Below are 53,416 nucleotides of genomic sequence, written 5' to 3' on the forward strand. Positions count from 1 at the left end.
CGGGCTGACTGGATATCGGTTTATCTTCTATTGACTTACCTAGGCGCACTAGCCAACCAGAATTGTCTAGAATTATCTTGAGTAGAAGTATCTGACTGTGGATATCCTGGAATATCTCAGTCCATGTGAGAGGGAATAGGGAATTTACACTTCCTTGCGTTGGATGGCACTGGCTTACAATCTAGCCATTATCATACTCCTCACAGCAACGGCATTTACTCATTAACGAGGAAGTCACAATGAAGAAATTATTCAGTTTGGTAATCGCTGCAATAATTACCATTTCTGCAAATACCCTAGCTTGGGCAGATAATGACCATGCCGCACAACTTGCGGAGCGCTTAGAGGCAACTAAAGCCAAGCTTAACCTCTCTGATGAGCAGGTAGAAAAAGTAAAGCCAATCCTGGAATCAGCCAATGAACAACGCCGCCAAGTGCTTGCAAAATACGGCGTTAACATAGAAAGTCCCTCTGGCGCTATCCAAAAGATGAGCTTTCGTGAGAAGCGCCAGTTAGGCAAAGAAATGGCCGCTATCAGAAAATCTACGCTCAGTGAAATGTCCACCGTACTGACGGATCAACAATTAGCAGAGTTCAAAAATCTTCAAGAAGAAAATCGAGCAGCCTTCAAAGCCAACCTTCAAGAGAGAAGAAATTAGAGTCTCCAGGGTTCATAATGCCTATCAGATAGACGAAGCCGCGCTGAATAGCTCTGCGAAAGCCTCGTCCCGGCGGGGCTCTCGTATTCAGTTATATCCCTGTCACATTTCTCTGCTAGAAAGTGCCCCACAATTCATCACGGGCCTTTATCAGATGTTAAAAAACATTCTATCAGTAGTGTTGATTGGCTTTTCTATAGCCGCAACACTAACCTGCGCGGATAACTTTGATCAGAGAAATAAACAAACTATTGTGGTAGCTCATAGAGGTGCCTCAGCCTACCTACCTGAACACACCCTCGAATCCAAAGCGCTGGCTTACGGTATGCGTCCAGACTATATCGAGCAAGATTTGGTACTCAGCAAAGATGATCACTTGATCGTAATGCACGATATTTATCTAGATAGTGTAACTAATGTCGCCAACGTTTTTCCCCAGCGCGCTCGCGATGATGGTCACTTTTACACTATCGATTTTACCCTAACCGAACTTAAACAGCTTCAGGTATCAGAGCCCTTCATAGATAGTGAGGATGGACTTCAAGCAAAATACCCCGAGAGATTTCCAATATGGAAATCTAGCTTTAAGCTATCCACCTTTGAGGAAGAACTGGAATTAATTCAGGGGCTTAACCGATCTCTGGGCTACGATATTGGCATTTACCCGGAGATTAAAAAACCCTACTTCCATCACTGGGAAGGAAAAGATATTGCCTCTATAGCTTTGCAATCACTCAAGAAATACGGTTATACCGATCGCGATCACAAAGTTTTCTTCCAGTGCTTTGATGCAGAAGAGCTTCAGCGAGTTAAATTTGAGCTGATGCCCTCCATGGGGATGGATCTATCATTAGTTCAATTGATCGCCGCCACCGACTGGGGGGAAAAATTGGTCGAAGTGAATGGAGAAATTGAAAAGTACAATTATGACTGGATGCTGCAACAGGGGGGCTTGCGCAAAATCGCCACCTACGCAGATGGGATTGGCCCCTGGTATCCTATGTTAATGGAAGTGACAAATGGCCAACCAAGAGCTAACAGTGTTGTCCGCCGGGCACACCGCAGACAACTAGAGGTTCACCCCTACACTTTCCGCGCCGATACAGGCAAGATTCCCGAAGAATTTGAAAGCTTCGAGGACTTCCTGCATTTCGCTGTATATCAGCTGCGCATTGACGGTCTCTTTACCGACCACCCCGACAGAGCCGTTAACTATCTTTCCCGGGGACATAGGGATCGTTAAAAAATGAAATCAGAAAAAAGGCCGCATAGTGCGGCCTTTTTTTACTTAATCAAACTTGGAGAAGTCCGCTGGTCTCTTCTCCATGAAGGCCATAGCAGCCTCTTTAAACTCATCAGAGGCGAGGCGTTCCTTAAAGTAACGGCCTTCGTCTTGAATAAACTCTAACCCTTTCTCTTGAGTTGCTCTGCGCAAAAGCTGCTTAGTTAAACGCAGGGCGGCCGGAGCTTTCCTCGCTAACTCAGCTGCGGCTTCACGTGCTCGAACTATGGCGTGTTCTGGCGCCACTGCGGCATTACAGATACCAATCTCAACGGCTTCCTGAGCACTAAAACGCTTGCTCAACAGTAATAGTTCAGAAGCTTTGGCATGGCCGGCGATCCTGGGCAATAAGTAGCTGGAGCCATACTCTGGACACAGCCCCAGGTCCACAAACGGCATCTGGAACATGGCGTCGTCTCCAGCAAAAGACAGGTCGCAATGCAACAGCATGGTCGTACCAATACCTACTGCGGGGCCATTAACGGCTGCAACTACCGGCTTGGGGAAGTGGTAGAGAGCACTCATAAACTGGAAAACCGGAGACTCCTCCCCTTCGGCAGAGCCGCCCAGGAAATCTGTCAGGTCGTTACCACTGGTGAATATACCCTCAGCACCGGTAATAATCGCGACGCGAACATCCGGGTTTGTAGCTGCGCTATTCAATAACCCTGCCATCGCGGTATACATGGCCATAGTCAGGGCATTTTTGCGCCCGGGTCGATTAATCGTAATCTCGAGGATGCGGTCCTTAAGCTGAGCCTGAATTTCAGCGCATTCGCTTTGCATATTGTTCTCCGGGGTAAGAAGTAGATTGGGCTACTCTCAGTAGCCTAATTATGGAACCCCAACGGAAGCCACTTTTAATCCGCTGTAGGCCATCTATTTAGGAGATTCATATTAACCGCTACTCCCAGAGGTTCGAGTTCCTAATCAACCACTTTCGTTGACGGGATTAACCCGGTCACCAGTGACCGGGCCCTCTAGATAACCATCAACAGTAATCAAACTTTATTGGCTGAATCCCGGCGCAGAGGTTGGCACATGCAATGAACGCCACCGCCCCCCGGAGTAATCATTGAAATATCCGGGTCGATAACTTCCAGGCCATGTGCGCGACACTTCTCCGCCAGTCCGGTATTGGCCTTAGGTAGCATCACTCGATCGTTCCCCAGGGCAACGACATTCACTCCAAGTTCCAATACTTGCGGGAAGGGAATATCGATAATCTCTATATTTCGGCTTTTAAACCACTGCACCAGCTCCGGCTCAACAGCATCAACACAAATTGCTGCCAGCTTTTCCGCAAGCATGGCTACCATCACATCAATATGCAGGAAGAACGGATCGAACTGGTAGCCTTTAACTTCCCAGCCCTCTTTTTCCACCCAACTTTTCATCTGCTCAAATCCCTGCGGGCTGGTGCGTTCGCCGGAGTAGCCACACAGAATGACGCCGGGCTCTAACACCATAAAATCACCGCCCTCCAGAGAGCCTGCGGTGATAATGTCGTAAATAGGGATATTCAGCTCTGCATATTTCTTTACTATGGGCGCCCACTCACCACGGCGCCAAGGGCTGAACATCTGAGTCACGATAGGCCCCCAAGGGGTCATTACCGAGGAATCGCGACCGTAAATTTGGTAGGGCAATGTGTTATCCGCTGGAATAAGGTGCGTATTCACTCCTGCGTGGCGGTAAGCATCGAGCATCTCTCCATGCTGTGTCATCGCCACCTTGTGATCAAACTTCATACCGAGGCGCTCGGCACGTCGCGCACTCGCATTACCAGTGCGCCAGCTGAAGTTATCCACAGGCCCAATTAGAACATCTCTCAGTACACCGTATTCTGAATCCATCCCCCACTCACTCAGGGGTGCCGTACCGCCGTTATCCTGACGGTGCTTCAAAGTAAAATTACTCATTCGCCTAAATTCCAACTTGTTATCAACTATGCCAAAACAAAGACAGTGCAACGCCGAGAGTTGACAGAAGCACTTGTTTTACTGCTACTTAAGCCTGCTCCGCACTGTTTAGCATTGCGTGAAGCAACACATTACAACCCGCCTCAAGATGATCCGGCTCCGCCGATTCTGCTTCATTGTGCGACAGCCCTCCTTCACAGGGCACAAAGATCATAGAGACAGGGGCGACTCGGGAAACATATACGGAATCGTGCCCAGCACCTGAAACCATCTTGCGATTGCTATATCCCAAGGTCTGCACAGCACTGCTAACCGAATCAATGCAATGCTTATCAAAGGCGACGGGAGGTGAGTACCACTCTTCACGAATATCGACTCTGGTACCTGTCTCTTCCTGTACTCTTTCAGCCGCCTTATACAAGGCTTTATGCAGATGGTTTAACCCTTCAGGTAACGGGTGACGGAGGTCCAGTGCCAGCACAACCTCTTCAGGAACTGTATTTCGGCTGCCCGGCGCCGCCCTTAAATCCCCACAGGTCATACGCGCATCTTCTGAATACTCCCGGACTTCACGATACATGCGCTCGCACAGAATGGACATTGCCTGGACCGGATCACGGCGGTCCTCCATCGGAGTTGGACCCGCATGGCAAGGCGTTCCGTAAAAAGTTACGTCATACCAGCGAATACCCTGTACACCAGTGACAACACCAATTACCTGATCCTGTTTTTCGAGGATCGGGCCCTGCTCGATATGCGCTTCAAATGAAGCTTTAATAGCCCTCGGCTGAGCTGGCTCAGTACCGAGATAGCCGATCCGCTCCAACTCTTCACCGATGGTGATGCCCGATTTATCCGCGCGGCTGTGCCCATACTCCAAGCTAAATTCGCCAGCCCAAACCCCGGAGCCCACCATTGCAGGAGAGAAGCGCGCACCCTCTTCATTAGTCCATACAACCACCTCTAATGGGGCCTTGGTCCTGATACCTTGATCCTCTAGAGTGCGCAGAACTTCCAGGCCGGCAAGTACGCCATATACACCGTCAAATTTGCCACCCGTGGGCTGGGTATCCAAATGAGAACCAGTCACTACCGCAGGCAAGCTGTTATCTGCTCCCGGTCGTCGGGCAAAAATGTTGCCCATCTGGTCCACTCTGACCTCACAGCCTATATCTCGGCACCAGCGCACGAAAAGGTCGCGCCCTTCACGGTCTTCATCTGTCAGGGCTTGTCGATTGCACCCGCCCGCTGGGGTCGCGCCTATCTCAGCAATTTCCATCAGGCTATCCCAAAGGCGAGAGCCATTGACACGTAGGTTTTGCGCTGGGTTTTCCATTCAAAGAGCTCCGGGCTTTATAATGGGTCCAATATAAATCACTTTGCCGTAATTTTTGTTTTGATCCACACCGGCTAAAGAGAGCATTATTTTGTAACTGGTCAAAACACACTCAGGAAGCAGCTGACTATGACAATAACTTATAGCTCTTACCTAAAAGTAGACGAGCTTTTGCAGTGCCAAAAACCCCTTTCCGATGGTCCCGAGCACGACGAACTACTTTTCATTACTATTCATCAAAGCTACGAGCTCTGGTTCAAGCAAATGTTGCATGAACTGGATTTCCTGGTGCGACTATTCAACGCAGGTGAACGCAATCGCGCATTGCATACACTTAAACGTGTCGACACGATTTATCGTACTTTGATTCAACAGGTCGATATCCTGGAAACCCTAACCCCACTGGAGTTTATGTCTTTCCGCGATCGACTATCCACGGCTAGTGGTTTTCAGTCGTACCAGTTTCGCGAGTTGGAATTTCTTTACGGAGCCAAGGACCCGAAAAAACTGGAAAACTATACCCCTGGCTCAGAGCACTACCAGCGCTTGATGAAGCGCCTTGAGGCGCCGACCCTTTGGGATGCTTTCCTAAACTTTTTGGTTCACGAAGGGCATAAGGTACCCGCTAATGAGCTTGAAAGGGATTTTAGCCAAGTTGCGGAACCTTCTTCAGCCGTCCAGAAAATACTGATCGATATCTATCGCAATGATCCACTGGTAAGTGAAATCTGTGAGGCTTTGGTGGACATCGATACTTCGTTACAACAGTGGCGTTACAGACATGTAAAAATGGTCGAGCGAACAATTGGCAGGAAAATGGGGACTGGTGGATCGAGCGGAGTAGGTTATTTACAGGGAACCCTGTTTAGACCGGTTTTCCCCGACCTCTGGGCAATTCGTTCAGAATTCTGATATCGGATTTCATTTGAGGGGGTACTTAAGTACCACCCCAATTTGTGACCAGTTCAAAACCATAATTCACAAATGAAAAAAGCCAGCAATATGCTGGCTTTTTAAGCGCGGGTAACTCACCGGGAACTTAGTCCTCGTAAGGTACCAGGGAGACCTGAATACCCAGGCTCACTTCCTTCGCGGCATCCGCAATCTGTACGTAAGTATCCGCACTAGACTTGTTGTGTGCACGCACAATCACCATTGCCTGCGGGTTCTCCGCATACATCTGGGCGATACGGGCCCGTACAGCACGGCTGTCAATACGGCTGCCATCCGCCATGGTGATTTCATCATTTGCGCTAACCATCAACAGAATATTCTGCTTGGTAGGATCTGGCTCAGCATTGCTGGTCTCATTCGGATCAGGCACATTCACATCCAGCGCCTTCTCTTTAACAAATGAAGCAGTCACGATAAAGAAGATCAACATGATAAACACAACGTCCAACATGGGCGTCAGGTCGATATCTGCCTTTTCTTCTTCTACGGCCTTTCCGCGTCGTCTACTCATAAAACACCGTGCAATTTTCAAATATCAGGGGTGCCGGATTGACCGGTCTAATCTGGTGGGCAAGATTGCCGCGATTTCGCAAGCATTGCAAGTGCGAGCGATAACAGAGATAAATAAACTTTAAAAATCAATAAGTTACAGAATCGAGCCGACAGAAAAGATCAAATTTTAAGCAAAAATTCCGACTAACGTCCTGCTAGATAGCTGTGATAGTCAGGCACCTCATGCTCGAAGGATTGGTCCATCAATGGTGACTGTACCACCATATCTGCACTGCTCTGGTTGCAAGCCACTGGGATATTCCACGCTGCAGCAATACGCAGTAGTGCCTTGACGTCTGGGTCATGGGGCATGGGCTCAAAGGGGTCCCAGAAGAATATCAGTAAGTCCACCTGCCCCTCGCTAATCCTCGCTCCGAGCTGTTGATCACCTCCCAGAGGGCCACTTAAGAGCTTTTCGACACTTAAACCCGTCGCATCTTCAATTTTTCCACCAGTAGTCCCCGTAGCCAATAACTGGTGTCGTTTGAGCAGATTGTGATGTCTGAGACACCACTGAATCATGGCATCTTTACGGTTGTCATGGGCTACCAGAGCCACTCGCTTTGTCGCCGGCAGTGCTTTAGCAATAAATTCCATTTGAACCTCAATATCAAGAGTCTCTTCTATAGTATCTCAAATAAGCACCGACAGATTTGATTTTCCCGTAGGTTTAGTCCCTGTTATCGCAACCCAACTCCTTTATAGAGACTTCCAAAATTACTACAAAACGATTCATTAGATTCGAAGAAGTAATGTGGATTAATTCAAAGACCTCTTTATTCATTGTTATCTAGAGTAAGATCCCCCTGAACACAGCCCCCCTCGCTATAATGCAACAGCAAGAAACCGGACCTTTATAAGGAGTAAGTATGAGCGTAGGAGCCTGGGAGCCACAGGTAAGTGGCCCACAAAATGAAACCAGTGAAGAATTCAACCGGGAGCAGTTGCTCAGACTTATCGAAATTGCAGAGTCAGATAAACCTTTTACAGAATCAGTAGGAGCGTTTGAAAAAGTACCCTCTACACTTATTCGCCTTCCCTTCCAACACTGGATCGAAGAGAGCGAACATTGGAACAGTGCCCAGCTATGGCAACTGATCCGCTTCTTTACCTTGGCAGAAATGAATCTGCCAGGCTGGGACGCCGGCGCTGAGTCTGCAGTAATTCCCCTCGCCAAAGTACTCAAGCAACGCTCGACGCCATTAACAAAAGAACAACTGTTATGGATTCGCCAGAATTCCAACAATCGTTATTTGCCCTACGGGCCACTATAAAGCTACGCGATTGACTCCATATCACCCCAGTGACAGAGATATTCTGTTACTGGGTCAGTCCTGTCCCCCTCTCCCATTGCAAAACTCATAAGGTTGCCTTCGGTAAGAGCAGCCACTCCAAAGCAGAAGCATTGCCCATAAAAATATCATTAAGATTGTTGATCAACGTACGGATAATCAGGACTGCATTCAAATAGCTTCTGGTATTACTTGCCTCTGAATAACTGCCCTCTACTCCTTTTATGACTAGCAGGGATGTCACGTGATAGCAAAACAAATGACTGGAGACCAAGCGCTCGCTTTCTCGGTAATTAAAAAGACCTCGACTGAAGAACACAAACTAATACAGTTCCGTCCCATTATATACATGGTTATAACTAGATTTATCACTGGTTTACTTTCCGCCATGTAAAAGTAAACCTCGCAGCAGTAATGGCAGATCCCGGCAGCCAAGCCCCCAAATACCCCAACCGGTTGGTACTTATATACGGGGCACTAGATCCCGTACATGAGTGTGAGTTCTCCCCCAGTTTTTAATTCCTTACTAAATACCAGGGTACGGCAATAGGACTCAAGCTGTCTCTGACATCTTGACACTTGCCAACTTTCCGCAATTTGAATATCACACTTCAATACGCAAGGTTACACAACCAGCTATGGAGGTTGCCCACTAATTGACGCAGGCAAAAGCTCGCAGTTAAGTTTTGTTAATCCGGATCTCTGTTAATTGATGAACAGAAACTATCTGCCACCATCAAAATCCAACTATAAAAGCCAAAACAACTAAACCAACAGGTTCATAAAGCTTACAAAATTACTCAACTATTTAACGCCACTGATACTGACTTGATACAAAGAATATTGAAGTTAAAGAATCACCAGTAATGAGTGCTTTCAAGTTCCCAAAAAGATCAAAAACACAGTTCAAACGGCCCCCAATTGAAAAATATGTAAAAAAAAGCCATTTTTTTTACATTAAATAGAAAAAAACCATCTAAAGGACTTGCAATTAGGTATACAAATAAGCTGCAATTAGCGCCGCTAGCTTGGGGGGACTCACTATCAATTGTTTTCTGCCGAAAACATTCATCTTGGACGGTGCCTAATTCCGTTAAAGATGGCTGAGAATAATTGATAGGAATGCCCCCACTTACTAAAACAATTCATTTTGCAGGGATATTTAAATGGCTACTAAAAAAGCTGCTCAAGTCGCTACCAGCGACGTCGCAAAAATGGAAGCGGAGCTACGCTCCCTTACCGCTAAACTGGAAACTGCCCGCCTTAAGCAGGAAAAAGACCTGACTGTCAAAGCCGAGAAATTGGCAAACAGTGCCAAGAAGGCTGCCGCTAAAGCAAAAACTACTCAAGATAAAGTAGCGACTGTTAGAGCTAAGAAAAAGACTGCTGCTCAACAGCAACAGCTGAAAAAAGCACGTGAAGCCGCCGCTGCAGCTAAAACTGCTGCAACTGAAGCCAAAACTGCCGCAACTGAAGCCAAAGATGCACTGGCTGAAATCAAAGCCGCCAACAAGCTGGCTTCTCAGGTAGCTAAGATCGTCGCTAAAGAAGAAGCTGCTGTAGCTAAGAAACTGGCCGCTGCTGAAAAGAAAAAAGCCGCTGCCGAAGCGAAGAAAACTGCTGCTGCCGCTAAAAAAGCCGCTGCTGCTGACAAGAAGAAAGCCACCGCAGCTAAGAAAAAGCCCGGCCGCCCAGCTAAAACTGAAGAAGCCAAGAAGAAGCCTGGTCGTCCCGCTAAGACCGAAGAAGCTAAGAAAAAGCCTGGCCGTCCCAAAAAAGACGCCACTGAAGCCAAAAAGAAGCCCGGTCGCCCAGCAAAAACTGAAGCCGCTAAGAAAAAGCCCGGCCGCCCCAAGAAAGCAGAGACCGCAGCCGCCGCAGCAACTGATGCTGCTCCTGTAAAACGCGGTCGTGGCCGCCCACCTAAGGCAGAATCCGCACAAAAGAAGCCCGGTCGCCCAGCAAAAGCGGAAGCCGCTAAGAAAAAGCCAGGGCGCCCCAAAAAAGCAGAAGCCACAGCCGCCGCAGCAGCAACTGAAGCTGCTCCTGTAAAGCGCGGTCGCGGTCGTCCGCCCAAGGCTAAGTAAGCCAGCGCTTAAGCAAAACTGATTTGTTCAGTTAGTTTAAACCCTGGCCTAGCCAGGGTTTAAACCGACCTTAATGCATCCGCAAGCCCTTCACCTGATGGTCCTCCCCCAACTCAATAACACAATCTGCCCAGCCCGGCATATCCTCTAGTAAGCTCCGCGTCACTCTTTCGTAGTGTTGTACAAACTGAACAATTTGTTGATCTGTCATCCCCATTCCGGAGCGAACCCTGAGTTTATGCTCCTGTAACTTACGCCACTCAACGATACATTCCATACTCGGCGCTTTGAGCATCACCCATACATCGATAAGCGAAAAAAGATCTCGATAAGAATCTTCCAACTGTTGATTAACATAACTTCGCCATTCGCCAGTACTATCTTCCCTGCACTCCAGTTCATTGAGCGGTCCTTCATGCCCTTCTGAAGGCCTGGCCCCTAGGCACCACCCTTCGAAGATAACAACATCAACTTGTCCCTTGAATACGGGCCACAAGTGCTCAGGGATCCGATCATCACGTCCTTTATCAAACCTAGGTAATGCGATAGCGGAATCAGTATTGGCTGCACACAGGGCCTTGAGCGTGCTGATCCCCAAGCCGATATCATGGGTTCCCGGCACACCGCGAGTTTCGAGTAAAGGGTGTACCTGTGTAGCCAGCTTGCGGCGCTGTTCCAGCGTTAAATAGATATCATCCAGAGACAAAACACAGCAGCGATAGCCCATCGCCTGGTAAATACATTGCCACACATCCGCCAGGGTCGACTTGCCGGTACCCTGCCCCCCGCTAACCCCAATTAATAATGGATTACTGCGCTTATGGCGAGTCAGTACCCAAACTCCGAGGGGAAGAAAAAGTTGTTCGAGTACCTGGAGGAAATCGCATGGTAATTGGTGTTCACGCAACAGCTCCTTAAAAGGCCCCGATAAACTCTCCTTAAGCTGTCCACTACGCTCTAAAACTTCATTCGGCCATTTAGCCTTATTCATAAATTCCCTGCTATAAAAACGGGGGCCTAAGCCCCCGAATTTTGTGATCACTAAGTATGATTACAGTACTTATATAGCCGTCACTAACTCGTTACCGACTCAATAACCCCCTCTGGATTACCCCTCTTCTTGGAGCGGCCCGGTAGTACTAACATAATGGGTGTAACCAATAACGTCAGCAAAGTGGAAAAGGTAAGCCCGTAAACAATTGCACTGGCTAGCTTCACCCAAAAAGAGGCTATCACTCCATCGACAACAATATTGCGTCCGACCATATCCACACTGACGCCTAGCGCCAGGGGCAGCAACCCGAGGATAGTTGTTGCCGTTGTCAAAAAGACCGGTCTCAGCCTCTGTGTCGATGCCTTTATTGCTGCTTCCGTTGGAGTGAGGCTCGGCTCATTCTTACGCACGAAATTATAGGTATCTATCAGTACAATATTATTGTTCACCACAATTCCAGCCAGCGCCACAATACCCACTCCAGTCATAATCACACTGAAGGTGCTTTGTGTTATTAGCAGACCAAACATCACCCCCAAAGTGGACATAATCACAGATGAAAGTACTAATAAAGACTGATAGAAGCTGTTGAACTGTGTTACTAACAGGATAAACATTAAAAACAGAGCCAGGAGAAAGGCTATGCCGAGGAATTGAAAAGACTCATTCTGCTCCTCATCCGCCCCACGGAATAGCAGCTCAACCCGGTTATCCACCGGATTACTCTGCAACCACTTCCTTATTTCCTTCACTTTGTCATCCGGCAGAACCCCCTCTTGCGCATCAGCTTTGATTTGCATGCGAGTAATTCCGTCGATTCGCTCAATCTTATCGACCTTGGGCATGGCTTCTGTGTGCACAAAACTGCTAATCGGAACGGTACCTTGCACGGTATTAACTTTTAGCTGATCGAGCGCGGCTATGCCTCTGGCACTTCTGGGGTACCTGATACGTATATCTACTTCTTCATCCGTATCATCGGGTCGATATTCTGCAACCCGGACGCCATTGGTAACCAACTGCACCGCCCTGCCAACTTCAGTTAGATCGGCACCATATAGAGCAGCCTTGGCTCGATCAACTTTCACTTCCCACTCGATGCCAGGTAGTGGCGCGGTGTTTACAATATCTCGCAACCCGCCAATTTCCTCCATTGCACGGTGTAGTCTCCAAGTTTCCAGCAGTAGCTGCTCATAGTTCTGACTGCGCAACTCCAGAACAATATCCTTGCCTACCGGCGGTCCTCCCTCCATTACATTTGCGGTTACTTTAATTCCGGCAAAATCTGAGGTGCGGGAACGGATATCGGCAAATATGTCGCGGCTCCGTCGCTCGCGTTCCTCTGCGGGATAAAGCTCCACTAACATATTGGCGATTTGATCTGGGGAACGATCAGAATTTCCAGAAATTCCGCCAGAACCAATTGTAGTGTGAGCTATTCGGACCTCAGGCACACTAAGCACGGCTCTTTCCACTTGCACCACCAGGGCTTTTTTCTCCTCCATGGACAAATTGCCCTGGGCCCTAATTTCTACATTACCGTATTGCTCTTCTGTATCCGTGAAAAATTCAACACCCGCACCAAAATTGACAAAGCCAATAAAGATGGCAACCAGAATGGCAATAGTGGTTAAGAACCCACCCAATGGGCGCTGCAGAACCTTCTCAAGAATACGCGCATACCAGCCGGTAATTCCAGGCAGGGCTCGAGGTAACCCATCCTCTAACTGGCTCAGGTAGTTACGAGTAGAGGCATCCATTGCGCTTTTGCCAAACAGTGAACCCAACACAGGAGCAAAAAACAGGGCGTACAAGAGTGACCCCGCCAATACTGCAAATACTGTAACGGGCAGGTAACGCATGAAGTCTCCCACCACTCCAGGCCACAGCATAATCGGCAAAAATGCTGCAAGGGTAGTCGCCGTTGAGGCAACTACCGGCCAGAACATCCGACTGACTGATGCAATATATGACTCCCTTGCTGACAAGCCTTCAGCCATTTTCCGATCGGCAAACTCGGTAATCACAATGGAACCATCAATTAACATACCGAGGGCCAGCAACATTCCGAACATCACCATAAAGTTAAACGAATAACCCAGATACCAGGTGATGATGGAACCAAACAGCAAAGAGAAGGGCACTCCCAGTCCCACCAGAATTCCCGAGCGAAAGCCGAGCGCGGCAACGACAATAATCATTACCAGTAGCATCGCGGTCAGGATGTTTCCCTGCATCTCACTGACCATATCCCGTGCGAAATCAGATTGGTCAAAAACAAACTCAACCGTAATTCCCTGTGGCAAAACACCAAATTCAGCCTGAACCACTTCCCGGACTCGATCCGCAACATCGACAGAGCTGGCATCGTTGCGCTTTTCAACATTAATAGCGAGCCCCGGGCGACCATTGATACTGGTGTAGCTCACTGCATCTTTGAAGGTTCTGCGAATATCTGTAACAGCACCCAAGGTCACAACTCCATCGCGTGACTTCTTGAGCGGAATTTCATAAACATCCTGAGCGGTCTCAATCAACCCAGGGACTTTCACTGAAAAACGGCCCCGATTGGTTTCCAGCTCCCCTGCAGGAATTAACAGATTGTTCCCCAATACCGCGTTGATTAACTCCGCACTGGTGATTTGATAGTGCTCCAGTCGCACCGGATCAATCACTGCCTCAACAACCTCCTCCCTATTACCGTGGAGATCTGCACCTAGCACCTCAGGGATACTCTCTATCTTCCGCTTAAGCAATTCAGCCGAGCGCAGTAAAACCCGTTCATTCACTTGCTCGCCGGATAGGGTAACGACGATGGTAGGGAAAGGTTGAGCGGATACTTCCTCCACAGTGGGCTCGTCGGCATCCCGGGGCAGCTCAGCCCTGGCCCGCTCTACAGCATTGCGAATATCATCGACGGCATCATCTACACCAATGGCAGAGTCAAATTCAATCACGATATATGCAAGGGATTCCCGGGCGACAGCAATCACCTCGACAACCCCTTCTACCGCACGAATTTCCTTCTCCAGAGGGCGGACCAACAGGCGTACACCATCCTCTGGGGAAATTCCCTCGTGAGTGACCTGTACAATTACAAATGGAGGGTTCACCTCAGGGCTTGATTCAATTGTCATCGCTGCGCGAGCAACTATGCCAATTAAAACGATCAGCAGCATCAGGCATATTGTACTGCGATTTCTTTGAATAGCGCTTTCCAACAGCTTCATCGCGAATCCCCCTCGGGAATCACTGAAGTTTCGGATACCGGAGTCACCTCTGCGGAATCTACTGGGGAAGCTTCCTTCGCTTGGTTCTCCCGGGAAAACTCCTCCCCAGTTTTCAGTATTTCTGCACGAACCAAATCTCCCGTAGTGACATATTCTTGTCCCACAGTAATCAGAGTCACTGTGTCGGGCAGTCCAGAAACCCAGACCCCGCCATCACCATCCCCAACCAGTGAAACATTGATAAATTGCACTCGGTTTTTATCATTGAGAGTCCGCACCCCCAATTCACCGCTATCATCCAGCGTGAGTAGAGATGCATTAATATGGTGGGCCGTAATTTCACCGGTCGGGAGGACCAGCTGACCACTCAAGCCTCCGGGAAGTTGATTACCTGGATTATCTACTGCTACCTCCACTCGGTAAGCCCGAGTAATTTCCTGCGCCTGTTGACTGATATAACGAAGGTATCCGTCTACTAACAGTCCTCTTTGTAATTGGGCTCTCGCCGGCCCGCCCTCAACAAGGCTCCCCACTTGATCCTCTGAAACTTCGCCAACAATTAAGATGGGATCCAAGTCAAGAATGGTCGCGCATTCCTCTCCCCGGCGAATAAAATCTCCCAGCTCCACCGCTCGGCTATTCACTACTCCAGCAAATGGTGCACGAATTTGCAGTTTCTCTACCGTCACTTTGGCACGTGTGTACTCCGCCTTGGTTCGGGCAAGCTCAACTTGCTGCTGGGCCATTGCGGTATCCGACTGCAGTCCTTTTTTCTTAAGTTTCTCGGCACCGGCAAAGTCTATTTCTGCTTTGCGTTTTGCCGCTTCAGCTAATGCCAGTTGCTCAATACGATCTTCAGCCTCGATTTCGCAAATGACATCCCCTTGTCTAACTGTCTGCCCTTCCGCAACTGGGAGTGCAGCAATAATGCCATCCAGTTCAGCGCGCAAACGTACATGCCGGTTAGCCTCAGTGCGCCCATTCACTAGTATCTGAGTGGCGTATGGGCTGGACTCAATGATTTGGGCTTGAATTCGCAATTCAGGCTCTGGCTTCTTGGCAGTTACCTCTTTAGATTCTGACTGCTCATCCTCTGCATCGGAGAATAACTGCCCACTCAGCAGCCATAAAATAGCGATCACCGAAACAATAATTGCCATTCGGTAATTGCGCCTTGACCAGATTGATGCCAATACATTCATAACTTACTAAACCTGTTGGGCAATGATGCGCCATCGCAAAAGGGGTCTTAAATCCAATCGAAGGGATCTGCGATAACAACTGAAGCGAAGCGATTTTTACACAATCACAGCGACTTATAAAAAGCTCCGCTGTGTCCTACTCGAATTCTGTCAATAAATACGTGCTTAATGTCGGGCAAATGAAATATACGAGTGATCTACAAATTTAGACTGGAATCAGCAGATAGTCCCCCCTTAAGAAAGGTGTACACATGTGCCAATAAAAATAAGTACAAAGAGGAGGGAGAGCAGTCAGGAGCGAGGAAATAATTCTCTCGCCCTTGGTTTGAACGGGAAATCTCTACGACAGCATAGATTCCAGAAATCCAAGCATGTCGGATTCATCATCAACCAGCTCACCAGAACCAAACTCCGCATTCCAGTCGAGCAGAATTTGAGCCAAAGCTTTCGCCTGTTCCGCTAAGGCAATTAACTCTTCCCGGCTATTTTTTGGTCCCGTATAAAGTTTCAGCTTTCTATGGCTATTCGCCAACTGATGCCCCGGATACTTGGACCTATAGACCTCCAGTTTCCAACGCAATGAATGCACCATATTGCGATAGAAAACCAGTTTTGCCGGCAACTGTAAAAGTGATAAGTCTTCCAGGTCACCAAACAGCGTACAATCAACGCCTAGAACCTGAGTATCCTGGCTATTATTCGCGGCAAATACATCGGCACTGCGGGGCTCCGCCAATAGCATCGACAAATCACCAAATAACTCACCTGGACGTATTACCGCCAAAGGACGTTCATTTCCCGGAGCCTCCTCAGCTGCGGGACTGTTCACCTTCACATGTAACTCACCGCGTAACAAGAAGTAGACCCATTGATCCACATCCCCTGCACGCAGCAGCTGCTCACCCGACTGAAGGCTGACCAACCGGGAGCGCTTTAGCAATACATCGTATTGCCACTCACTCGAGGCACGAATATCCCGAAATAGATGGATGACATTGAGAAGGCGATCCACAGCATCCCGTGGATACTCGCTAAGAGGTTTAATTTCCATGCACAATTCAAATTTAGTGAAAACTATTCCATTTTCCTGAAAAGAGTGGCCTAAGCCACTCTGCAAAGTGCCATTCTAAACGATATCGACCTAGCACACCTGTTTCTAAGTGTGACAATCGTTTCCTTACCAACCCTTTATCTTGGGCGAATGAGGACAGTCTGACCTTATCAGGCTTGAACTCCGTTCCAGTTACAGTAGAGTTAGGTGTAGTGAGTAGTACATTGTACTCTCACAAGCTTTGGGCGCGCACTTTTTAATCTGACTTGTGTGCATTGGGGTTGGGGCCCCTGAATTCTTACTTAGCGGAACATTTTGCTCCTGCTACTGAGACACCGTAGAACAATGAAATCGATAAAAATTGTCCTCTCTTTTTGGGTGTTTACATTTGCTCTCACTGCGAAAGCTGCACCACTTTTAAACGGTCTTGCACTAGAAAAACAATTTAATAAAGACATTTATATCGCTGCAATATACTCGGAAAATCTAACCCGGGATTCCAGCACACTACTCGATAACAATATTCCTCGGCGCTTGGAGGTTCGTGTTATCACCAAAAGTCTGCCGGCACGGCGACTCCGCAATCAATGGATGGAAGCCATTGCGATTAACAACCGCGGAGATACGCTCAGCAGTCAGGCAGAAAACATGGTGACCTTTGCCAACCTGTTTAAGGGGCGCTTTGCTCACGGTGATCAATTGAGTATCGAGTTCGCCGCCGATACCGGCTCGACAACAATCTCCCTCAACAGTATTCGGCTTGGAGAGATTGCTGACCCCGACTTCTTCAATACCTTGCTACGAGCCTGGATTGGTTCTGTCCCTCCCTCTACTGACTTTAAAGATGGGTTGCTTTCCGCCGGCCAAGTGTCAGGTAGCCTGGTAACTACATTCGAGTCCCTGGCCCCAACAAGCGAGAGAGTTGCCGAATTACAACTCAAGCAAATAAGCCAGGAAGAGGCCACTGCCGCCGAAGAGGCTCCAACTGAAGCCACTAAGCCTAAACCGGCTATTGAAATTGCTGATCTTCCGCCTCCAACTCTAGCCCTAGCCGCAACCGCTCCCGCAGCAGCGGTTGTAACTGAGGCCGATAGTATTCAAGGGGACAGTGAACAGGGACCTCAACCGGAAGGGGCCGTTCCAGCACAAGCTGAGGATGAGATTGAGCTTATTACGGTACCTCCTGAGGATGGCCCGCTCCTGGCTGCAGATGCCGAAGATATGATGGAAGAGGAGGAAGAGGCTCCCCTGACGGCTGATATGATTCTGGCACGCCAGATCTACCACTCCAGTTTGCTGCGTCACACGTTCCGCTACATTCGCTACCCCAAACGAGCCCAAGAGCGGGGCCATGAAGGCAGTGTACGCCTCAATGTGACTATTGATTCTCAAGGCCAGGTACAAGATATCCAACCGGTACAGGAATCCCGTCATGCCAGCCTTAACCGGGAGGCCCAAGCTGCCGTACGCAGAGCTGGACCCTACCCTGGAGTCCCTGCGCAGCTAGGTACAGATACTTATAACTTTTCTATCCCTATCACTTTCCGCCTGCCAGATTAAATAGCTACTCAACTTGTACCAAAAGCCCCGCGATGCGGGGCTTTTGGTTAAACTCACTCCAACGCAACTTATCCCCGGCTAGGCGCAGCCCTCTTGCCCCAGCTCACCCCCTGCTTTTAGTATGCTCGGCGGATATTCAGCCAAAAGAGCAAAAATGAAAAAGTTACTATTACCACTCGCTATTGCCGGTACCCTGGCGGGAGCCCAGTTCCCTCTGTTTGCTGTCGCTCACGACCACTCCACCGGTAGTAAAGCTACCGCTGAGCAGGTTCAGCTTTCCTCGGGTATCGACCTGGGCGCTATGGATACCAGTGTACGGCCTCAAGACGACTTCTTTGCTTATGTAAACGGCACTTGGCTGAAGAATACTGAAATCCCTGCAGACAAGTCCCGCTGGGGCGGTTTCTCTATTCTGAGAGATCAAAGTACCGAGCAAGTCAAAGCTCTGATTATGGAAGCCAGCCAAGGAGCCAAGAGCGCCGATGCCAAGCAAATCGGAGATCTCTACAACAGCTTTATGGATAAAAAGCTGATCGAGAAAAAAGGGCTCTCCGCTGTTTCCGACGAACTCGCCAAAGTCGATGCAATTAAGAACCGCAAGGATCTTACCGATTTCTTCGCCTATGCGGATACCGTCGGCTACGATGTACCATTTGGCGGAAGCATCTGGCAGGACCTGAAGCAAGTAGAAAACTACATGACTTTCCTGTGGCAGGCAGGCCTTGGACTCCCTGATCGCGACTACTACTTCGAGGACACTGAGAAGAGTAAGAAACTCCGCGAAGCCTATGTAACCTACCTCGCTGATCTTCAAGGCCTCGCAGGACTTAAAGAGGCTGACGACTTTGCCAACAAGATCTTCAAACTTGAGGAGAGTTTGGCAAAACACCATCGCAGCCGCGTTGATAACCGGGACCCGGAAAAGTACTACAACAAGAAAACTGTTGCTGAACTTAAAGAGCTAATGCCCGTTGTAGATTGGGATAGCTACCTGGCCAAAGCCCAATTGAAGAAGGCAGATAGTTTTATTGTCGGCCAGCCTGAATACCTGGAAGCGGCCAATGAGATTATTGCCAATACTGAGCTGGCAACCTGGAAGCGCTACCTGAAGGTCAAAGTACTTAATGCAATGGCGCCCTACATGCATGACGAAATCGCACAACTGCGCTTCGACTTCTACGGCACCACCGTTCACGGTATTGAACAAATGGAACCCCGCTGGAAGCGCGGCGTGCAATTCGTCAATGATTCTGTAGGCGAGCTGGTCGGTAAGCGCTACGTAGAAAAGCACTTCCCGCCTGAAGCTAAAGAGCGAATGGTTGTACTTGTGGACAATCTGAAGGCCGCCTACCGGGAATCCATCGAATCCCTCGAGTGGATGGGCGAAGATACCAAAAAGCAGGCTCTGTTTAAGCTAAGCAATTTTTCCACCAAAATCGGCTACCCAGACAAGTGGCGTGACTACAGTAACTTGACAGTTAAATCCGATGACCTGATTGGCAACGTTCTGGCAGCTAACTTGTTTGAGTCCTCTTACGATCGCAATAAGCTGGGCAAGCCGATTGATCGCGATGAGTGGGGCATGAGCCCACAGACTGTGAATGCTTACTACAACCCAGCCATGAATGAAATCGTATTCCCTGCAGCGATTCTGCAACCACCATTCTTTAATATGAATGCGGATGATGCAGTCAACTACGGCGGTATCGGCGGTGTAATCGGCCACGAGATTGGACACGGGTTCGATGATAAAGGCAGTAAATTTGATGGACGCGGCTATCTCAACAACTGGTGGACCGACTCCGACCGTAACAATTTTGAGCAGCTGACCAGCAAGCTCGTATCCCAGTACAACGCCTACGAGCCGCTTGAGGGTGAACACATCAACGGCGAGCTGACCCTGGGCGAGAATATCGGCGATTTATCAGGCCTGGGAATTGCCTATAAAGCTTATAAAATGTCTCTAGATGGAGAAGAGGCACCTGTTATTGACGGCTTTACCGGCGATCAGAGGGTGTTTATGGGCTGGGCTCAGGTGTGGCGCAGCAAGATGCGCGATAAAGCCCTCAGTGGACGTTTGAAGGTAGATAGTCACTCTCCCGCTGAATATCGTGTGAAAGGCGTACTACCAAATATCGATGCCTTCTACGAAGCATTCGATATTAAGGAAGGCGACGGTATGTACCTGCCTGAAGAGGAAAGGGTAACTGTCTGGTAAACCGGTACCGTCACCTGGCCGCCCACGCGGCCGGGTTTCCCTTCAACCAATTCTACCTCTCCCCCAACAACCCCTAATCTAGCGTACCAATTTACCCTCTATCACGGGGATACCTCCCGTCGGCAGTATGACTTACCATTAGCTCACTTAAATAAGAAGAGAGTTGCCAATGGCTAACCAGTCTCAGTTTCATCTTCTCACTAGCCGCCGCTTTTTGCCGTTCTTCAGCACCCAATTCCTGGGCGCCTTCAATGACAATGTTTATAAAAACGCCCTAATTGTCATGATCGCCTTTCGCCTGGTGGAAAGTGAAGCAAACGCACTAATTAACCTGGCTGCTGGCTTGTTTATTCTTCCCTTTTTCTTATTTTCTGCCTCCGCCGGCCAGATCGCGGACAAATACGACAAGGGGAGATTAATACGCTGGATTAAGCTAGGAGAGATCGCTATCGGTGCACTAGGTGTTTTCGCCCTTTTTAGCGGAAGCAACGCACTCTGTTTAACTGTGCTCTTTCTCTTGGGCATACAGTCCGCCTTTTTTGGCCCGGTGAAGTACGCGATCATCCCTCAACACTTAAAGCGTTCCGAACTGATAGGGGGTAATGCTCTGGTGGAAATGGGGACATTTGTGGCCATTTTAACGGGAACAATTGTCGGTAGCCTACTCGCAGGCCTCACAGGCCATGGGCAACAGGGAATTCTCTACTTAGGCCTGGTAATTATGGGTGCAGCTACCCTGGGATATCTAGCTAGCCGCTCAATCCCCGCAGCGCCAGCCCCCACACCCAATCTAAAAATAAACCCTAACCCCATTACTCAAACCCATAAAATACTCCGTGCCAGCGCGAGTACTCCCTCAATTTTCTACTCCATTATTGGTATATCTTGGTTTTGGTTAATGGGGGCGGCCTATCTGACACAAATTCCCAGTTTTACCAAGAATGTCCTAGGTGGCAGTGAATCAGTGGTTACATTGCTACTGTGCAGTTTTACCATTGGTATTGCCATTGGGTCCTTGATCTGCGAGCGCCTCTCCAGTGGATTTATTGAACTTGGCCTGGTGCCTGTTGGCGCGGCTGGACTCACCATAAGTGGTATCGCCCTGGGTATTGTCGGGGGAAACTTTGCAGAACTCCATGAAGCCAGCTTTACCGCATTTCTAAGTACCGATGGTGCATACTCTCTTCTCAGTTGTCTGGTACTACTGGGGATGTTTGGGGGTCTTTACATCGTTCCTCTGTACACCATGATCCAGGATCGATCCGACCCGGCAATTCGTGCACAAATTATCTCCGTAAACAATATTTTGAACGCCCTCTTTATGGTGGCTTCAGCGCTACTTGGAATTCTATTCCTCAATATGCTGGACGCGACCATACCGCAGTTCTTTCTTGTTATTGCACTTATGAATGCGGCGGTCGCCATTTTTGTGTTCGCCAAAGTGCCAGAATTTGCTATGCGCTTTTTGATCTGGGCCCTTTCCCACACCATGTACCGGGTAAAGCACCAAGGGCTTGAACAGATACCCACAGAGGGACCAGCCCTAATCGCTTGTAATCATGTGAGTTATGTCGACGCACTATTACTCGCCGGCGCTGTCCGCCGTCCTATCCGCTTTATTATGTACAAGCCCATTTATGAAATTCCAATTTTGCACTTCGTCTTCAAAACAGGCCGGGCAATTCCAATTTGCTCCAAGCAGAAAGACCCTGAAGGCTATGAACAGGCTTTTCAAGCCATTGAGGAAGGGCTAAAAGATGGAGATCTTCTCTGTATATTCCCCGAAGGTCAGTTAACTAAAGACGGAGAACTACAGCCATTTAAAGCCGGCATAGAAAAAATTCTGGAGAGAACCCCCGTCCCTGTAATTCCTATGGCCCTCCAAGGTCTCTGGGGTAGCTTTTTCAGCCACAAAGATGGTCATGCCTTCACTACATTGCCTAAGCGTTTTTGGTCGCGGGTGAGCGTCGTTGCCGGCAGGCCTGTCGAAGCAGCCGGTGCCAAGGCAGAGGCTCTATACCGCCAGGTGCTGGGCCTGCGCGGAGAGAAGCGTTAGCCTCCCCTTTTTCTTAACCGACAAGGATATGTGCCTACTTCACTGGTAGGCACATAAATTCTTCTCCTGCCCCACGACACCAGCCCCCTCCTTAAATCATTCCGATCACCTATTCTGATAGCGGGAATATAAATACATAGCTGCTAAGGGCGGCACAGGGACGAAGGCTTAACCATGTCTCAAAGCAACCAGTTCAAGCTCCTCGCCAGTCGCCGCTTTACGCCACTGTTTCTCTCACTGTTAGGCAGTGTTTTTAATGACAGCCTGTTTAAAAACTCCCTGCTAGTCATACTGGCATTTCATTTGGCCAAAGCAGAAGCCAATACACTGATTAATCTCGCCAGTAGCCTCTATGTCATACCGTATTTTCTATTTTCACTCGCCGCTGGACAATTGGCTGACAAGTATGAAAAGGGTCGAGTCATAAGAATTATTAAAGCCGCCGAAATACTAATCAGTATCCTCGGGGCCATTGCACTACTCACTGATGACCGAGTTTTAAGTTTTATCGTATTAATACTTTTTGCCACCCACACAGCTTTCTTTAGCCCTGTCCGATATGCCATCTTACCGCAGCATCTAAAGCAATCAGAATTACTTGGAGGAAATGGTTTAGCCCAGGTTGCATCCTTTTTCGGATTACTGGTTGGAACAATTGTCGGCACCCTCCTAGCCGGTGATGTGGGCCAGGGAAAACCAGGGCTTTTATATCTAAGCTTGGTGATGGTCACTGTCGCCGTACTAGGCTATCTCGCAAGTAGGGCAATCCCTCCCGCTCCATCCTCCGCCCCCAATTTAAAAATAGATTGGAACCCTATCAGCCAAACGCTGAAAATTATGCGGGAAGTAATCAAAACACCCACCGTTTTTTACGCAATTATTGCAAACTCCTGGTTCTGGTTATTTAGCACCGCATACCTAACCCAGGTTCCCAGTTTTGTCAGAAATGTGCTTGGCGCCAGTGAACCAATAATCACGATACTACTCTGCTGCCTAACTGTTGGCGTTGCTACAGGCTCACTAATGTGTGAAAGCTTATCTCGCGGTCGTATTGAACTGGGCTTGGTGGCAGCCGGCGGGCTGGGAATGACGGTGGCGGGACTTTGGTTGGGCATCCTATCGGGAAACTATCAGATGCTCTCCAACGCATCCCTTAGCCAATTCCTACAGAGTGATGGTGGACTGACCATTTTATTTATCACGACTTTCATTGGCGTTGCCGGCGGTATTTTTATCGTACCGCTATACACCATTATTCAGGAAAGGACAGCAGAGCAAATTCGCGCGCAGGTTATCTCTGTAAATAATGTCCTTAATGCCGTATTTGTAGTCATTATATCTTTTTCTATTATTGGGCTACTCGGGCCTGTGGGAATGACAATTCCCCAGGTATTTACCCTGCTGGCCGTACTAAATTTCGCTCTTTTAGTACTCCTGCTTTTTCGAATGCCGGAAATGTTATTTGACACCCTTTCTTGGCTTACCTATATCCTGCCCAGGCGCACGAAATACGAGGGGACTGAGCAAATCCCTAGCGAAGGTTCAGCACTTTTAGTTGCCCGCTACTCTAACCTGCTAACCCCATTTATTGTTAGCGGGGCAACGCAACGCAAGGTTCGCTTTATCCCCAGCGACGCCATTACTAACAGCCCTAGGCTTCACGCACTTTTACGCAAAAGTGACTATTTCCCCAAAAACTACTATGAAATCGAAGCTTCAGAGCTCAAGAGAAAGCACAATGCGATTCATGAGGCAGAGGCAAACAGGGATCTTCTGTGCATCCTGATTGAGGAAAACAGCAGGAAAGAAATTACGGAGCTTGTCACGCTGCTCAAGGAGAGTTTTCAAGGCGCATCATTGCCATTTATCCCTCTATCGATCCAAGGTTCGTTTAGCTATAAACGAAACCTAAAGACAATAGTACGGGTTGGCAGCCCAATACCGCTTGCAGAAATTTCTCCAGAACTGCTATCCGATAACCTGAAGGGTGCCGAATAAAGAGAGGCAGAATAGGGTACCCACAGAGTTGCGGGTACCCAAAAGCCATTTAGGCCGCTTTAGCGGAACTGGAATCTGAGCGGCCGCCTTTCAGTAGCAACCACAGAGCGACAACCAGTATTGCCCCCTGAATACCAACACCTTGCCAAGTCGGGTAGATACCCAACCAGTCAAAGCTGAGATTTACCGGCAGCGGGGAAATCGCAATCCACGCCGCTTCTTGCAGCGCCGCGACAGCCTTGCCCGCAAGAACAAATGACAACGCCAACAGTAAATAGGTCGTCATGGAGAAGAACTTGCCTATAGGCAAGCGAGCAGAGAAGCGCACAAAGGCAACGCCCAACACAACCAGCAATATCGCACCGGCAGCGAGCCCCCCCCATAGGGCGCTGTACTGACTGGAAGCTGTTTGCACCAATAGGGCCTGGTAGAACAGGATGGTTTCAAAAATTTCGCGGTACACAGCGACAAATGCGAGACCGGCAATGCCCCACAGGGCGCCAGCGCTAAGGCTGCGGTTGATGCTGTTCTGGATATATTGCTGCCACTGATCCGCCTGGGTCTTACTGTGCATCCAGAAACCCACGTAGAAGAGCACAACTGCGGCCAGAAGCGCTGCAACCCCTTCCATAACTTCCCGGCTGGCGCCACTGATGGAAACCAAACTCTGTGCGGCAACCCAAGTAACAACACCTGCGACCGCGGCACTGATCCAACCGAAGTGAACAAATTTCAACGCATCGCGACGACCGGATTTTACCAGGATCGTTGTCAGTGCAATCACAACCAGCAGCGCCTCGAGACCTTCGCGCAGAAGTATCCCCAAGCTGGCAATAAATAGTGCACCCGCAGAGAGAGTTGTCTCCTGCATTAAAGATTCGGCGCGCCCGAGTTGCTCAAGAATTACCTGTACCTGAGCCCCGACTTGCTCGGGGTTACTATCGGCATTCAGCTGACTGCGCAGCCCGAGCAGCTCCCGCTCAGTGGCTTTACGCAGATCGGCGTCGAGGGAATCCAGAGAACTCTCCGCCATCTCAAAACCGTCCAGGTAGGCACTAATAGCCAGGGTGCGGGCGTGATCGTAGTTACCTTCCTGGTAGGCCACCAGGGACTTTTCCAGTTGCGCACGGGCTATCTCAATCGGCTGGCTACTGAGGCTCTCCTCACCAGTAAAGAAGGGTGTGGGGTCGGCACGCAGGGAAGCAACTGCCGCGCCGGACAGTTCCGGGCGATCACTCTGCAGCACATTGGGGCTGTACATCACGATATCCTGCAAGCTCGGCTCAACGCCTTCGCCCTCCCCCGCTTCACCTTGGAAAGCCAGGCCGCCAACATAAAATGCCAGGGACCAGCGCTGCTGCTCATTCAGGTTTTTGAAGGCGGTCATTGCAGTGCCATCGATACCGTTACTGATAGCATCGTAAAGGCCCAGCAGGGAGCGATTTTCAGCGCGCTCCAACTCGTAGAAGTTTGTCGGCGCCGGCTCCAACTGTGCCGCTAAGGGGCCATCCCCTTTACCCTCGATACCATGGCAGGTAACACACTGCGCCTGGTAGATAGCGCGACTCTCATCCACATTCAGCAATGCAGTGGGCAAAGATAGCGCGGGGGCGATAGATAGTAGCCCCTGACGCAACTTGGCGGTATGCGCTTGCACTTCCTGCACACTGGCCTTGCGGAGAATCGCCGCTTGCAACGCATCCGCCTCGGTGCGGATCATCGCCGCTTCAGGCGACTCTTGCAGTTGTGCGCCGCGATCGATCAGTACCGAGGCGAACTCCTGCATCTCTGCAAACTCATCGTCACTAATGATCTCCCCGTCTGCCACCGCTTCCGGGTAATCTACACCGATGTACTCTGCCATCTGCATCAGCTGGCGCAATTCCTGCTCTGAAAGACCGGAGGCCTGGGCTTGGACGGGTAGAACCGTAATGGCCAGTAGCGCCACTAGCAGGCGGGCCAAGTGTAAGGTGAGGCGCATGGAGAATCCTTTACTGTTATTGCAAAAGGGTTTTATCAATCTGGCGCATAATATAATTGGTAATCATTCTCACAATAAAGCCTGCAAAAGGGCTACTCCCAAATAAAGCAGTTGCAAAAAAGGTTGTGCACAACTAAATTTAGCAAAATACAAACCTTCGAGGCTCTCCCAATGACCGATCTCTACTCAATTCCTGTGCAAACCGCTGATGGGCAAAAGACCACTCTGGCCGATTACAAAGACAAGGTGGTGCTAGTTGTTAACACGGCCAGTAAGTGTGGCTTCACCAAGCAATACGCGGGCCTGGAGGATTTATATAAAAAATACAAAGACCGTGGATTTACCGTCCTGGGCTTTCCCTGCAATCAATTTGGCAAGCAGGAACCCGGTAGCGATGAGGAAATTCAGGAGTTTTGTGAACTGAACTTTGGAGTCAGCTTCCCCGTCTACGCTAAGCTGGACGTCAATGGCGATGAAGCTCACCCGCTGTTTGTGGAGCTCAAGAAACGTGCGCCGGGGCTATTGGGAACCGAGGGCATTAAGTGGAATTTCACTAAGTTCTTGATCGGTAAGAATGGCGAAAATGTTAAACGCTACGCGCCAAAGGATGCACCGGCATCCCTGGAGACAGAAATCGAGCGTATGCTCTGATGATTGTCTGTGATGACGATTCCGGCGAGCTGGCACTGAACCGCCAGCTATGTTTTGCCCTCTACGCCGCATCCCGAGCCATGACCCGCGCCTACCAGCCGATGCTAAAGGAATTGGGGATCACCTATCCGCAATATCTGGTTTTAATGGTTCTGTGGGAGTGGGCCAACACCAAGGCGCCATCGGAAGAAGAGCAGAGCGTCAGTGCACTGGGGCAGAGGCTGATGCTGGATTCCGGCACCTTGACCCCGCTGCTTAAGCGGATGGAGCAAAACGGCCTGGTCAAGCGTCGCCGCAGCAATCAGGATGAACGGATAACCCTGATCACTGTGACAGAGGAAAGCCTTGCCCTTAAACCAAGAGCCAGAGAGTGGGTGACAGCACAGCTGGACAACAGCCGTATCAGCCGCAGCGAGGTAGAGCAACTACACGGAGACTTGTGGCAGTTTCTGCATAAATTGACCGATACCACCCCTTAATAGCAGACCCCATTGAAACCCTCAGTGGGGCAGCCCTTCAAAAACAGGATATAAACACTAAAAAACAGCCCAGACCGAAAACATAATAACAAAAACAGAAAATAGTACGCCAATATTAGGATATACATTGACCTTTCGGTTGATTCCGCTTCATAATGCCCTGAATCCGACCTAATGCGGAAACTGTTGTATATGAAGACTCCATTTATAACTCAGCGCCAGTCTTTTCTTGCCCTAGCTTTCTCGCTACGACTGCCCCTGCGCGGCATATAATTTTTCTCCCCCCCACCCCCAACAGAATTCCAAACTTTATTTGAGCGATGCATAGACAGCGGCAAGGCCCCCTGTTTAGCCTCAAAGCAAATAAGGAGAACAAACGAAAATGAGCACTAAAAAAGATAAGTTAGTCATTTTTGATACCACTCTGCGCGATGGCGAGCAGAGTCCTGGCGCCTCTATGACGAGAGAGGAAAAAATTCGCATCGCCCGCATGCTTGAGAGAATGCGTGTCGATGTCATTGAGGCTGGATTCGCGATTGCCAGTCCCGGGGACTTCGAGTCGGTCAAGGCCGTCGCTGAAGCCGTTACCGAATCACGGGTTTGCAGCCTTGCCCGAGCGGTCAATGCCGATATCGTGCGCGCTGGCGAAGCCCTGAAGAATGCCAACGCCTCGCGTATCCACACATTTATTGCCACTTCTCCAATCCATATGAAATACAAGCTGCAAATGGAGCCGGAAGCGGTGTTGCAGCAGGCAGTGAAAGCGGTTCAAACAGCGCGCAACTTTACCGACGATGTGGAATTCTCCCTCGAGGATGGCAGCCGCTCCGAGCCGGAATTTATGTATCGCATCATCGAAGCGGTTATCGCGGCAGGGGCCGGCACTATCAATATTCCCGACACCGTTGGTTACGGAGAGCCGGAAGAATATGGGGCTATGTTCCGCCGCGTTATCGAGAACGTCCCCAACTCTGACAAAGCTATCTTTTCGACCCACTGTCACAACGACCTGGGCCTCGCCGTTGCCAACTCCCTGTCGGCCGTGATGAACGGTGTGCGCCAAGTGGAATGCACCATCAATGGCTTGGGAGAGCGCGCCGGTAATGCCTCCCTGGAAGAAATCGTTATGGCAGTACAAACCCGCCAGGATCTCTACCCGGTAGAAACAGGGCTGGATACCAGCCACATCGTGCCCACTTCGAGAATGGTGTCGTCGATTACCGGCTTCCCGGTACAGCCCAACAAGGCCATTGTCGGCGCTAATGCATTTGCCCATGAGTCCGGTATTCACCAGGACGGTGTTCTGAAGCACCGCGAGACCTACGAAATCATGCGCGCTGAAGATGTAGGCTGGGGTCAAAACCGTCTGGTTCTCGGTAAACACTCCGGCCGGGCTGCCGTCCGCGCCCGCTATGAAGAGCTGGGGGTAGATTTCGCCGATACCGAAGAATTCCAGCAGGTATTTGCCCGCTTTAAAGACCTAGCCGACAAGAAACATGAGATCTTTGACGAAGATCTGCACTCTCTGGTGAGCGGAGGTGAGTCACCGGTGGAGCGATTCCAACTGAGCGACCTGGATGTGCGCACCAAAATCGGCTCAGCCCCCCAGGCCTTTGTCAGCCTCACCATTGACGGAGAACTCCGGCAGACTGAAGCCAGCGGTGGCGGCCCCGTAGATGCCACCTTCAAAGCTATTGAACAGCTGGTAAACAGCGGCGCCGACTTAAAACTTTATTCTGTAAATGCGGTCACCCAAGGAACAGACTCCCAAGGGTCCGTCACAGTGCGCCTGGAAAAAGACGGCCGCCTGGTCAACGGCGTTGGCGCAGATACAGATATCCTGATTGCCTCAGCACAAGCCTATATGGATGCGTTAAACTTGCTCGCCAGCAGTGAGAGTAAGAAACAGGGCGTATAAGTGAACGAGCTTCAGCGAGCGGAATATTTATCAGTACTTGGAGTTCCAAGCTATGTGCCCCGATTCGTATTGCCGCTCGCACCCGATCCTCGCCAGGCCGAACTGCCTCCCGCCGAAGAGGCTGCTGGGACTCAGCAGCCTCTGGTTGCAAGTGGAATAGCTCAAAACCCGCTACCCCACTCAGCAGATCAGATAATCACCCAACCGGTACAGAGTCCGGAGCGCAACGCCCGTGTGCTAGATGAAATAAGCGCTCTCACCGACCAGACAAAACGCCCACAAGAGACGGTGGCAGTGACACCGGCTCCTGTTGCCCCCCCCCAGCAAAGTGTTAAACCTTTTGTTTTGAACTGCTGGCGTATTGGGGAGGAACTCCTGGCCGTGGACAGTCACGAGCCCGGTGCAGCGCTTCCCCTGGAAGCCCTGTTCAACAATATTCTCCGCGCCTTGCACTGGCACCAGCTCCCCCGGCAACAGGAGCGCCTGCAATGGCCTTTAACAGAAAATCGCTTTGGTCCTGCCGAAGACGCCTCACAGGCTCGCGATACATTCTCCAGCTGGTTGGAGGCCTCTTATTCCCGTATGCCGGTTAAATCCATCTGGCTGATGGGCAGTGAAGCTCAAGACTTTTGCACTCCGATCCCATTGGAAAGCCAGGTTGTCGAATGGCAGAAGGCCCGCTTAATTAGTATGCCCAGCCTCTCGCAACTACTGCGAGCCCCCGAACTAAAACGCCCCCTGTGGAACCTGTTGCGCACTAGTTACCCGACTGAAACCCGCGCAGAATGACCTACTTAAATTACACTGAGCTACAGTTGCGCTCCGCCAATGCCGACGACTGTGCATCTCTGGCCCAGTTGGCAAACAGTGCCCACAGTCATCCGTGGAGTGAAGCCCAATACCAGCAGAGTCTCAGCGCCGGCCACTACTGCTGGGTCCTGATCCAAGGCGATGACATTATCGCCTGTTGCGTGATCAGTAGCCTGTTTGACCAGGCAGAAATCCTGGACATTGCCGTATCCCCAGCGCAACGCCGACAGGGCCTCGCCGAGGCATTATTGAACAGCGTGAAAACGGAATTACCCAGCGAAGTTGAGCGAATTTTGCTCGAGGTGCGGGTATCCAATCTCGCTGCGCGCTCCCTCTATCGCAAACTGGGTTTCTCTGAAGACGGGATACGCAAAAATTATTACCCCGCGCAAAACGGCATGCGCGAGGACGCTGTACTCATGAGTCTCGCTCTGAATGACACTCAGTCGTAGAATGAGCCTCTCATTCGGAATTCCCGCCTTACCGACAAGGCCTTGAACGGCAGGCAACCACTCCTGCCCTGTAACACTATTCCCGACTTCCCAACCCCCTCGTTGGATTGACAAGAGTTATACATGTCTCTATCAAAAAGCAGCCCATCACTGCTGGAAGGTTCAGTTTCCAGTCACTTACAGAGACTGGCACTACCCATGGTCTGGGGAATTCTCGCCGCCATGTCCTTTAATATCGCCGATACCTATTTTGTCTCCCAGCTGGGCGATGGCCCCCTGGCGGCGATGAGTTTCACCTTCCCGGTAGTGATGGCCATAAACAGCTTTGCTATCGGTCTCGGCGCAGGTACTTCTTCGGCTGTGGCCCGGGTTTACGGCGCAGGGGATATAAAGAACGTTCGCCGCCTGGTAACTGACGCATCTGTACTGGCACTGCTGATTGCTGTTGTGATTACTGCAGTCGGCCTGGCCACCATGCGCCCTCTATTTGAGCTGCTGGGCGCCGGCCCCGATATGCTTCCGCTTATTGCCGATTACATGATCCCCTGGTATCTGGGAACCATCTTTGTCATTGTCCCGACCGTCGCGCTCGCTGCTCTTCGCGCCATTGGTAACAGCGCGGTAACCGGCCGTATTATGGTGGCGGTAGCCCTACTGAACCTGATTCTCGACCCCATTTTGATTTTTGGGCTTTTCGGCTTTCCCCGACTTGAGCTCCAGGGAGCAGCTATCGCTACGATTATCGTGCGCGCCCTGAGCTTTATTGCTGCACTTTACTTCATCATCAAAAAAGAACACCTAATGACAGCCCCACAATGGCGGCTGAGCGGCCTACTCGAATCCTGGCGCAAAGTGTTAGCTGTCGGGCTTCCCGCTGTGCTCACCAATGTCATTATTCCCGTATCGGGAGGTGTTGTCGTTGCACTCGTTGCCGTGCACGGCGAAGACGCCGTCGCGGGCCTGGGAGTCGCACTCCGAGTAGAACCCCTGGCACTCATTGTATTTTACGCACTTTCCTCTGTGGTCGGCCCCTTTATGGGACAGAACGCCGGGGCGGAAAAGACCGACCGCCTGCGGGAAACCGTGAGCGTACTGGCAAAATTCTGCCTGGTATTTGGAGCTGGGCTGGCTGTGCTTCTCTACTTTGTTGCAGAACCTATCGTAAGTCTGTTCAGTGATTCCACCGAAGTTCTCGCCGTCGCTGTTGCCTACCTGACCCTGGTGCCTCTCAGCTATGCCGGGTACGGCTTTGTGATGTCTGCCAATGCCGCATTCAATGGACTCGGGAAACCGCTGCCAGCAACTGTCATTTCTTTCCTGCGGGTACTGGGTCTCTACCTACCCCTGGCCTGGATTGGGAACAGCCTGTGGGGCATGACCGGCCTGTTTGTCGCTACAGCAGCATCCAACCTGATTCTCGGCTTTATTTCCTGGTGGTGGCTGCGCCGCGATACGCACCAGCGCACAGCAGAGACAACAACCAGCCCCGAGCTGTCAACCAACTGATCGATCTGTGGGCCGAATCACTCCTGATTGGGCCCATATCTATCCCCCCCTAAAAACACAACACAAGGAAATCAGTGCCTTAACGGGCAGCGTACACATTACTTGCCATTTTTGCCGATAACTTCAAATTCCTCCAAACCCCGGCAGACAGCAGCATAGCCCGCCTTCTTCTCTTACTGCGAAACATGGATGGTGATTCGATGAGGCTTCAGGAGATTTCCCCCCTTCAAACCCGCACCCTATTAATCAGCGCACTGACAATACTTCTGGTCTGTGCACCTTTAACAGGGTGCGACAATGACGATTCAGATCCACCCCCATCAGATGACGATACTGGCGATGACAGCAGCCCCTGGGTGCTAAATACCGACGATGAACGGGCGCCTTACATCTACGAAAGCAATAGTAATGAGCAGGTCCTGGTCAATGTACAAAGCATCGAAACCGTCACTGTCGACGGCAGGGAATACACTCAAGTCACTGCATCCGGCATCCCGGATTATGAAATTGAAATCACCACCGCTATCTACGACGAGCTAATCAATCGCCCCAAGGCGAGCACCGACTTTGTCTACGGCAGCCCCACGGTACAAATTGGCGATATCGTGAGTTTTGGTCAGGATATCGGCTTTAGCAGCAATCCACATACCTGCTACGCCGAAGCGGGTTTTGGATTCTGGCCGCCGGGCCCTGTCTGCCCAGAAAATGTTTCCCACAACAGCTATTTTCCAACTGAGCCAGAGGTCTCAGAAGAAGCTTGTGAAAGTGGACTCGGACCACAGGGCTATTGGGTCAACGGCACCTCTATCTACCAGTGGAGCGATGGACAGTCCGTGAATGGTACCTGGCATACTCTGGCACCGGTCGCTGAGATGTACGATGTTGATATCTGTGGTGGACACGCTGCTCGGGGAGACTATCACCACCACTTCTACAGCGATTGCCTGGCCGACTTGGTTGGAGACACTGGAGATAGCCACTCCCCCGTCTACGGGTTTACCGCTGATGGCTATCCCATTTATGGCCCTTGGGAGGCCGATGGTGTACTTGTAGTAAGTAGCTGGGTCACTAGAGACTATGACGATGCCGACTCTACCAGCGGCTGTGGGATTGCCGGTGAGCGCAGTTGTTTACTGGTAGATGAATACGATTTATCACAAGGCACAAATACACTTGCCCAATCCGGCCCCAGTACCAGCGATACTTTTACGTCCCTATCAGGCAACCTTTTTCAAACCACCAGCGGTTTTTTTTACGAAGACTATTACTGGGACTCCAATTTGACCAATCAGGAGGGCGCTTATCTGGATCAATACAATGGGCACAGTGACAGCGAGCGTGGTTATCACTACCACCTAACGGTAGAACTGAATGATGAAGGGCAGCTGACACCATCATTCCCCTATACTTTTGGGCCCCGCTTTTACGGCAAACTCGATGACCAGACAATTGTGAATGTTTGCTCCGATGAAGTCGGCGGAGGTTTTCCCCCTGGCCCACCGCCCATGTAACTAGACCAGCAGAAAACAGCTTACCTATATCACCTATAAGTCATTGATAAAGCCCCACGCCAGCCTGGAACCGGTTAAAGCTTCCAGACTGGCGACTCTCCCAAATACAGTCTCAGAACCCAGGCCTCTGCTTTCAGTAGCTGGCTTCACTAAATACAGCCAGCCAACTACTAGGGAGCCTCTGAATAACTCCGTGATACCTCTGGCATGCAGAGCGGTTCACAATCAAGGCGCGGCTTCGCAGGAATGTCTAGACCTTTCAAGAAGTCGCAACGCGGAGTGTGAATCGCTCTGCAAGCCCCGAAGGGCGGGCCTTGAAGGCCACAGCTGCTGCGTTGCAGCTCTTGCCAAGGGCTACGGCCATTCGCGGCGAGCTGCGCCTAACATCTGCAGCCTTCAAGACCCGCAGAGGCATTACGGAGTTATTCAGAGGCTCCCTAGACCTTTTAGTCAAAAAAATATCGAAAGAATAATATTTTATTTAAATTAAATACAAAGAAAGTCATTAACGAGATAAGTAATTTTCCAGCAAATAACTTTTTAACTGTTGATACAGAAAGAAAAGCCATCCTTTTGAACTTACGCACAAACTAAGCAGAAATAGAGAGCCAATTTAACCCTTTGCAAATTAGGTTAATATTTATCCACATTTTCTCCACTTTTATCCGCTAATTTCTGGACTAACCCCCATCTAGTTCACGGTGTGCTATGAAATTAACGGAAATTTTTGACACGGACCGAAAGTCCATTTTGCCTTATGTAATATCTCTGGTATTACTTTCCGGCGTACTCCAAGCATGCGGTGGAGGCGGCAGCTCTTCATCTGATTCAGATTCGTCATCTGAAGATACTAGCGACAGCGGCTCAGATTCCGGAGACGATAATGACGATGACGATTCTTCAGATGATAGTGACAGCTCAGACTCGAGCACCGATAGCGGGGTTTGGATTCTAAATACTGATGATGAGCGCGCACCCTATATCTATGAAAGTAACAGCAATGAACAAGTACTAGTAAATGTTCAGAGCGTTGAATCTGAAACTGTCGACGGTAAAGAATACACTGTTGTATCAGCAACCGGCATTCCAAATTACACTATCGAAATTACACAAACTGTTCTCGATGCACTCCTGGAACGTCCAAAAGCATCCTCTGACTTTTTAACCGGCAGCCCCTATGTCAGCGTTGGTGATATTGTCAGTTTTGGGCAGGACATTGGATATAAAAGTAATTCGTCCTGTGGTGCAGAAGCTGGTTATGGCTTTTGGCCACCGGGGCCTGTCTGCCCTGAAAATGTTTCCCATGTTGGCTATTTTCCCGTTGAACCTGAACCTGCAACTGACAGTTGTGAAACTGGTTTAGGGGTACAGGGCTACTGGGTAAATGGAACCTCTATTTATCAATGGAGTGACGGGATGAGTGTTGATAATACATGGCATACACTCGCCCCCCTAGCTGAAGTCTACGACGTTGATATTTGCGGTGGTCACGCGGCAAACGGTGATTATCACCACCATTTTTACAGTGAATGCCTCGCAGAGATGGTCGGCGATATTGGTGACGACCACTCTCCAATTTATGGCTACACCGCCGACGGCTATGCAATTTATGGCCCTTGGGAAAGTGAGGGTGAATTAGCTGAAAGTAGTTGGGCTGTTCGAGATTACGATGATGCCTCATCCGAAAGTGGTTGTGGTGTCGCCGGCGAGCGCAGCTGCTTATTAATCAATGAATATGATATTTCCCAAGGCGTGGAAACTACTTCTAATACTGGCCCAACTACAAGTGATTCATATACCTCCGCGTCCGGAAATGAATTTGAAACAGCTGCTGGTTTTTTCTACGAAGATTATTATTGGGACGAAGAACTTACAGCTCAAGGTGGAGTCTATTTAGATCAGTACAATGGCCATTCAGATGATGAGCGAGGATACCATTATCATCTTACCGTCACTGTCGATAGCGATGGACAATTAATCCCCGCCTTTCCCTTCACTTTTGGACCGCGCTTTTACGGAAAATTGGATGACCAAACTGTTGTCAGCCGATGCTCAACAACCGTGGGGCGGTAACCAATAAAGATAAATTGAGGTAACCTTCTCGTGAAAATTAACGGGTACTTTCTTGCCGGCTCATTAGCCTGGCTAACTGCAGCCAGTGTTGTGGCTCAACCTAATCCCAACTCTGGGCATAACAACGATCAACGTTCGGTTAGGGAAGTACCTGTTCGCAATAGCAATGGAAGAAACTGGCAAAACAACAATTCGATAAATTCAGAAAACACTAGAAATAACACTGCAGATTCCTCCACCGACTCAAACAGCAATACAGTTGAAGAGGAAAGTCCAACAGATACTACGGTAGATAATCCAACAGAAACAACTACCGACGAAACAAGCAATACATCGAATAATAACGAGGACACTTCTTCGGACGTTAACGAAGAGAATTCCGGCTCCTCAGATAATTCGACCATTTCAGGTAACGAGGAAAGCTCGGTAACAGAGAGCTCCGGTACTACCTGGATTATCAATTCAACTAACGAACGCGCCCCCTATATTTACGAAAGTAACAGTAATCAGCAGGTTCTGGTTAATGTGCAAAGTATTGAATCTGTAACCGTTGCCGGAAAGGAATATACCCGCGTATCTGCTACCGGTATCCCGGACTACCAGATTGAAATAACCCAGGAAATACTAGACGCACTCATCAGCCGTCCAAAAGCTTCTACAGACTTCGTCAATGGCTACCCCTTGGTACAAACTGGTGAGGTTGTTAGCTTCGGCCAGGACATCGGCTATCGCAGTAATTCCAGCTGCGGCTCAGAAGCCGGTTATGGCTTCTGGCCCCCAGGTCCCGTGTGCCCCGAAAACGTCGACCATGTAGGCTATATTCCTGCTGAGCCTGAGGCATCCACTGACAGCTGTGAAACTGGGCTCGGTGTACAGGGTTACTGGGTAAATGGAACCTCAATTTACCAGTGGAGTGACGGGCAGTCAGTAAATAACACTTGGCATACCCTGGCTCCCATGGCAGAAGTCTATGACGTAGATATCTGTGGCGGCCATGCAGCTAACGGCGATTACCACCATCACTTTTACAGTAATTGCCTGGCTGAAATTGCCGGGGACACCGCCGATGGACACTCCCCTATCTACGGCTATACCGCCGATGGCTACGCAATTTACGGTCCATGGGAAGACGCAGGTGTGCTAGCTAAAAGCAGCTGGGCAATACGGGATTACGACGATCCCCGTTCAGACACCGGCTGTGGCGTTGCCGGGCAACGCAGCTGTCTGCTAGTCGATGAATATGATATTGATCGCGGCGTATCCAATACAAATAACACCGGCCCCACTACCAGTGGTAGCTACACTTCTCAATCCGGAAACGAATTTGAAACTCCGGCAGGTTTTTTCTACGAGGATTATTACTGGGATGAAAGCCTTACAGCGCAGGGTGGCGAATACTTGGATCAATTCAATGGACACACTGACAGCGAAAGGGGTTATCACTACCACCTGACAGTGACGCAGGATAACAGTGGCCAATTAATTCCAGCTTTCCCATTTACCTTCGGCCCGCGCTTTGCCGGCAAACTGGATGACCAAACTATCGTCAATCGCTGCTCAACCACCGTTGGCCGCTAACTCATATTCAAACTTGGGAGTAAGAGTTAAATGAAAATGCACAGGTTCTTTATCGCTGGGTCTTTGGCCTGGATTGTTTCAGTCTCTATGACCGCATATGCGGCACAGCCAAATCCTCACGCGGGTCACAATGGCGATCAGCATCCGGTGATAGAGATACCTCTGCATGTTGCCGCTCCCAGAATCGAACTGGACATGAGCCGCGACGATATGTCCGGCTATAACCTACATATTGATTACGACCGGTTTGAACTGGAATCCCCACGCTTTGCCAATGATGATTCTGAGCAGTTTCTAGAAGGGCACGCCCACCTTTATATTAATGGGGAAAAGATCCAACGCCTATATGGCTCAGATTTACATATTCCCGGAAAACTCCTAAAACCCGGTTTTAACCAAGTCACGGTAACTCTCAATGCCCACGACCACAGCACCTGGAGCCGTGGTGGAAAACGAATACTGGCAACCTTATTTGTGCACCTCGATAAGAAAGAGCTGGTACTACACCGCTTTTCAACGTCACCTATCGGGGGCAACAAACAAATAGCCAAAGTCAGCCGACCTGATAATTAGATTAAGACCTGGAATTTTTCAAAGAAAGAATTGGAGCTAATACCCAAAAAAATATTTAATTAATAGCCTGCCCAATAATTAAAGGCTACTTAGGCTATTTACAATAAAGCAATAAGATATTTTTGCCTGACTCACGGAGTATCGCTTTTGAACGCAGTGCACAAATCTGAAAAAAATTAAGACGATAAAGAGGATATAAAATGTAGCTAGCAGGCCATCCACATTTCATTCACTTTTGTGCGCTAGGTTCGGGGAGCAACTCCTCCATATGCCACGGTGTGATATGAAAATAATTAAAATTTTTGACCGGAATGGCCAGCCTACACTCTCTTATACACTAGCGTTGATAATATCTCTCGGAGTTCTTCAGGGATGCGATAGTGGCTCTTCCTCAGATGAGGATGGCGATGACTCTTCTGAGACCTCCTCTGAAGAGTCAGATTCCAGCACTGATACTGGTGTCTGGATTATGAATACTGATGACGAACGCGCGCCTTACATTTATGAAAGTAACAGCAATGAGCAGGTTCTGGTCAACGTCCAGAGTGTAGCATCAGAAACCGTAGATGGCCGGGAATACACCGTTGTCTCAGCAACCGGTGTTCCCGACTACGAGATTGAAATTACTCAAAGTATTCTAGACGGACTACTTGAACGTCCATTAGCCTCCTCTGATTTCGAAACCGGCAGCCCCACTGTCAGCGTTGGAGATATTGTCAGCTTTGGGCAAGATATTGGCTATACGGGTATTGGCACCTGTGATGTAGATGCCGGCTATGGATTTTGGCCACCAGGGCTCGTTTGCCCAGAGAACGTCTCTCATGTCGGATACATCCCTGTCGAACCCGAGCCCGCAACGGAGGAGTGCGCAACGGGGCTCGGCGTACAGGGCTACTGGGTAAATGGCGTCTCTATTTATGATTGGGGTGATGGTCAATCAGTGGATGGCACCTGGCAAACCCTGGCACCGGTTGCTGAGGTCTACGATGTGGATATCTGTGGTGGACACGCCGCAAACGGAGATTACCACCATCACTTTTATAGCGATTGCCTAGCCGATCTTGTTGGCGATATAGGTGACGACCACTCCCCTATCTACGGCTATACCGCCGACGGCTATGCAATCTATGGCCCCTGGCAGAGTGAAGGAGAACTCGCAGAAAACAGCTGGGCTGTACGAGATTATGACGACCCCAGCTCCGAGAGCGGTTGCGGCGTAGCAGGCGAGAGAAGCTGTCTCTTGGTGGATGAATACGACCTCTCCCAAGGAGTCGAAACAACATCGAATACCGGCCCCACGACAAGTGGCTCTTATACCTCCCTGTCAGGCAATGAGTTCACTACAGCGGCGGGCTTTTTCTACGAGGACTATTACTGGGACGAAGACCTGACTAATGAAGGCGGAGTATATTTGGACCAGCATAACGGTCACTCAGATGACGAAAGGGGATACCATTACCACCTGACTGTCACTGTCGATGATGATGGTGAGCTTGTCCCCGCCTTCCCATATACTTTTGGCCCCCGCTTTTACGGCAAGCTAGATGATCAAACTATTGTCAATGAGTGCTCAACACAGTAGTTCAGCGGTGCACTAACATTGAAGGCCAAGCCACTTTCCTAATACGCCGGAAATCTCCCTGGAGTCGCAGTAAGTGTAAGCTTTGCGGTCCCTTGTTTTTACGGGGACCGACACCCCAGGTAATGGAAGTAACTGGAGCAATAGCACCCGATAGACTAAAAGCACTGGTAACCAGAAGTATTCACAGCAACAGCAGTTTGAATAAAGTATGTTGCCCCATCGCCAAACCTGGGAGTGAGACAATAATGAAAATTCTTCGAGCCGTTCTTATCGGGCCTTTTATCTGGGGAATAACCAACCTTGCTACAGCACAGCCAGACTCACACACGGGCCATAACGGCGACCAACACCCAGTAGTCGAGATCCCTTTACACAATGCTGCACCGCGCATCGAACTGGACATTAGTCGCGATAAAATGTCCGGATATAACCTACATATAGACTACGACCGGTTCGAATTAGAATCCCCTCGCCATGCCAATGATGCCTCAAAGCAATATCTGGAAGGTCATGCCCATTTCTATATCAATGGTAAGAAAATACAGCGAATCTATGGTCCAGACTTACACCTTCCCGACAAGCTGTTTAAATCGGGCTTCAACCAAATTACTGTCACTCTTAACGCCCATGACCACAGTACCTGGAGCCGGGGAGGGAAGAGAATTCTTGCAACTCTATTTATCCGGCTCGATAAGCCCGATCTGATATTGCATCGTTTTTCTACATCTCCAATAAAGCCGGGAGTAAGCACAGGCAAACCGGGATAACAATAGAAGTAACTACCAGTAGGGACTCAATCTCTCCTACCGACTCAGGGCATGGAGGCCCCAAGAACAGCTTTGGATAACCAAGCTAAGTATATTGGCACTTAGGGAGCCTCTGAATAACTCCGTGATGCCTCTGGCATGCAGAGCGGTTCACAATCAAGGCGCGGCTTCGCAGGAATGTCTAGACCTTTCAAGAAGTCGCAACGCGGAGTGTGAATCGCTCTGCAAGCCCCGAAGGGCGGGCCTTGAAGGCCGCATCTGCTGCGTTGCAGCTCTTGCAAAGGGCTACGGCCATTCGCGGCGAGCTGCGCCTAACATCTGCAGACTTCAAGACCCGCAGAGGTATTACGGAGTTATTCAGAGGCTCCTTAGCTCGGGCTCTTATCGTGAGACTCTCGGAGTGTTAAAAGATTGCTCTGATATTTACAGTAAGTGTAGGCTTGATCTTCTGAGCCGCGTTTCCTAAGTGGAAACAGAGTAAAATGCACCTGAGCTCACTGTGAACACAGGCTACTGAAATCCAAGCTACCGGCTATGTCGTTAAATATTCGCTATAAACTAAGCCTCGCTTTCTTATTGACTACAGCAATTACTGTTGGCGGAATGTTCGTATTCTTTCAGTGGAGCTTTAAGCATGGCTTTATGACCTATATCCAGTCTCAGGAGCTTCGCGAGGTCGGCGATTTGGTAGATGAGTTACAAGAAATCTACGCCAGCGAAGGGAGCTGGCAATCTATCGACGGCAATAGCAGGCGCTGGCAAAGACTCCACAGACGCGTGATGTCCAGTCACTTTGAGGATATGCCCCCCCCACATCGTCCACCTCCGGGTACGAGGGGCCCCCGCCGCCCGCCTGAGCCCCCACCTGAACACGCAGTGGGCAAGTCGCTTAATGCCCGCCTGGTCCTGTTGAACAAAGAGAAAAGACCTCTGATAGGTCGTTATTCAGGATCTGAGAACATGGTAATGCAGCCTCTGGTTGTGGACGGAGAAACCGTTGGTTACCTGGCTATCAATCCACTACCCGTGTTAGATGATGATTTGGCCGTAGGGTTTGTTAAAGAGCAATCGCGGACTTTCGCTCTTATCTCTGTTGCCACCTTCATTCTGGCACTGGCCATTGCCATCCCCCTTGCTTGGCAGCTGGTAAGGCCCATCCGTAAGCTGACCGAAGCGACATCCCATCTTACATCCGGCAACTTCAAAACCCGTATTGATATAGAGCAGCGAGATGAGCTGGGCCAATTAAGTGCTGACTTTAATCGGCTCGCCGCAACGCTGGAAGCAAATGAACATGCCCGAAACCGATGGATGGCAGATATTTCGCATGAGCTGCGCACACCTCTCGCAGTATTAAAAGGGCAGATTGAAGCCATTCAAGACGGTATCAGATCAGCCACACCAGAGAACCTGCGCATACTGCACAGCAAAATTCAACAATTGAGCCGCCTGATAGATGATCTCTATGAGTTGTCTCTCTCCGACGCGGGGGCACTAAGTTACTGCAAGTCCGACATCTCCCTGGAGAATATCCTACGAAGTGTTATCGAAGACTTTGAGATTCCATTCGACCAGAAAGGTATTCACTTAAGCAGTGACCTCCAACTATCGGAAGATAAGTTAGTCTACGCAGATGAAGCACGCCTCAATCAGTTATTTAGCAACCTGTTAACCAACAGCCTGCGCTACACCGATAGTGGGGGACAACTCAAAGTAACTGCGCGCTGTGAAGCCCGAACAGCCATTATCACTTTCGCCGACTCCGCCCCCGGTGTTGCCAGTGCTGATATACCACACCTGTTCGAGCGCCTGTATAGGGCAGATAGTTCACGCAGCCGGGAAACCGGCGGTGCGGGTTTGGGGCTGTCAATTTGCCAAAATATTGTTACAGCACACGAGGGTAGCATTTCTGCAACTCCGTCCACTATGGGCGGCCTTGAAATAAGTATTTTTTTACCCCTAAGCCAAAGGATTAAATGGTAGGAAGTTATGAGCGCCAAAATATTAATAGTCGAAGATGAAACCGAACTTGCGCACCTTCTACTGGATTATCTTCATGCCGCCGACTATCAAGCCGAGATCATTTCTGATGGTAATCAGGTTGTCCCCAAAGTGGAAACTATGAAACCGGATTTGATCCTTCTCGACCTGATGCTACCTGGGCGGCATGGGATGGAGATTTGCGAAGAGATTCGCCAAAAAGGCAACGACGTTCCAATTATTATAATGACTGCGCAAATTGAGGAACCCGATCGTTTGCGCGGCCTGGAATCCGGTGCCGACGACTATGTTTGTAAACCCTACAGCCCCAGGGAACTCGTCGCACGGGTGAAAGCGGTGTTGCGCCGTCGACCACAAAAGGGCGAAATCGGAAATGGTGGCATCGAACTAGATAGAAATACCGGGCAACTGCGAATCGGAGGTAAAGACGCCAACCTTACTGCGCTGGAGTTCCACCTATTTGACCTACTTTACAGTGAGCCCGGTCGAATTTTTTCCCGCGAACAAATCATGGACCGTATCTATTCCGACTACCGCGTAATCAGCGACCGAACTATTGATAGCCACATCAAAAAAGTGCGCAAGAAAATATCAGTGCTTATGCCTGAAAAAGAGTTAATTCACTCTGTGTACGGTGCTGGCTATAAGTTTGAGATAAATTAATTATGCCTGGGGGCACGCAGCCCCCAGATTCACACTACAAAGCTTCAGTAGCCAATTTTAACCATTCAGCAGTTTTTTCAGTAACCAGCGGGGTAATCACATCTCGCACCCTCTGGTGGTAGCGATTCAGCCATTCCCGCTCAGTCTCAGTAAGTAGTGCCACATCAATCAAATTACGGTCGATTGGAGCTAACGTAAGTTCTTCAAATTCTAGAAAATCTGGATAATTTTCGCTCTTTTTCACAAACACCAAATTTTCAATACGGATACCGTACTGCCCAGTGAGATAAAACCCCGGTTCATTGGAAACGATCATCCCCGGCTGAAAAGCAACACCTGTTACAGCTTTACCTATGCGCTGTGGCCCCTCGTGAACACTTAAGAAACTACCAACACCGTGACCAGTACCATGGGCATAATCCAGCCCTACCTCCCACAGCGAACGGCGTGCAAGCGTATCAATTTGCTCTCCACAAGTCCCCCTGGGGAATCGCAAAGTCGCAATTGCAATATGTCCCTTTAAAACCCGGGTAAAATTTTCTTTTGCCGAAGGCGGGAACTCACCCAGAGCGACTGTTCGGGTAATATCAGTGGTGCCATCTGGATATTGGCCTCCAGAATCGCACAGATATACCCCTTCTGGCTTCATAGCCAAACTGGATTCAGGGCTCACCCGATAGTGAACAATGGCCCCATTCGGACCATAGCCGGAAATTGTCTCAAAACTGTTGCCCTGAAAGCCTTCGCGAGCCTCTCTTTTACTTCGTAAAAGCTTTACTGCGGACAATTCGTCAAAATGGCCTGTGGCAACCTGTTCAGGTATTTCCGCCAGGAATTCACACACCGCAGCACCATCCCTTTCGTGTGCAGCCTGGCTCCCTGCCAGTTCAATCGCATTCTTACAGGCCTTGGCTTCAGTGACCGGGTCACCTTCCAGCATTAGTTCAATATCCAGTGCCCGCAATTGCTGTAAAGTCCAACTGTTGCTAATCAGGGGATCTATCCATATTTTATTGACGTGACGGCGCTTAATATTTTCAAATAATTCCCCTTTGGCCACGACTAGACTTACATCTTTATCCAAGTGCTCAATCAACGCATCCCCTACAGCGCCCTCCCCCAAATAAAGAGTTGCACTGCCATCCCGATAAAGGACTGCATTGGCCAAGGCCACTGGTAAGTGCGGAATATCCTCTCCACGGATATTAAAAAGCCAAGCACAGCTTTCAGGATTTGGTAGCCATAAAGCATCGGCTCGTTTTTCTGCAAGACGTCGGGCAATCCTCTGCCGTTTCTCTTTGGAATGCTCACCAGTAAAGATGAAGGGGTGTGGGCGCGCAGGCCCACAGGGAGATGCGGGGCGGTCATTCCAGATGGCATCAATCGGGCTCTGTTCCATCGGCTGTAGTTGGATATCCCTTTCAGCCAATCGCTTCTTGATCAAGGCCAATCCCGGCTCCGTGTGCAGTCGCGGGTCATACCCCAGACACTGACCGGCATCCAGCTGACTACATAGCCACTCAATGATCGCGACTTGACTGAGGCTCATTAACTCAATGGGTTGATCACCGAGTTGTTGCTGCGCCTGCAAGGTATAGCGACCATCAACAAATAGTGCCGCTTCTCGACTGCCTACCGCAGCCATTCCTGCGGAACCAGTGAAACCTGTCAGCCAGGGCAGTCGCTCATCTGCCGCAGGCACACTTTCATTTTGGTACTCATCAGCCCGGGGTACCAAGAAAGCATCGACACCCTGCCGCTGCAACTCTTCCTGCAATGCCTGTAAACGCTCCCGGCTCATAACCTCTCCCCTTCAATAACTGAGTTTGCCACTGCACCGCTAAAAGCTCCTCGATGACTGTTGGCCACAACAGAGCACAGTGTTAATCCAAATGGATTTGAGCAAATTGTCCAGGTGTGCCAGTCCCGCTGGCAACTCAGCCCATTGACATGACCCCATTCGCCGAGCTGGTAAACTGACAAGTCTAATTTCGCAGTATACCCCACCCTCGGAGCAACGCCTGCGTGTATAATACGCCCCTATTTTTTTCGAATATCCAGTGATCGAATCTTAAAGTATGGGTCAAAGTTCTTCCCTGGCAGGCTTTGCCGGCCGCCGCACCTTCGCCATTATTTCCCACCCGGACGCCGGTAAAACAACCGTGACCGAAAAGCTTCTTTTGTTCGGGAATGCAATCCAGCAAGCGGGCTCCGTTAAGGGGAAAAAAGGTCCCCACGCACGCTCTGACTGGATGACGATGGAACAGGAACGCGGTATTTCTGTTACTTCTTCCGTTATGCAGTTCCCCTACAAAGAGAGGACTGTAAACCTACTGGATACACCGGGGCACGAAGACTTCTCTGAAGATACCTATCGGGTACTCACCGCCGTCGACTCCGCACTGATGGTGATTGACGGGGCCAAAGGTGTGGAAGACCGCACCATCAAGTTGATGAATGTGTGCCGCTTGCGAACAACGCCGATTCTCTCATTTATCAACAAACTCGACCGGGATATTCGCGACCCGATCGAGGTAATGGATGAGATTGAAGAAGTTCTGAATATCCAGGCTGCCCCTATCAATTGGCCTTTGAGTTCAGGAAAAGGTTTCAAGGGGGTCTATAACCTCTACACCGATACCATCCATGTATTCTCCCAAGGTCAGGGCCACAGAATTCCCGATGATATTCAAATTAAGGGTCTGGACTCCGCTGAGGCTGACGCACTACTTGGCGAGTACGCCGAGGATATTCGGGAAGAGATTGAATTGGTTCGTGGAGCCACTCATGAGTTTGACCAGGAAGCTTATCTTGCCGGTGAACTGACCCCGGTATTTTTCGGTACGGCCTTGGGTAACTTTGGCGTAAGGGAAATGCTCGATGGTTTCGTTGAATGGGCGCCCTCACCCCAATCCCGGGAAACCAAAGAGAGAAAAGTAGAGCCCAGCGAAGATAAATTTTCCGGCTTTGTTTTTAAAATCCAAGCGAATATGGACCCCAAACACCGCGATAGAATTGCCTTTATGCGTGTCTGCTCCGGCACCTACAATCGCGGTATGAAAATGAAGCATGTGCGCATTGGCAAGGATGTAAAAATTGCCGATGCGGTGACATTTATGGCTGGCGACCGAACCCACGTAGAAGAGGCCATTGCCGGCGATATTATTGGTTTGCACAACCACGGTACTATCCAGATCGGCGATACCTTTACCGAAGGCGAAGCACTGAAATTTACCGGCATTCCCAATTTCGCCCCGGAGCTGTTCCGTCGCATACGTTTAAAAGACCCTCTCAAATTAAAGCAATTACAAAAAGGGCTTCAGCAGCTTTCTGAAGAGGGGTCCACCCAGGTATTTTTCCCGCTGGATAACAACGACATTATCGTGGGCGCAGTTGGTGTACTACAGTTCGAAGTAGTCGCTTACCGATTAAAAGACGAATACAAAGTTGAAGCCATCTACGAAAACGTCAACGTGAACACTGCGCGCTGGGTAGATAGTGAAAGTGCCAAAGAACTAGAGAATTTCAAGCGCAAGGCCAGTACCAACCTGGCACTCGATGGCAGCGGACACCTGACCTACCTGGCACCGACGCGCGTTAATTTACAATTAGCTGAAGAGCGCTATCCGGAAGTTCGCTTTTATGCCACGCGGGAACACTAAAGCAGCAAGGCTAAGTACCTTTGTTGAAACCTTAGTGTGACAGCAGTAAGAAAGAGGCAAATAATGAGTCAGTTTGTAGAAATACCTACTGAAGTACCCAATGAAGTACCTCGGCTGGGCAATCGCATCACCAAAGCTATTGGCAAGTTGATAATCAAGGTGCTCGGCTGGCGAATGGATGGGGAAATCCCTCCAGAAAGAAAAGTCATGGTAGCTTTGGCTCCCCACACATCCAATTGGGATTTTGTGGTTGCCATGCCATTTATTATGGCATTGGGTATTAAAATTTCCTGGCTCATGAAAAAGGAAGCTTTTTTCTTCCCGTTTAAAGGACTATTTATGTGGCTTGGAGGTGTTCCTACCGATAGGCGCGCCGCAGGTAATATCGCTCTACAAGTTGCATCGAGTTACCGGGAAAATGAAAAAATGTGGGTGGGGATTACTCCCGAGGGGACCCGCAAAAAAGTAGGGCGCTGGAAGAACGGTTTTTTAAGGATTTCCTATACCGCTCAAGTTCCTATTTTGCTTGTAGCCTGGGACTTTCCCAATAAGCGTATTTGCATTGACTCCCTGTACCAGCCTATCGGTGATTTGGAACAGGATATGGCAGAGATCCAAAAGCGCTTTAGCAAGTATCAGGGGTATTACCACGATAATGAAAGTACTCTTGAAAAGGGGTAACCAGTCCACTCGTGATACAGTTAAGTAGTGAGCTTTCTACTTATACCTACCTGATACTGACAGTAATCGCCTTTACCGCAGGCTTTGTCAGTGCGATCGCCGGGGGAGGGGGAATAATCACCCTCCCCGCTTTACTCTGGGCCGGCATTCCCCCACTCGATGCTCTCGGTACCAATAAGTTTCAAAGCGTCTTTGGCACCCTATCATCCACCATTAACTTCCTGCAAAAAGGCCAGTTGAATTTACGCCCCCTCTGGCCAGGACTACTTGCTGCAATTATCGGTTCCTGCCTAGGCACCTTAACAGTCGCTTCACTTGGGGAGGCTGGCCTCAATACCTTACTTCCCATCCTGCTCATTGCTATTGCCCTCTACTTTATTCTGTCCCCCCGCATTTCCGACATTGACGCAAAACCCAGAATCAGTAACGTTACTTTTAATCTAGTTGTTGGCGGTGGGCTCGGCTTTTACGGGGGCTTCTTTGGCCCTGGGATGGGGTCTATCTGTGCAGCCGCCTTCGCAGCGCTACTCGGCTACAATATGCGTGCGGCTACGGCATCAACAAAACCTATTGTGCTCGCTACCAATGTGACCTCTATGCTAATTTTTATCGCTGGAGGCCATATTTTTCTATTGCTCGCTATCGCTATGTCTTTTGCCCAGGTTGTAGGAGCTCGTCTCGGCTCCAACCTCGTGATTGCAAGAGGTGCCAGTATTATCAAACCGGTAATCATTATTGCCACCATTGCTGTGGCAATAAAACTATTAGTGGAGGATTGATATCGTGATCTGGCTGGCAACGCTTATTCTTTCTTTCATTGCCTTTGTTATTGTGGTTTGGGTTCTTATGCACCTGCGCAGACCCAGATTTCGAATGGACCGAGGCAGTTTTGTTAAGGGCCTTGAAGATGTAATCACCGGGCAAGCCAGCGATACTGAATGGCGAGCACTCCTCGCCTGCCCAATGCGACACGACCCAAAGCTTGAAGAGATGCGACAACGTTGCCTCAATATTGAAGACAGCGAATATACTGGCGAACCGCCCTACTTATTTACAGAAAAAGGCCTGCGTAAGTTACGTGAAATTCGCGAGCAACTGATCGCGGCCTCATCAAATAACGAGCCAAAAGCTTAAGACTGAAGAGTATTAACAAAGGATAGACCGATGTTGAAACCACTGCTTTCCCTTACCGGGGGACTGATCACTACCATGGCACTGGGAATAGCCCAGGCAGCCCCTCTGTCACAGGAAGATGTATCTGTGGCGGAAGTATTACGTGACCGGGCACTGGAAAGCTCCGACGCCTACAGTATTGTAGAGTCTTTGACCGTCGAGGTTGGACCACGACGGACAGGCACTGAGGGCGATGAAAGAGCCGTTGCCTGGGCACAAGACAAAATGAAGGCATTTGGCTTTGATCGCGTCTATACCGAGCAAATTGAGGTACCCCGCTGGATTCGTGGCCATGCTCACGCCGAAGTCATATCCCCTTTCCCCCAGCCACTAGTTGTCTCCTCCCTCGGCTATGGCGCCGCCACTCCTGCGGGAGGGTTAACAGCGGAAATTATCGAGTTTCCCGATGTGCAGGCCCTGTTGAAGGCCCCAGCCAGCCAAGTGAAAGGCAAAATTGCTTTTATCAATAAGCGTATGGAGAGAGCGCGCACGGGAGAAGGCTACGGCCCTGCGGCGCAAGGCCGCAAGTTGGGAATGCGCGCTGCCGCTGAAAAAGGGGCTGCTGCCATGCTGTTGCGCTCCGTAGGAACCGACTCAGACCGATTTGCCCACACCGGTATGATGTCGGTTGATGATGTGGAAAACCCAGTTCCTGCACTCGCACTTTCCGCTCCTGATGCAAACCTGCTCGAGGCTATGCTCCAACGCGGCAAGCCAGTCCAGGTAAAACTTGATGTTGAAACTGAGCGACTGAGTGACGGCCCCTCTTTTAATGTCATCGGTGAGATTACTGGCCGTGAGCAACCTGAAGAAGTCATGATTATCGGTGCGCACCTGGATTCCTGGGATGAAGGCACCGGGGCCTTGGACGACGGAGCTGGGGTTGCCATTGTTATGGAAACTGCACGTCTAATTGCTGAGCTGCCACAGCGCCCCCGTCGTACCTTGCGAGTCGTGCTGTTTGGTGCAGAGGAAATCGGATTGGTAGGTGCTAAGCAGTATGTTGAGGCACACGTAAAAGAACTGGACAATATTATTGCCGTCTCCGAATCAGACTTTGGAGCAGGGAAAGTCTGGCGTTTCGATACCCGTCTCCCTGAGAGCAAATTTGATATTGCAGATCAAATGATGCAACTCCTCGCCCCCCTGGGTATTGAGCGCGGGAATAATGAATCTTACGGTGGCCCAGATAGCAGTGTGTTTGTTGCGCGCGGTGTGCCAGCCTTTGGTCTATACCAGGACGGTACCGACTACTTCGATTATCACCACACACCCAACGATACCCTGGATAAAGTCGACCCTGAGAATCTTCGCCAGAATGTAGCGGCCTGGGTTGTAATGTCTTTCCTGACCACAGAAATGGAAGGAGACTTGGGCCGAGTTCCTACTGCCTCTGAATAAATAAAAGATACAGACGATATTTTTAAAGCCCCACCTGGTGGGGCTTTTTTTATCCCCAAATTTTTCTTCTCTCGAATACTGGCGTACCAATCAGTCGCAGTAATCCACAGATTTATCGCTCATAACACTGTTAATAACTGATGTCCGTTTTATGGCGTCTTTGTTACCAACAGAAACCATGGATAGAGCTGTGTATAACTCCGGGATATCCCCGGCCAGCCCCGTGATTGCTTGGCTCTATTGAAGGCGGGTAAAAAAGCAGCACTTTTTGCGCAGATTTCCACAGCCAGCGGTTACTAACAGAAAGTCTGGATAGAGTTGTGCATAACTTTAATAAACGGGCTGCAGGCCCCGTGGTTACAGGGGATTACTGCAGAGACTAAAAAATCACCGATATTTTTACCGGCTAAATTTAATTTTTGGCGGGAGTGGTATGGGTACTTTTCTGAGTTTTACGCGAGTTATTTTTGTTGGATTATTTTTTGAGTGAGTGTAAAGGCATTTGGAGAGAAGATCGGTAAAGACCCATTTTTATAGGCTTTTTAGGAGAGCGTCTGTTTAAGGTGCTCAGGTAGTTTTAGGTTTTTCTTTTTTTAATTACTGACTGATTTTTTAAATAGAAAGTTGAGCATTAAAATTTTTCAGAGCTATTTTTATTTTTTCTATTTAATTTCTACTAAGTATTTTCTGCTTTCTCATTCCTATTTTTTGTTTTTATTTTTGTTTTTTTAAATATTTTTTCAGCTATAAAAAAAAGGGCCACCCTATTGGGTGGCCCTTTTCGGATTAGAAGCCTGACGATGACCTACTCTCACATGGGGAAGCCCCACACTACCATCGGCGATGTTGCGTTTCACTTCTGAGTTCGGCAAGGGATCAGGTGGTTCCACAACTCTATTGTCGTCAGGCAAACTGGCTTGGGTTGGCGTTGGTCTTATAAGCAAAGTGCTTGGCCTGCCGCGTTATCGCTGTTTGCCTCGGTCATATTATTGACCGGCGATAACCCCAAATAAGTCGGTAAAACAATCTGTAGTAATACACCGCAAGCGATCGTATGTCTCTAACTCACAATCCGCTAGCTTAGCTAGTCGTTAGTAACCATCTCTGTTGTATGGTCAAGCCGCACGGGCAATTAGTACTGGTTAGCTCAACGCCTCACAACGCTTCCACACCCAGCCTATCAACGTGGTAGTCTTCCACGGCCCTTCAGGAGGCTCAAGGCCTCAGGGAGATCTTATCTTGAAGGAGGCTTCCCGCTTAGATGCTTTCAGCGGTTATCCCGTCCGAACATAGCTACCCGGCAATGCCACTGGCGTGACAACCGGAACACCAGAGGTTCGTTCACTCCGGTCCTCTCGTACTAGGAGCAACTCTTCTCAAATCTCCAACGCCCACGGCAGATAGGGACCGAACTGTCTCACGACGTTCTAAACCCAGCTCGCGTACCACTTTAAATGGCGAACAGCCATACCCTTGGGACCGGCTTCAGCCCCAGGATGTGATGAGCCGACATCGAGGTGCCAAACACCGCCGTCGATGTGAACTCTTGGGCGGTATCAGCCTGTTATCCCCGGAGTACCTTTTATCCGTTGAGCGATGGCCCTTCCATACAGAACCACCGGATCACTATGACCTACTTTCGTACCTGCTCGACATGTCTGTCTCGCAGTCAAGCGCACTTATACCATTATGCTCATTGCATGATTTCCGACCATGCTGAGTGCACCTTCGTACTCCTCCGTTACTCTTTGGGAGGAGACCGCCCCAGTCAAACTACCCACCATACACTGTCCTCGATCCGGATAACGGACCAGAGTTAGAACCTCAAACATACCAGGGTGGTATTTCAAGGACGGCTCCACAACAACTAGCGTCGCTGCTTCAAAGCCTCCCACCTATCCTACACAAATAGGCTCAAAGTTCAGTGCAAAGCTGTAGTAAAGGTTCACGGGGTCTTTCCGTCTAGCCGCGGGTACACTGCATCTTAACAGCGATTTCAATTTCACTGAGTCTCTGGTGGAGACAGCGTGGCCATCGTTACGCCATTCGTGCAGGTCGGAACTTACCCGACAAGGAATTTCGCTACCTTAGGACCGTTATAGTTACGGCCGCCGTTTACCGGGGCTTCGATCAAGAGCTTCGCCGAAGCTAACCCCATCAATTAACCTTCCGGCACCGGGCAGGCGTCACACCCTATACGTCCTCTTACGAGTTTGCAGAGTGCTATGTTTTTAATAAACAGTCGCAGCCACCTGGTCACTTCGACCGGCCTCAGCTTAGGGAGCAAGTCCCATCACCAAAACCGGCGTACCTTCTCCCGAAGTTACGGTACCATTTTGCCTAGTTCCTTCACCAGAGTTCTCTCAAGCGCCTTGGTATTCTCTACCTGACCACCTGTGTCGGTTTAGAGTACGATTCACTATTACCTGAAGCTTAGAAGTTTTTCCTGGAAGCAGGGCATCAACCACTTCACCCACTAAGTGGGCTTCGTCATCAGTTCTCAGCCTTAGGGACCCGGATTTGCCTAAGTCCCCAGCCTACAACCTTAAACATGGACAACCAATCGCCATGCTGGCCTAGCCTTCTCCGTCACTCCGTCGCAGTAATAGCGAGTACAGGAATATTAACCTGTTTCCCATCGACTACGGCTTTCGCCCTCGCCTTAGGGGTCGACTAACCCTGTCCCGATTAGCGTTGGACAGGAACCCTTGGTCTTCCGGCGGGGAGGTTTTTCACCTCCCTTATCGTTACTCATGTCAGCATTCGCACTTGTGATACCTCCAGCAGACCTCCCGATCCACCTTCAACGGCTTACACAACGCTCCTCTACCATGCTCCTAAGAGCATCCGCAGCTTCGGTTATCAGTTTGAGCCCCGGTATATCTTCCGCGCAGGCCGACTCGACTAGTGAGCTATTACGCTTTCTTTAAAGGATGGCTGCTTCTAAGCCAACCTCCTAGCTGTCTGGGCCTTCCCACATCGTTTCCCACTTAACTGATATTTGGGACCTTAGCTGGCGGTCTGGGTTGTTTCCCTTTCCACGACGGACGTTAGCACCCGCCGTGTGTCTCCCGCGATTGCACTCCTCGGTATTCGGAGTTTGCATGGGGTTGGTAAGTCGGGATGACCCCCTAGCCCAAACAGTGCTCTACCCCCGAGGGTGAGACGCGAGGCGCTACCTAAATAGCTTTCGAGGAGAACCAGCTATCTCCCGGCTTGATTAGCCTTTCACTCCGATCCACAGGTCATCCCCTAATTTTTCAACATTAGTGGGTTCGGTCCTCCAGTTGATGTTACTCAACCTTCAACCTGCCCATGGATAGATCGCCGGGTTTCGGGTCTATTGCCTGCAACTAAACGCCCTATTAAGACTCGATTTCTCTACGGCTCCCCTAAGCGGTTAACCTTGCTACAGACAATAAGTCGCTGACCCATTATACAAAAGGTACGCAGTCACCCCGAAGGGCTCCTACTGCTTGTACGTATACGGTTTCAGGTTCTATTTCACTCCCCTCTCCGGGGTTCTTTTCGCCTTTCCCTCACGGTACTGGTTCACTATCG

39 protein-coding genes and 2 rRNA genes (1 of these 41 only partly in view) are annotated in these 53,416 nt (G+C 49.8%); 28 read left to right on the top strand and 13 right to left on the bottom strand.

Features of this window, described 5'->3' with window-relative positions; genetic code table 11:
* Positions 1 to 239: 239 nt before the first annotated feature.
* Together ACJJIR_RS18480 and glpQ are read left to right on the top strand one after the other, a co-directional pair.
* Positions 240 to 659 carry a hypothetical protein gene (locus ACJJIR_RS18480; protein WP_444895212.1) on the top strand — a complete coding sequence of 140 codons (420 nt, stop codon included), beginning with the start codon at positions 240 to 242 and terminating at the stop codon, positions 657 to 659.
* Between the two features lie 154 nt (positions 660 to 813).
* The gene (glpQ, locus tag ACJJIR_RS18485; protein ID WP_444895213.1) at positions 814 to 1,902 is read left to right on the top strand and encodes a glycerophosphodiester phosphodiesterase; all 1,089 of its coding nucleotides are present in this window, start codon (positions 814 to 816) and stop codon (positions 1,900 to 1,902) included.
* Between the two features lie 45 nt (positions 1,903 to 1,947).
* Here the strand turns inward: glpQ and ACJJIR_RS18490 are convergent, their stop codons facing one another.
* The 3 genes from ACJJIR_RS18490 to ACJJIR_RS18500 form a co-directional block, all read right to left on the bottom strand.
* A complete protein-coding gene (locus ACJJIR_RS18490) occupies positions 1,948 to 2,727 on the bottom strand; it encodes an enoyl-CoA hydratase (protein WP_444895214.1) in 780 nt (259 codons plus the stop codon).
* A 215-nt stretch (positions 2,728 to 2,942) separates the two neighbouring features.
* Entirely contained in the window at positions 2,943 to 3,863 is a 921-nt protein-coding gene (locus ACJJIR_RS18495) for a dimethylarginine dimethylaminohydrolase family protein (protein WP_413664363.1), read from the bottom strand.
* Positions 3,864 to 3,951: 88 nt separating this feature from the next.
* Positions 3,952 to 5,199 carry a Zn-dependent hydrolase gene (locus ACJJIR_RS18500; protein WP_444895215.1) on the bottom strand — a complete coding sequence of 416 codons (1,248 nt, stop codon included), beginning with the start codon at positions 5,197 to 5,199 and terminating at the stop codon, positions 3,952 to 3,954.
* A 129-nt stretch (positions 5,200 to 5,328) separates the two neighbouring features.
* On the opposite strand from ACJJIR_RS18500, the gene ACJJIR_RS18505 reads away from it, so the two are divergent.
* Positions 5,329 to 6,111 (top strand): tryptophan 2,3-dioxygenase, encoded by a 783-nt coding sequence (locus ACJJIR_RS18505; RefSeq protein WP_413664361.1) that lies wholly within the window; start codon positions 5,329 to 5,331, stop codon positions 6,109 to 6,111.
* Positions 6,112 to 6,238: 127 nt separating this feature from the next.
* Here the strand turns inward: ACJJIR_RS18505 and ACJJIR_RS18510 are convergent, their stop codons facing one another.
* Positions 6,239 to 6,664 (bottom strand): ExbD/TolR family protein, encoded by a 426-nt coding sequence (locus ACJJIR_RS18510; protein ID WP_413664360.1) that lies wholly within the window; start codon positions 6,662 to 6,664, stop codon positions 6,239 to 6,241.
* Positions 6,665 to 6,849: 185 nt separating this feature from the next.
* Positions 6,850 to 7,302 (bottom strand): methylglyoxal synthase, encoded by a 453-nt coding sequence (locus ACJJIR_RS18515; RefSeq protein ID WP_413664359.1) that lies wholly within the window; start codon positions 7,300 to 7,302, stop codon positions 6,850 to 6,852.
* A gap of 272 nt (positions 7,303 to 7,574) precedes the next feature.
* Here ACJJIR_RS18515 and ACJJIR_RS18520 point away from each other — a divergent pair, with 272 nt between their 5' ends.
* Both ACJJIR_RS18520 and ACJJIR_RS18525 read left to right on the top strand, forming a co-directional pair.
* The gene (locus tag ACJJIR_RS18520) at positions 7,575 to 7,979 is read left to right on the top strand and encodes a hypothetical protein (protein ID WP_282934304.1); all 405 of its coding nucleotides are present in this window, start codon (positions 7,575 to 7,577) and stop codon (positions 7,977 to 7,979) included.
* A 1,184-nt stretch (positions 7,980 to 9,163) separates the two neighbouring features.
* A complete protein-coding gene (locus tag ACJJIR_RS18525) occupies positions 9,164 to 10,084 on the top strand; it encodes a hypothetical protein (RefSeq protein ID WP_444906428.1) in 921 nt (306 codons plus the stop codon).
* 70 nt (positions 10,085 to 10,154) lie between these two features.
* Here the strand turns inward: ACJJIR_RS18525 and ACJJIR_RS18530 are convergent, their stop codons facing one another.
* The 4 genes from ACJJIR_RS18530 to ACJJIR_RS18545 all read right to left on the bottom strand — a co-directional run bounded on the left by ACJJIR_RS18530 (position 10,155) and on the right by ACJJIR_RS18545 (position 16,561).
* Positions 10,155 to 11,075 (bottom strand): phosphoribulokinase, encoded by a 921-nt coding sequence (locus ACJJIR_RS18530; RefSeq protein ID WP_444906429.1) that lies wholly within the window; start codon positions 11,073 to 11,075, stop codon positions 10,155 to 10,157.
* 83 nt (positions 11,076 to 11,158) lie between these two features.
* A complete protein-coding gene (locus tag ACJJIR_RS18535) occupies positions 11,159 to 14,308 on the bottom strand; it encodes an efflux RND transporter permease subunit (protein ID WP_444906430.1) in 3,150 nt (1,049 codons plus the stop codon).
* A complete protein-coding gene (locus ACJJIR_RS18540) occupies positions 14,305 to 15,468 on the bottom strand; it encodes an efflux RND transporter periplasmic adaptor subunit (RefSeq protein WP_413664354.1) in 1,164 nt (387 codons plus the stop codon). Before ACJJIR_RS18540 ends, ACJJIR_RS18535 begins: the two co-directional genes overlap by 4 nt.
* Before the next feature lie 382 nt (positions 15,469 to 15,850).
* Positions 15,851 to 16,561 (bottom strand): Crp/Fnr family transcriptional regulator, encoded by a 711-nt coding sequence (locus ACJJIR_RS18545; protein WP_413664353.1) that lies wholly within the window; start codon positions 16,559 to 16,561, stop codon positions 15,851 to 15,853.
* Positions 16,562 to 16,906: 345 nt separating this feature from the next.
* On the opposite strand from ACJJIR_RS18545, the gene ACJJIR_RS18550 reads away from it, so the two are divergent.
* The 4 genes from ACJJIR_RS18550 to ACJJIR_RS18565 all read left to right on the top strand — a co-directional run bounded on the left by ACJJIR_RS18550 (position 16,907) and on the right by ACJJIR_RS18565 (position 24,393).
* Entirely contained in the window at positions 16,907 to 18,121 is a 1,215-nt protein-coding gene (locus tag ACJJIR_RS18550) for a TonB family protein (protein ID WP_444906431.1), read from the top strand.
* 154 nt (positions 18,122 to 18,275) lie between these two features.
* Positions 18,276 to 20,339 (top strand): M13 family metallopeptidase, encoded by a 2,064-nt coding sequence (locus tag ACJJIR_RS18555; protein WP_444906432.1) that lies wholly within the window; start codon positions 18,276 to 18,278, stop codon positions 20,337 to 20,339.
* 169 nt (positions 20,340 to 20,508) lie between these two features.
* Positions 20,509 to 22,395: an MFS transporter gene (locus tag ACJJIR_RS18560; protein ID WP_444895221.1), complete on the top strand. Its 1,887-nt coding sequence runs from the start codon at positions 20,509 to 20,511 to the stop codon at positions 22,393 to 22,395.
* 174 nt (positions 22,396 to 22,569) lie between these two features.
* Positions 22,570 to 24,393, top strand: a complete 1,824-nt coding sequence (locus ACJJIR_RS18565; RefSeq protein ID WP_444906433.1) for an MFS transporter — start codon at positions 22,570 to 22,572, stop codon at positions 24,391 to 24,393.
* A 49-nt stretch (positions 24,394 to 24,442) separates the two neighbouring features.
* On the opposite strand, the gene ACJJIR_RS18570 is transcribed toward ACJJIR_RS18565, so the two are convergent.
* Positions 24,443 to 26,374, bottom strand: a complete 1,932-nt coding sequence (locus ACJJIR_RS18570) for a cytochrome c/FTR1 family iron permease (RefSeq protein WP_444906434.1) — start codon at positions 26,372 to 26,374, stop codon at positions 24,443 to 24,445.
* 171 nt (positions 26,375 to 26,545) lie between these two features.
* Here ACJJIR_RS18570 and ACJJIR_RS18575 point away from each other — a divergent pair, with 171 nt between their 5' ends.
* From ACJJIR_RS18575 to ACJJIR_RS18640, 14 genes are all read left to right on the top strand, one after another.
* On the top strand, positions 26,546 to 27,025 hold the full coding sequence (locus tag ACJJIR_RS18575) for a glutathione peroxidase (protein ID WP_282934317.1): 480 nt from the start codon (positions 26,546 to 26,548) through the stop codon (positions 27,023 to 27,025).
* The gene (locus ACJJIR_RS18580) at positions 27,025 to 27,504 is read left to right on the top strand and encodes a MarR family winged helix-turn-helix transcriptional regulator (RefSeq protein WP_444906435.1); all 480 of its coding nucleotides are present in this window, start codon (positions 27,025 to 27,027) and stop codon (positions 27,502 to 27,504) included. Before ACJJIR_RS18575 ends, ACJJIR_RS18580 begins: the two co-directional genes overlap by 1 nt.
* A 382-nt stretch (positions 27,505 to 27,886) precedes the next feature.
* A complete protein-coding gene (locus ACJJIR_RS18585) occupies positions 27,887 to 29,422 on the top strand; it encodes a 2-isopropylmalate synthase (RefSeq protein WP_444906436.1) in 1,536 nt (511 codons plus the stop codon).
* Positions 29,423 to 30,211 (top strand): uracil-DNA glycosylase family protein, encoded by a 789-nt coding sequence (locus ACJJIR_RS18590; RefSeq protein WP_444895225.1) that lies wholly within the window; start codon positions 29,423 to 29,425, stop codon positions 30,209 to 30,211. It abuts the gene before it with no gap.
* A complete protein-coding gene (gene rimI, locus ACJJIR_RS18595) occupies positions 30,208 to 30,684 on the top strand; it encodes a ribosomal protein S18-alanine N-acetyltransferase (protein ID WP_444906437.1) in 477 nt (158 codons plus the stop codon). Before ACJJIR_RS18590 ends, rimI begins: the two co-directional genes overlap by 4 nt.
* A 123-nt stretch (positions 30,685 to 30,807) precedes the next feature.
* Positions 30,808 to 32,190 carry an MATE family efflux transporter gene (locus ACJJIR_RS18600; protein ID WP_444906438.1) on the top strand — a complete coding sequence of 461 codons (1,383 nt, stop codon included), beginning with the start codon at positions 30,808 to 30,810 and terminating at the stop codon, positions 32,188 to 32,190.
* 200 nt (positions 32,191 to 32,390) lie between these two features.
* Positions 32,391 to 33,701: a YHYH protein gene (locus ACJJIR_RS18605; RefSeq protein ID WP_444906439.1), complete on the top strand. Its 1,311-nt coding sequence runs from the start codon at positions 32,391 to 32,393 to the stop codon at positions 33,699 to 33,701.
* A 708-nt stretch (positions 33,702 to 34,409) separates the two neighbouring features.
* Complete coding sequence (locus tag ACJJIR_RS18610) at positions 34,410 to 35,774, top strand: YHYH protein (protein ID WP_444906440.1); 1,365 nt, start codon at positions 34,410 to 34,412, stop codon at positions 35,772 to 35,774.
* A 30-nt stretch (positions 35,775 to 35,804) separates the two neighbouring features.
* A complete protein-coding gene (locus tag ACJJIR_RS18615) occupies positions 35,805 to 37,352 on the top strand; it encodes a YHYH protein (RefSeq protein WP_444906441.1) in 1,548 nt (515 codons plus the stop codon).
* A 30-nt stretch (positions 37,353 to 37,382) separates the two neighbouring features.
* A complete protein-coding gene (locus tag ACJJIR_RS18620) occupies positions 37,383 to 37,925 on the top strand; it encodes a hypothetical protein (protein WP_444906442.1) in 543 nt (180 codons plus the stop codon).
* Positions 37,926 to 38,208: 283 nt separating this feature from the next.
* A complete protein-coding gene (locus ACJJIR_RS18625) occupies positions 38,209 to 39,507 on the top strand; it encodes a YHYH protein (protein ID WP_444906443.1) in 1,299 nt (432 codons plus the stop codon).
* A gap of 245 nt (positions 39,508 to 39,752) precedes the next feature.
* Positions 39,753 to 40,274, top strand: a complete 522-nt coding sequence (locus tag ACJJIR_RS18630; RefSeq protein WP_444906444.1) for a hypothetical protein — start codon at positions 39,753 to 39,755, stop codon at positions 40,272 to 40,274.
* A 534-nt stretch (positions 40,275 to 40,808) separates the two neighbouring features.
* Positions 40,809 to 42,257: an ATP-binding protein gene (locus ACJJIR_RS18635; RefSeq protein WP_444906445.1), complete on the top strand. Its 1,449-nt coding sequence runs from the start codon at positions 40,809 to 40,811 to the stop codon at positions 42,255 to 42,257.
* Positions 42,258 to 42,263: 6 nt separating this feature from the next.
* Entirely contained in the window at positions 42,264 to 42,938 is a 675-nt protein-coding gene (locus tag ACJJIR_RS18640; RefSeq protein WP_444906446.1) for a response regulator, read from the top strand.
* A gap of 34 nt (positions 42,939 to 42,972) precedes the next feature.
* Here the strand turns inward: ACJJIR_RS18640 and ACJJIR_RS18645 are convergent, their stop codons facing one another.
* Complete coding sequence (locus ACJJIR_RS18645; protein WP_444906447.1) at positions 42,973 to 44,739, bottom strand: aminopeptidase P family protein; 1,767 nt, start codon at positions 44,737 to 44,739, stop codon at positions 42,973 to 42,975.
* Positions 44,740 to 45,016: 277 nt separating this feature from the next.
* On the opposite strand from ACJJIR_RS18645, the gene ACJJIR_RS18650 reads away from it, so the two are divergent.
* From ACJJIR_RS18650 to ACJJIR_RS18670, 5 genes are all read left to right on the top strand, one after another.
* Positions 45,017 to 46,600 (top strand): peptide chain release factor 3, encoded by a 1,584-nt coding sequence (locus ACJJIR_RS18650; RefSeq protein WP_413664332.1) that lies wholly within the window; start codon positions 45,017 to 45,019, stop codon positions 46,598 to 46,600.
* A 63-nt stretch (positions 46,601 to 46,663) separates the two neighbouring features.
* Entirely contained in the window at positions 46,664 to 47,281 is a 618-nt protein-coding gene (locus tag ACJJIR_RS18655; RefSeq protein ID WP_444906448.1) for a 1-acyl-sn-glycerol-3-phosphate acyltransferase, read from the top strand.
* 11 nt (positions 47,282 to 47,292) lie between these two features.
* The gene (locus tag ACJJIR_RS18660; protein WP_444906449.1) at positions 47,293 to 48,060 is read left to right on the top strand and encodes a TSUP family transporter; all 768 of its coding nucleotides are present in this window, start codon (positions 47,293 to 47,295) and stop codon (positions 48,058 to 48,060) included.
* Between the two features lie 4 nt (positions 48,061 to 48,064).
* Positions 48,065 to 48,415, top strand: a complete 351-nt coding sequence (locus tag ACJJIR_RS18665) for a hypothetical protein (protein ID WP_444906450.1) — start codon at positions 48,065 to 48,067, stop codon at positions 48,413 to 48,415.
* A gap of 30 nt (positions 48,416 to 48,445) precedes the next feature.
* Entirely contained in the window at positions 48,446 to 49,855 is a 1,410-nt protein-coding gene (locus ACJJIR_RS18670; protein WP_444906451.1) for a M20/M25/M40 family metallo-hydrolase, read from the top strand.
* A gap of 792 nt (positions 49,856 to 50,647) precedes the next feature.
* Here ACJJIR_RS18670 and rrf read toward each other — a convergent pair.
* Together rrf and ACJJIR_RS18680 are read right to left on the bottom strand one after the other, a co-directional pair.
* Positions 50,648 to 50,763, bottom strand: a 5S ribosomal RNA gene (gene rrf, locus ACJJIR_RS18675).
* 203 nt (positions 50,764 to 50,966) lie between these two features.
* Positions 50,967 to 53,416: ribosomal RNA gene (locus ACJJIR_RS18680) — 23S ribosomal RNA — on the bottom strand; it runs 432 nt beyond the window's last position.

This window comes from Microbulbifer maximicatervae (SeqCode) (assembly GCF_052467385.1).

Excerpts from the sequence above, each read along its gene's own strand:
- ACJJIR_RS18550 (WP_444906431.1), top strand. The coding sequence starts at position 16,907 with ATGAAATCGATAAAAATTGTCCTCTCTTTTTGGGTGTTTACATTTGCT.
- ACJJIR_RS18515 (WP_413664359.1), bottom strand. The coding sequence starts at position 7,302 with ATGGAATTTATTGCTAAAGCACTGCCGGCGACAAAGCGAGTGGCTCTG.
- ACJJIR_RS18630 (WP_444906444.1), top strand. The coding sequence starts at position 39,753 with ATGAAAATTCTTCGAGCCGTTCTTATCGGGCCTTTTATCTGGGGAATA.
- ACJJIR_RS18625 (WP_444906443.1), top strand. The coding sequence starts at position 38,209 with ATGAAAATAATTAAAATTTTTGACCGGAATGGCCAGCCTACACTCTCT.
- ACJJIR_RS18605 (WP_444906439.1), top strand. The coding sequence starts at position 32,391 with ATGAGGCTTCAGGAGATTTCCCCCCTTCAAACCCGCACCCTATTAATC.
- ACJJIR_RS18540 (WP_413664354.1), bottom strand. The coding sequence starts at position 15,468 with ATGGCAATTATTGTTTCGGTGATCGCTATTTTATGGCTGCTGAGTGGG.
- ACJJIR_RS18565 (WP_444906433.1), top strand. The coding sequence starts at position 22,570 with ATGTCTCAAAGCAACCAGTTCAAGCTCCTCGCCAGTCGCCGCTTTACG.
- ACJJIR_RS18500 (WP_444895215.1), bottom strand. The coding sequence starts at position 5,199 with ATGGAAAACCCAGCGCAAAACCTACGTGTCAATGGCTCTCGCCTTTGG.
- glpQ (WP_444895213.1), top strand. The coding sequence starts at position 814 with ATGTTAAAAAACATTCTATCAGTAGTGTTGATTGGCTTTTCTATAGCC.
- ACJJIR_RS18505 (WP_413664361.1), top strand. The coding sequence starts at position 5,329 with ATGACAATAACTTATAGCTCTTACCTAAAAGTAGACGAGCTTTTGCAG.
- ACJJIR_RS18575 (WP_282934317.1), top strand. The coding sequence starts at position 26,546 with ATGACCGATCTCTACTCAATTCCTGTGCAAACCGCTGATGGGCAAAAG.
- ACJJIR_RS18585 (WP_444906436.1), top strand. The coding sequence starts at position 27,887 with ATGAGCACTAAAAAAGATAAGTTAGTCATTTTTGATACCACTCTGCGC.
- ACJJIR_RS18635 (WP_444906445.1), top strand. The coding sequence starts at position 40,809 with ATGTCGTTAAATATTCGCTATAAACTAAGCCTCGCTTTCTTATTGACT.
- ACJJIR_RS18535 (WP_444906430.1), bottom strand. The coding sequence starts at position 14,308 with ATGAAGCTGTTGGAAAGCGCTATTCAAAGAAATCGCAGTACAATATGC.
- ACJJIR_RS18480 (WP_444895212.1), top strand. The coding sequence starts at position 240 with ATGAAGAAATTATTCAGTTTGGTAATCGCTGCAATAATTACCATTTCT.
- ACJJIR_RS18620 (WP_444906442.1), top strand. The coding sequence starts at position 37,383 with ATGAAAATGCACAGGTTCTTTATCGCTGGGTCTTTGGCCTGGATTGTT.
- ACJJIR_RS18640 (WP_444906446.1), top strand. The coding sequence starts at position 42,264 with ATGAGCGCCAAAATATTAATAGTCGAAGATGAAACCGAACTTGCGCAC.
- ACJJIR_RS18670 (WP_444906451.1), top strand. The coding sequence starts at position 48,446 with ATGTTGAAACCACTGCTTTCCCTTACCGGGGGACTGATCACTACCATG.
- ACJJIR_RS18545 (WP_413664353.1), bottom strand. The coding sequence starts at position 16,561 with ATGGAAATTAAACCTCTTAGCGAGTATCCACGGGATGCTGTGGATCGC.
- ACJJIR_RS18490 (WP_444895214.1), bottom strand. The coding sequence starts at position 2,727 with ATGCAAAGCGAATGCGCTGAAATTCAGGCTCAGCTTAAGGACCGCATC.
- ACJJIR_RS18495 (WP_413664363.1), bottom strand. The coding sequence starts at position 3,863 with ATGAGTAATTTTACTTTGAAGCACCGTCAGGATAACGGCGGTACGGCA.
- ACJJIR_RS18525 (WP_444906428.1), top strand. The coding sequence starts at position 9,164 with ATGGCTACTAAAAAAGCTGCTCAAGTCGCTACCAGCGACGTCGCAAAA.
- ACJJIR_RS18510 (WP_413664360.1), bottom strand. The coding sequence starts at position 6,664 with ATGAGTAGACGACGCGGAAAGGCCGTAGAAGAAGAAAAGGCAGATATC.
- ACJJIR_RS18645 (WP_444906447.1), bottom strand. The coding sequence starts at position 44,739 with ATGAGCCGGGAGCGTTTACAGGCATTGCAGGAAGAGTTGCAGCGGCAG.
- ACJJIR_RS18570 (WP_444906434.1), bottom strand. The coding sequence starts at position 26,374 with ATGCGCCTCACCTTACACTTGGCCCGCCTGCTAGTGGCGCTACTGGCC.
- ACJJIR_RS18600 (WP_444906438.1), top strand. The coding sequence starts at position 30,808 with ATGTCTCTATCAAAAAGCAGCCCATCACTGCTGGAAGGTTCAGTTTCC.
- ACJJIR_RS18555 (WP_444906432.1), top strand. The coding sequence starts at position 18,276 with ATGAAAAAGTTACTATTACCACTCGCTATTGCCGGTACCCTGGCGGGA.
- ACJJIR_RS18655 (WP_444906448.1), top strand. The coding sequence starts at position 46,664 with ATGAGTCAGTTTGTAGAAATACCTACTGAAGTACCCAATGAAGTACCT.
- ACJJIR_RS18560 (WP_444895221.1), top strand. The coding sequence starts at position 20,509 with ATGGCTAACCAGTCTCAGTTTCATCTTCTCACTAGCCGCCGCTTTTTG.
- ACJJIR_RS18520 (WP_282934304.1), top strand. The coding sequence starts at position 7,575 with ATGAGCGTAGGAGCCTGGGAGCCACAGGTAAGTGGCCCACAAAATGAA.
- ACJJIR_RS18530 (WP_444906429.1), bottom strand. The coding sequence starts at position 11,075 with ATGAATAAGGCTAAATGGCCGAATGAAGTTTTAGAGCGTAGTGGACAG.
- rimI (WP_444906437.1), top strand. The coding sequence starts at position 30,208 with ATGACCTACTTAAATTACACTGAGCTACAGTTGCGCTCCGCCAATGCC.
- ACJJIR_RS18650 (WP_413664332.1), top strand. The coding sequence starts at position 45,017 with ATGGGTCAAAGTTCTTCCCTGGCAGGCTTTGCCGGCCGCCGCACCTTC.
- ACJJIR_RS18580 (WP_444906435.1), top strand. The coding sequence starts at position 27,025 with ATGATTGTCTGTGATGACGATTCCGGCGAGCTGGCACTGAACCGCCAG.
- ACJJIR_RS18610 (WP_444906440.1), top strand. The coding sequence starts at position 34,410 with ATGAAATTAACGGAAATTTTTGACACGGACCGAAAGTCCATTTTGCCT.